The following is a 57,671-nucleotide window of genomic DNA, read 5'->3' on the forward strand; positions in this document are numbered from 1 at the left end:
TCGATCATTTCAAACAGCTGCTGACCGGGATGACGAACGACGTGCAGGCCCGCATCGGCGAGCTGCCGCTGCTGAGCGAGGCCGAGCGGCATCGTCTGCTCTATGAGATGAATGTGACCGATGCGCCGTATCCCCAGGATCAGTGCGTGCATCAGTTGTTCGAGGCGCAAGTCGAGCGTACGCCGGAGCAGGTGGCGGTGGTGTTCGAAGGCGCCTCGCTACGGTATCGCGAGCTGAACGAGCGAGCGAACCGGCTGGCGCATTATCTGCGGGCCCAAGGGGTGGGTCCGGATTGTTTGGTAGGGATTTGCGTCGAGCGAAGTCTGGAGATGGTGGTGGGCGTGCTCGCGATCCTGAAGGCTGGCGGCGCCTATGTGCCGCTGGATCCGAGCTATCCCAAGGAGCGCCTGGCGTACATGCTGTCGGATGCGGCGCCGACGGTGTTGCTCACGCAGCGCTCATTATTACAAGTGTTATCCGAGGCGAGCGTGGTGCTGTGTCTGGATGCGGCCGAGCAGGAGCTCGACGCCTATCCAGGCACGAATCCCGTGCCGCTCGCGCAGCCACGGCATCTGGCGTATGTGATCTACACCTCCGGCTCCACCGGACAACCCAAGGGCGTGATGGTCGAGCACGCGCAAGTCACTCGGCTGTTTGACGCCACGCGCGAGCAGTTCAAGTTCACTGCGAGCGACGTGTGGCCACTGTTTCATTCAGTGGCCTTCGATTTCTCCGTGTGGGAGATCTGGGGCGCGCTGCTCCATGGCGGGCAGCTGTCGATCGTGCCGCAAGCACTCACGCGCGATCCGGAAGGATTCTGGAAGATGCTGTGCGAACAGGGCGTAACGGTGCTCAATCAGACTCCGGGCGCATTTCGGCAGCTACTGGCGGCACAAGGTTCACGGCCGCATTCGCTGCGTACGGTGATCTTTGGCGGAGAGGCGCTGGACGTGTCGCTGCTGAAGCCGTGGTTCGAGCGAGCGCTCAATGCGGGCACGCGACTGGTGAACATGTATGGCATCACCGAGACGACGGTGCACGTCACGTACAAAGAGATCGAGCCTGCCGAGGCACGGCTCTCCCGAGCAAGTCCGATCGGCCGGCGCATTGCGGATCTACAAGTGTATGTGCTGGATGCGCAGCGCCAGCCTGTGCCGGTGGGCTTGGCCGGTGAGCTGTACGTGGGCGGTGCTGGCGTGGCGCGTGGCTACTGGCGTCGCGCGACGCTCACTGCGGAGCGCTTCATCGACAGCCCGTTCAATCCCGGAGAGCGACTGTACAAGACAGGAGATCTGGCGCGCTACCTGCCGGACGGGAACCTCGAATATCTCGGCCGTAACGACGATCAAGTGAAGATCCGTGGTTTTCGCATCGAGTTGGGTGAGATCGAGGCGGCTCTGCGCGCTCAGCCGCAGGTGCGCGAAGCGGTGGTGTTGGCGCGTGAGGATGCGCCTGGCGACAAGCGTCTGGTTGCGTATGTGACGCGAGCAAAGGAGTCGGCTGCACTCGACGTCGAGCCGCTGCGTGCTGCCCTGGCGGCGAAGTTGCCGGAGTACATGGTGCCGGCATTGTTCGTGGTGCTGGATGAAGTGCCGCTGACATCGAGCGGCAAGATCGACAAGAAGGCTTTGCCGGCGCCGGATGCGAGCTCGCTTGCGATCGAATATGTAGCCCCGCGGACGCAAACGGAAAGCAAACTGATCGAGCTCTGCGCGCAGTTGTTGCAACTGAAGCTGGAAGAGATCAGTACCTCGGCCAATTTCTTTGCACTGGGCGGACACTCGCTGCTGGTCATGCAACTGGTAGCGTTGCTGCGGCAGGCCGGTCTGAAGGCGGACGTGAAGACAATATACGGCGCCGCTAGTTTGCGTGACTTGGCGGCTGCGTTGGACGAGGCAGACTCCGCGGGTCATGGTTCGTTCAGTGCGCCCCTTAATCTGATTCCGCCGGCGTGCGATCGCATCGAGCCGAACATGCTGCCGCTGGTCAGTTTGAGCGAGCAGGAGATCGAGCGGATTGTGGCCACCGTACCTGGCGGTGCCAAGAACGTCCAAGACATCTATCCGCTGGCGCCGCTGCAAGAAGGGCTGCTTTTTTTCCATCTGCTGCATCGACAAAACGACCCTTATGTCGTGCCCACGTTGTTCTGTGTAGAGAACCGCGTCCGGTTCGATGCCCTCAAGGACGCCGTACAACAAGTGATCGATCGTCACGATGTGTTGAGAACGGCGGTGCTGTCGGAGAATGTCTCCACGCCGGTGCAGGTGGTGTACCGGCATGCCGATCTGCCGATCGAGACGCTCGAGCTGGATCCCGCGCGGGATGCGATGAGCCAGATGCAGGCCCGGTTCGATGAACCCCAGGTCATGGATATTTCGCGGGCGCCGATGTTGCGAATCCGTGCAGCCAGGGATCCGCATTCTGAAAAGATCTATGTGCTGTTTCAGATTCATCATCTGATCGAAGACGTGACTTCGGCCAGCATTCTGGAGGCGGAGGTCCGGGCTTGTCTGGCCAGGCAGGCTGACCGGCTGGCAACGCCGGCTCTCTACCGGGAATTCGTGGCGCATGCGCTTCATCAGGCGCGGCACAGCGATGCGCAGACCTTCTTCAGGAAGATGCTTGGAGATGTGACGGAGCCGACCGCGCCGTTCAACTTGTTGGATGTGCATGGGGACGGCACGGATATCGCCGAGGCCCAAAAGTCACTCGATCGCGCTCTGGCGAGGCGCATCAGACAAGTAGCACGGCAACGCAAATGCAGCCCGGCGATCCTGTTTCATACAGCGTGGGCGCTGGTGGTCGCCGCCTGCAGCGGCAGAAGCGATGTGGTGTTCGGCACCGTTCTGTCGGGGCGCTTGCAGGGCGCCAGCGGCGTGCAGCAAATGCTGGGCATGTTCATCAACACATTGCCCTTGCGATTGCGTCTGGAGGGAATGAGTGTCGCGCAGATGGTGGAGCAGGTCGGGCATGCCTTGCGCGATCTGCTCCCTTACGAGCAGGTGCCTCTGTCGCTGGCACAGCAATGCAGCGGGCTGGCTGCGAATGCCTCGTTGTTCAGCGCGCTGTTCAATTATCGACACTCGCAGAGCGCCGCAGGCCGGTCGCTAGTCGATGCCCTCGATGTCATGTCTGGCGCGGAGGAGGCCGGGATCACGCTCATTCATTCTCAGGATAGGAGCAACTATCCGTTCAGTGCCTCGATCGATGACTCGGAACAGGATTTCTCGATTGAAGTGCAAGTCGATCGGAGCATCGATCCGAATCGTGTGATCGGCTATATCGAAACGGCGCTGGCCGGGATCGTCAGGGCGCTGCAAGAGCAGCCCGAAAAGTCGGTTCTGAGTCTGGCGGTGTTGCCGGCCTCGGAACGGCAGCATCTGCTGTATGACTTGAATGCCACCGATGCGCCGTATCCGCAGGATCAGTGCGTGCATCAGTTGTTCGAAGAGCAGGTGGAGCGCACGCCGGAGCACGTAGCGGTGGTGTTCGAGGGCGCCTCGCTGCGGTATCGCGAGCTGAACGAACGAGCGAACCGGCTGGCGCATTATCTGCGAGCCCAAGGGGTCGGCCCGGATTGTTTGGTGGGGATTTGCGTCGAGCGCAGTCTGGAGATGGTGGTGGGCGTGCTCGCGATCCTGAAGGCCGGCGGCGCCTATGTGCCACTGGATCCGAGCTATCCCAAGGAGCGCCTGGCGTACATGCTGTCGGACGCGGCCCCGAAGGTCTTGCTCACGCAGCGCTCATTAATAGGAGTGTTGCCTGAGGCGAGCGTGGTGCTGTGTCTGGATGCTGCCGAACAGGAGCTCGGGGCCTATCCAAGCATGAATCCCGTGCCGCTCGCGCAGCCCCGGCATCTGGCCTATGTGATCTACACCTCTGGCTCCACCGGACAGCCCAAGGGCGTGATGGTCGAGCATGCGCAAGTAGTCAACCACAACACGGCGATCTCGCGAGAACTGTCACTGACTCGGCAAGATCGCGTGCTGCAGTTTGCATCTTTGAGTTTCGACGCCGCAGTGGAAGAGATATTTCCTTCGCTGCAATCCGGCGCAACCCTGTATGTGAGAAACGGCGCCGAGTCCGTCGATGAGTTCTGCCGGGATCTGGTGCGTTGGCGGATCACCGTGCTCAATCTGCCCACTGCCTACTGGCGGGTGTGGGTCGACGCCCTGGATGGAAATCTGCTGGCCACGAGCCAGCTGAGAACGGTGGTCATAGGCGGCGACACTGCGCCGGGCAGCACCTTCAATCGTTGGATCGGCGCAGGTGGCGCCGCCATCGAGTGCTTGAATACCTACGGACCGACGGAGGCCACTGTAAGTGCGACCCTGCATCGGCTACCGAAAGTCGCCTGTGAGGGAAGCCTCCCCATCGGACGACCGATTGCGAACGTACATATTTATATATTGGACGAGCGCGGCGAACCCACGCCGATCGGTGTGAGCGGCGAAATCCACATCGGCGGAGCGGGTGTGGCGCGCGGCTACTTGAATCGCAGCGACTTGACCGCGCGTCGTTTCGTCGAGAACCGATTCAGCCGGAGAGCTGGCGCTCGTATGTACAAAACCGGCGATATGGGGCGCTATCTTGCCGACGGCAGCATCGAGTTCCTGGGACGCAACGACGATCAGGTGAAGGTTCGCGGGTTCCGCATCGAGCTGGGCGAGATCGAGTCAGTGTTGCGTGCGCAGCCGCGGGTACGTGAGGCGGTCGTGTTGGCGCGGGCGGATGTGCCTGGAGAGAAGCGTCTGGTCGCGTATGTGCTGGCTACAAAGGGCTCGGCCGCACCCAGTCCTGAGCAGCTGCGCGCTGCTGTGGCGGTGGCGTTGCCCGAGTACATGGTGCCTGCCGCGTACGTTGTCCTGGATGCTCTACCGCTGACGCCGAACGGCAAGGTGGATCGCAAGGCGCTCCCAGCCGTGGAGGGCGAAGCGTTCGGGCAGCAACACTACGAGCCTCCGGCAGGAGAGCTCGAACAGACTCTGGCGCGGATCTGGAGCGAGCTGCTCGGTGTGCAGCAGGTGGGACGGCGACACAGATTCTTCGAGCTGGGCGGTCACTCGCTGCTGATCGTGCAGCTGCTGTCTCGCCTGCGACAGCAGAATCTCGACATCGAAGTGCGCTCCGTTTTCGATGCACCGGAGTTGCAAGCCATGGCGGGCAAATTGCGCCGAATAACCGCCGACCGCTACATAGATCAAATGATCTCGATTCGCGCCGGTAGTGAACGACGACGCCCGCTATTCATGATTCACGACGTGAGCGGCGAAGCGCTGCCCTACGAGCGTCTTTCCCGTTTTCTGGATGCGGATCTGCCGATCTATGGAATACGAGTGGATCATGACTTCGTCCACGGCGCGGTGACCATTCAGGAGTTGGCGGCCCGCTATGTAGGCTTGATCCGTCGCGTTCAGCCCGAGGGTCCCTATCGCCTGGCCGGCTGGTCTCTGGGCGGCGATCTCGCCTACGAAATGGCATATCAGCTGCTTGGGCGGGATGAACGGGTGGAGTTCGTCGGGTTGATCGATAGCTTTGCCGTCCAGGAGGCGGTCGAGCCGCGAGCGCTCGTCGAGGCCATTGCCGAGTGCCGTTCCCGCGGCTGGCTTGCGCACACGCTTGGGTCTGCAGATATCGAACGGGCTTTGTCATCGAGCTTGAATCTGGCCCAGGCCCTGCAAAGCTACCGTCCGTCAGCCCTGCCGGCTCCCGTACATCTTTTTACAGCGCAACCGGACCCCGAAGCGGATCCGTCGCATGGCTGGAAAACGTTGCTCGGAGCAAACCTCACGACCGAAGTCATCGGTGGCGATCACTTCAGCATCATGCTGGAAGACGCACACCTCGAAACACTCGGAGCCGCTCTTTCGCGGTGTCTGAGTCACATCGAGTCCGATCCGCCGCCGGCGCCCGGATCTTACAAGGCCGCGGTGTCCATTCAGACAGGACGTAGCGGGGCGATCACCGTGTTTTGCGTGCCCGGGGCCGGTGCGAACGTAACATCGTTTCTACCACTGACAGATGCACTTGGCTCCACGTGCAATGTCATTGGCCTGCGGGCGCGCGGGCACGATAGCGGGTCGATTCCGCATACCTCGGTGGAAGCAGCGGCTAAAGCGTACTTGCGCGAGCTGCGCGAGATGAAACTGCGTGGTCCGTGCTATCTGCTCGGTCATTCCTTCGGCGGGTGGATCGCATTCGAAATGGCCAGGCAGTTGTCCGTGGCCGGCGACAGTGTGGCGCCTGTGATATTGGTGGACACCGAGGTCCCGGGTCTGTTCCGGCGAGCCGGCCGGCTCGAAGCCCTGCGCCGATTTGTCGCCGTGGTGGAAATGGATATCGGGCGCAGTCTGCAGCTGCAATTCGAGGAACTTATGTTCCTGGACGAACGAGCGCAGCTCCAACGCCTGCTGCGTCAGTTGACCGCGAGCAAAGTGCTACCCGTCAGAACCACGTTCGAGACACTGAGCAATATCATTCGCGTGTTCGAGTCTCATCTCAACACGGGTTACCTGCCGGCAACGCGCTTTGACGGAGTCATTCTACGGATCAACGCCGAGCGACAATCCGCAGACGACGTGTCATACCGCATCGAAGAGCCTGGCGCCGCCAAAACGTGGTCGGACTACGCCGCTGAGGTCATTACGGTCACCCTCAGCGGCGCCAATCACATGTCTATTTTGAAAGCGCCGCACGTGGGCGGCGTGGCGGCCGAGATCGAAGCTGTGTGGCCAGCTTCGATCGACCGTCATGCGTCGCTAGTTCCGGAGTAGCGCAACCGCCGGCTTCAGCGTCATCGCAATCCACGCCTGTCGCGCGCCGGCGAGTGCGGCGATCGCCAACGCGGCCAACGGTGCGAGCGCCAAGGCCCAAAGGGCCAGCGGCGACCATTCCGTATAAGCCGCCAGATAGCGTGTGATCGCGAGCGCGGCCAGCGGCAGGCCGATGACCACCGACCAGAGGATGACGGCGCCGATCTCTTTGGCAACCAGCTTGGCGATCTGGCGGCGGCGGGTGCCGAACAGCTTGCGTAACGCGATTTCCTTGGTGCGACGTTGCACGGCATCGGCCGCGAGCACATAAACGCCGAAGGCCGCGATCACCATCGTGATGGCTGTCGAGAGCCCCAGCAGCTTGGCGAGACGGGCATCGTCCGCGTAGTTCGCGGCGTAGATCTCTCTGGCCGGCTTTATTTCCAGAACCGAGTTGGGGAAGTATTGGGGCCAGACTTCCCGGGCCGCGCGCTCCGCATCGGCAATCGAGCCGCGCGCACGGATCGTCAATGTTCCGTCCCATCCGGCGCCGCTTCCCGACAATTCATACGCTACGGCGCCCGGTTTCTCGCGCAGCGAATAAAAGCGAACTTCGGGCGCGATGCCTACGATACGTTTGGTGATGACCACGGGCTCTTCTTCGACCACAGTCTTGAACAGCAGCGGCTGATCGAGCGCCTCTTCCGGAGAAGAGAAGCCGAGTTGGCGCGCGGCGAGCGCGTTCAGCACGATGGGAGCCGCGTCCGCTTCCTTGTCGATAGCCGGGTCGAACAATCGGCCCGCCGTCGGTCTGATGCCGTATTCTTCGAAGAAGCTGGCGCTGACCGATTTTACGTCGATGGTGACGGCTTCCCGACCTTCGCGCTGGATCTCGGTGCTCCACAACTCCTGAGACCGCCCCACCGGATCGTTCGACACCGCGATGCCAGCGACTTCGGGTCGCTGCGAGAGCGCTGCCATGAGGCCACGCGCTTTTTCATCTCGCGCCGAGACTCCCTTGGGCAGGTCGAAGACCGCCAACGATGACGGATCGAAGCCGGGCGACGCATTGGTGGCGAAGCGGGCTTGCCAGGAGATCGCCAGCGTGAAACTGGCGAGCCCGATCGCGGCGGACACTTGCAACACCGACAATACCTGGCGCAGGCGTTTGCTACGCAGAGTTTCGGTATCGGGCCGTCCCATCAGCATCAGCGAGGGCCGCACGCCGAAGGCGATCCATGCAGGGTAGAGCGCGGTCGTCAGACCGAGGATCAAGCCGAGCCCCAGGGCGGTGCCAAGATTTGCGACCGACAGCATGCTGCCCAGATTGCGGTTCATCAGTTCCGCGAAGACCGGCAGGCAAATCCAGGCCAGCACGAATCCCGTCGCGGTCGCCAACATGGAAACGAGCAACGATTCGGCGCTGAACTGCAGCGCCAGGCGCTTATTGCTTGCTCCGAGCACTTTACGCATCGCGACCTCGCGTTGGCGGCGAACCACTCGAATGGTCGTGAGGTTGATATAGTTGACCGCGGCGAGCGCAAGGATGAGCACGGCGATTGCGACGAGGCCGGCGACGACGGTGGAGTCGCCGCGATCGACCGGCAGAGACAGGAAATTGGTCGCTACTTCGTTATCGAAGTAAGCGTCACGCAGCGGAGACAACTTGATATCGCTGATGGACCGATTGCCGAGTCGTTCCTTTTGCTCCGGAGCAATCGATTGCGCGTGTGGTGACTGGTCGAAGGCTTGTTGTAAGACGGCCTCGACGGCAGCCAACGAGGCGCCGGGTTGCAAGCGGACCAGCAAATAGCCGGGCCATTGAGACTGCCCGAGCAACTCATCGCGCATCTCCTGCGGCACTAGCGCGAGGTGCGGACCGCTCAGAGTCTCGAACGGAATGGTTGTATTGTGCGGCGGATTGGCCAGGATCGCGGCGATCCGCGCGGTGCTGCGGTTCTCGTCCACCGCGCTCAAGCGCAACAGCATCGTCTTGCCCAGCACGTCGGAAGTGCCGAACAGACGTATCGCGGTGCTCTCCGTGATCGCGATGGTATCCGGCCGCGACAGCGCTTCGTTCAGGTCGCCTGCGATCGCCTGCAGTCCCATGAGTTCGGCAAAGCCGGGCAACGCCGTCAGGCTGCCGAGCTTGCGCAGCTGGCCGTCCACCTCGACCGTGAGTGGAAACCAGCCGACATAACCGCTTGCGTTGCTCACGCCTGGAGCGGTCTTGGCAGCCGTGAGCAACAACAGCGGAGCTTGATCGTACCAAGGCGCGCCGAGCTCGAGATTATCCCGCTGCTTGACGATATAGACGTTGTCGACGTCCGGCACATGCGAGTTGTACTGCCAGCAGTAGCGCGCATAACTCAGTAACAGCAGGCAGACGCCCAACCCGACGCCCAGTCCCAGGATCGAGACCAGCGAGTACACCGGGTCCTTGGCGAGAATGCGCAGACCGACGCGGAAGTCTTGAAGTTTCATGGCAGCTCCGGTGTCAGATAGCCGCCGTGGCTGTGGCCACCTCTGCGATCGCTCCATCGAGCAGACCGACCGTGCGCGAAGCGCGCGCCGCGTGTGTCGGTGAATGCGTGACCATCACGATGGTCGTGCCTTCCTCGTTGATCTGCTGAAGAATGCGCATGACCTCTTCGCCATGGGCGGTATCGAGATTGCCGGTCGGTTCGTCGGCCAGCAGCACGGCCGGCTTGTAAACCAGCGCGCGAGCGATGGCCACGCGTTGCTGTTGTCCGCCTGAGAGCTGCGAAGGACGATGCTTGGCGCGATGGGCGATCCCAAGTTTGTCGAGCATGTGCGCGGCGCGCTCGCGGCGCTCTTTCGCCGGCACATCGGAGTATTCCAGGGCCAGCTCGACGTTCTCATCGACGCTCAGCTCTTCGATAAGATTGAAACTCTGGAAGATGAAGCCGATTCGCCCCCGCCGCAGTTCGCTCAGCTTCGCTTCGCTCCAGCCAGCGACGTTCTTGCCTTCGAACCAATACTCGCCGCCGTCGGGCACGTCGAGCATGCCGAGAATCGACAGCAAGGTCGACTTGCCGCAACCCGACGGTCCGGTCACGGCCACGTACTCGCCGGCTTCGATCTGCAGGTTGATGTTGTTCAGCGCCGTCGTGACGACTTCTCCACCGGTGAATTTCTTGGTGGTATTGAGCAGCTTGATCAAGGTTCCTCCATGGATCTTTATTGGGCTATCTGCAAGCGGTCGGCATCGCCGAACGCAGCATATGTCGAGACGATCACCCGCTCGCCGGCCGCCAGGTCGGAAATCACTTCGACCTGGCTGGTGTTGCGACGGCCGATACGAATCTTTCGACGTTCGGCCGAGCCTCCATCCTCAGTCAGCACGAATGCCCAGGCGCCGCCGGTGTCGGCCAGGAACGCGTCGTTGGGCAGGATCAGCGCCGGTCTGGCGCTGCCCAGGGTAATGCGCAGTTCCGCGCTCTGGCCGGGACTCATTTCCGCTGGCGCGTCGCCGGTGAACAGCAATTCAGCCGAGAACCGGCCATCCTTGATCTGGGGGAACACGCGGCTGACCGCCACCGGATACTGGCGAGCGTTGACGTTCACCAAGCCTTCTTTGCCGGGCAGCACGCTGCCCAGGAAAAATTCGTCGATCTGCGCCGTCAGCTTGAACTGGCTGGGATCGTCGATGCGGCCGACGCGTTGCTCCGCTTTGACGATTTCGCCCAACTGCAACCGAAAGTCAGTGAGCCGGCCCGCGATCGGCGCGCGCACCGCCAGCGCGTCGATCGACTCGTTGACGACCTTCAGGCCGGCATCCAGTTGCTGGATGGCTTGCTCCATTTGCCTCACGCCGTCCTGCTTGATGCGCAGCTCGATCGCGGCGCGTCTTTTTTCATCAGCAAGCGCTCGCCGCTGCTGCTCGACGCGATCGCGAATGTCTTCGAAGTCGGCCACGGAGATCACACCGGTTTCCACCAACGAGGTGCTCCGTGTGTATTGCCGCTCGGCCTGAGCAAGCGCGAAATCGAGCTCGAGCAGACGGCGCTGATGCTCGGTCTGGCTGGTTTCGACCAGCACGCGCAGCTCGGACAGATTGGAAATCTGTTGGGCACGATCCGCTTCACGCGCCACCAGGTCCAGACGCCGCTGTGGATTCGAGAGGCGGAACAGCAGCGCGCCTTTTGCGACCTGCGCGCCGTCGTTGACCAGGATTTCTTCGACGCGGCCGGATTCGAGCACGTCGAGCATGATCGTATGCAACGGCTCCGCCCGGGCGCGCACCACGACGTCGTTGTGAAACATTCCTTGTTGGACCGTTGCAATCCGGAGATCGCTTCGAGCAACCCGCAGGCCGTGCGGTAATAGCTGATAGATGACGGCGAGACCGGCCAAGAGCAACAGGGCGCCGGCCCCCCAGACAGGATAATTCGGACGCCGCTTCGGCAACGGCTGGTCCATGGCCGCGCCAGTCACTCGGGCCCCGAGCGGCTCGCTCTGCTGGGTTTCGACGACCTTAAGCGCCATCGGCAGACCTTGCGGGCGCAGCATGTTTCGATCGTGCCGATGGCCGGGGTGACCCCGGTGGCCCGAGCGTGCAAATGACGGCGAAGATAGCCTCGCCTCCCTGTCCGTGTAGCGTTGTCACCTTATCCCTAACTACTTCGCCAGACGGCAATCGGGTTGCCGGCTGGCTCGTCCGCCACGATGGTCGCGACCACCGCGGGTGTGCCTCGCCTTGGGTGAAGGCTAACCGATTCCAGCCCGGTGCGCATCTAGGTCTGACGCACACGATTCGCCCGCCTGCAGCCACTGTTGTCATGTCTATCCCGGCGGCCGGCAATTCCTGCGCGGACCGGTCCGCCGACGGTTGCACGTGACGGAAAAAATGTGTAGAAACTTCGGCCTGGTCTGACATTCAGGATGTTGTTCCGGTCGTTGCCTAGCAGGGAAGCACTATGCGGGAGCGAACAGCGCTGAGCCATGACGGCTGCACGCTGCGATATGGCTACTGCGATCAGGCGCCAGGTAAGCCCTGGATCGCGCTCATCATTCCATTCGGTCTCAACGTCGACGTCGCGCGCGCGTTCTTCGACTTCTTCGCTGCCGACTACAACATCCTCACGTGGGAGGCTCGGCTCATCCTCGAGCCGCCGGAACGGACCATCGCCGCCGGCGAGTTGACGATCGGAAATCACGTTGCGGATCTGTTTGCAGTGCTGGATGCCTGCAACGTCGAGCGAGCCACGCTCGTCGGATATTGCTCCGGTGCTGGTATCGCGCTCGCGGCGCTGGAGGCGAGCCCGCAGCGGTTCGACGATCTGGTGCTGGTGAACGGCGAATACACGCTCCTCAAAGAGCCATCGTGCGTCACCCAGTTCGGCAGCGACATCGATACCATCCTCACGTTGGCCTCGCGGGATCTCAAGACCGCGCAGCTGATCCTCGATCGGATGCGGTCCATTCTCGAAGAAATGTCGAGCGGCAAGCGCTCCTCTAACGGTCGCGCGCCGCCGAGCGGGATCCATGTGCCGTTCTCGAAACCACATTATTTCCATCGTTACGCGCTCAACTATCTCTCGTATCGCGCGACGGACTTCCTGACGCTCGCGAGCGCCGTGCGCCGTCGGACATTGTTGATCTCCGGCGAGTCCGATATGCAGACCAATGTCACCAGCTCACGGAAGATCCAACGTTGCATTGCTGGCTCGAAGCTGCGGGTGGAGCCGAATGGCGATCATTACGAGCTGCTGCGACACGGCTCGTCCACGCTCGCTCAGGTGCGCAGTTTCCTGTCCGCCTCGGAGGGTGGTCATCGTGCATAGCCCCGGCACGAGCCCGGTCATCCATCTTGCATTCGATGAGCAGACGAGTCGCAGCGCGCAGCGCACCGCCCTGAAATACGAGAATCGATCGCTGACATATGCTCAGCTCAACAAGCGGGCCAACCATCTCGCGGCGCACTTGCAGTCGCATGCAGCCGTAAAGCGCGGCGATATCGTCGCCGTGAAAATAGCGCGGTGTCCGGAACAGATCGTCGCGCTGCTTGCGATTCTGAAATGCGGCGCAGCTTACCTGCCTCTCGATGAGAATGACCCGGTTGCGCGAGCTCAGCACTGCCTCGAGGAAGCCGGTGTCCGGGTGATCCTGGCGGATCGGCTCGATGACTCGCGTGTGCGCGGCGATCGTCTCTGTATCACGTTGGAGCAGCGTACGCTGTTCGAGGAGGAGCGAGAATTCGCGCCGATGGTCCCGGTGAGCGGCGAGGATCCCTGTTACGTGATGTTCACGTCCGGATCGACGGGTGCGCCGAAAGGAGTGGTCGTTCCCCATCGCGCTGTCATCCGGCTCGTGCAGGGAACGAACTACATCGCCATCGCGGAGTCCGACCGGATTCTGCAGTTCGCGCCGATCTCATTCGACGCTTCGACCTTCGAGATATGGGGCGCGCTGCTCAACGGCGCGGGGCTCGTGCTGTATCCGGGCGCGACGCTCGATCCCAATCTGCTGGTGCGCCAGATCCGCGAGCACGAAGTCACGATTCTGTGGCTCACGGCAGCGCTGTTTCATCTCATCGCAACCCGCTACACGGTGGCGCTACGAACCGTGAAAGTCGTGCTGGCCGGTGGCGATGTGCTGCAGCCGAAGCTGGTCAACAAGGTGCTCGACGAAGTGCCCGGCATCACGCTGATCAACGGTTACGGCCCGACGGAGAACACCACGTTCACCTGTTGTCACCGAATGACTGTGGCGAACCGGCCCACTGGTTGCGTGCCTATCGGTAAGGCGATCACCGGCACCTGTCTGCACGTGCTCGACAGCGCACGGCGGCCAGTGGCGAATGGCGAAAGCGGCGAGTTGTTCGTCTCAGGCGCGGGAGTTGCGCTCGGCTATCTGAACGACGACGGTCATGATGGCGGCGCCTTCTTCGCCGATGCGGGGATTGCCAGCGGACTGATTTACCGGACCGGCGACCTGGTGCGGGTCAACGAGGCCGGTGAGCTCGAATTCGAGGGACGCGTGGACAATCAGGTGAAGGTCCGCGGGTTTCGGGTTTCGTTGGAGGAGATCCAAGCCAACATCCTGAAGCTTCCCCAGATCGCCGACGCCGTCGTAGTGCTGCAAAAGTTCGACAGCGGCGATCAGCAACTCGTGGCTTATCTGCAGCTCACGGCGCCGCAGTCGATCAGCGTGGCTGAGATCAGGCAGGCGCTCGCCACGGACCTGCCGAGATACATGATTCCCGACCGGATCCATCTCGACGTCGAGCTGCCGATCAATCGCAACGGCAAGCTCGATCGTGCGCGGATCGGGTCGGCCGCCGCCCCGGCCGGATGAGCTGGCGGCGATGAGTGCAAACGACGGAAGAATGTAACAGGAGTTGGCTATGACGCAGACGAGTATTCGCAAGCTGATCGTCGAGCTGTTCAATCAAAGGCCGATGCTGAAGGACATCGATGCCGATCAGGACTTTTTCGAAGTCGGGGCCTCGTCCTTGACCATCGTGGATCTGCAAATCCAGATCGAAGAGGCGCTCAACGTGTCGGTGCCCACATCCGAGCTGATGCGCCAGCCGACGCTTGCGGGCTGGACAGCAGCCTACGCGCAGGCGGCGGCGCGCATGCCAGAGCCCGCGTGAGCCTGGCGTTGCCGGCGCCGGACAGAATGGATTCGAACGACACAGAGGAATGTATGAACAAGAAGTTTGGGATGACTCCGGAACAGATGGACGCGTTTCGTCGCAACGGCTTCGCGGGCCCCTTCGACTTGTACGATGCCGATGAGATCGCCCAGAAGTACAAGCGGATCCGCGCCGACATCTTCGATCGTTCGCACGCGGCTTACGAGCTCGACCACAAGAGCCTGATCGCCGGTTACGACCGGCATCTGGACATCGACGATCTGAGCGAGCACATCATGCGAGCGGAGATCGTCGACCGCGTCAGCGACGTGCTCGGCCCGGACGTCGTCTGCTGGCGCAGCGAGATGTTCCCAAAATATCCGGGCGACGAGGGCACGGACTGGCACCAGGCCGACACCTTCGCGCATGCTTCCGGCAAGCCGCAGATCGTCTGGCCGCAGAACAAGACTTTTGGCGGCGCCCTGACGGTGTGGACCGCGATCACCCCGGCCACCGAGGCCAACGGCTGCATGCGGTTCATGCCCGGCACTCACGAGGAAATGTTCTACGACGAGTCCAAGGGCATGAAGTACAGCCCGGAACAGGTCAACAAGCTGGAGAAGGACGGCATCAAGCGGGGCTTCTTCGGCTACGACTATCGCAATCTGCAAAAGGATCCGGATTTCAAGCCCGACGAGTCCAAAGCCGTCTCCATGGTGATGAAGGCCGGGCAGTTCGTGATGTTCTGGTCGACCTGCATGCATTCGTCGTTCCCGAACTCCACGACCAATCAGACACGCCTGGGTTTCACGGCCCGCTATGTTCCTTCCTCAGTGGACGTCTATCCGGACTGCGATGCGGTCGAGGAGTACGGCAGCACCATTTCGCTCGACAAATTCGGGGTCGTGCTGGTGCGAGGACAGAACTTGAACCCCCGCAATCGGATCGTCACGAAGAATCTCCACGGACGGCCATTCGTCGCGCAGTAACCCAGGGCACACTCGCGGCAGGCGGAGGACACGCATGAGAAGGATTGCTCGCGTACTCATAGTGGGCGGAGGCTCCTCGGGCTGGATGACGGCAGCCTATCTGCAGCAGCAGTTAGGCACGGAGGTGCAGATCACGTTGATCGAAGCTTCGGACATCCCAATCATCGGTGTCGGCGAGTCCACCAACGCGGTGATGTTCCACTTCGCTCGGGCGCTCGGGCTCGATGAAAAATCGCTGCTGCGCGCGAGCAACGGCGCCTTCAAGGTGGGCATCCGGTTCTGCAACTTCAATCGTCAGGGCGGCGTCTTCTATCATCCGTTCGGGCTGCCCAGCGGCGACGGGATGTTCAAGCCACATGCCGAGCGGTTGCACGCGCCTTTTCAATTTGCCGAGCGGGGCAACGAGTTCGTGCGCAAAGCAGGGCATGCCTATCAGCTCGACGCCGGCCTGTTCGGCGAATATCTGAAAATCCGTTCGCGTCACAAAGGGGTGCGTCACGTCGTGGATCGCATCGAGCGCGTGGAACGTGACGAGTCGGGGCAGATCGCGCGGCTGCACACTGTTGGCTCCGGCCCGCTCGAAGCGGACCTTTACGTCGATTGCTCGGGCTTCGGCTCGCTGCTGCTGGACAAGGCATTGCAGGAGCCATTCATTTCGGTGAACCACCAGTTGCTCAACGATCGCGCAATTGCCGCGCGTGTGCAGTACGTCGACAAGGATCGTGAGTTGCGCACGGTCACCAATTGCGTCGGAGTTTCCTCGGGCTGGGTGTGGGAGATCCCGCTGTGGAGTCGTATCGGAACCGGCTACGTCTACTCCAGCGCTTATCTGAGCCAAACCGATGCCGAAGCCGAATTCCGAACGTATCTCGGCGAGCAGCGGGTCAAGGATGTCGAGTTCAACCACATCAGAATACGCGCGGGCAGGCATGAGCGCGCCTGGGTTGGCAACTGCGTGGCGATCGGCATCTCGTACGGATTTCTCGAGCCGCTCGAGTCGACCGGGCTGTCGTTGACGCAGCTGATGATATTCGACCTGGCTGCCGCGCTCGCCGCGGATGGCAGCAGCGTTGCCCGCAGCACCTTCAATCGCCGGCAGGCAGAGCTGTTCGATACCACCAAGGACTTCATACTGGCGCACTATGTGCTCACCAGCCGTGACGACACGCCGTACTGGCGTCACATCAAATATGACTGCCCCATCCCCGACAGCCTCAATGACATTCTGATGGAAGCGCGGCAAAAACGTTACGCGCTGATCGAGGGGCAGGTGAACAAGTTCTATGCGGCGCTCAACTGGAACTTGATCCTCTCGGGAATGGGGTGGTTCGACGGCGCCGAGCCGCCGAAGGCGCCGATGCCGCCTGCCGCCGCGGCGCTCCACGCCACCTTCCTGAAGGAACACATCTACGATGGCGACTACCAGGAGCCTCAGAGCGTTGGTCACCGCGGCCCGGTGACTTTGCCCAGTTGGGCTCCGACCTGGATGTAGACGATTCGGCCGGCCAACGGATGCGAGAATGACCGAGAGCATCATCAAAGTGATCGATCTCGTGCCTGGCAAGCGAGCGCCGTTGACCACTGTGCAAGCAAACTCGCTTGGCGAGGAAGCGTTCTGGAGCGAGTTCGTCTGCAAACACATTCCGGTGGTGGTGAAGGGCGCGGCTGCCGGCTGGTGGGCGCTGGAGCGTTGGCAGCGTGCCGGCTATCTCGAGAATCTATGCGCGGACGAGATCGTCGACATGTGGAGCACATTCAATCCGGCGCCAGTGCTCGACAATGCGACGGCCAGACTGCAGAAACTCGTGGACGGCATCGAGACGATGCGCAATGCACCGGACGATGCAACGTACTCGATTCCCGCCATGCCGGTGCCAGAACGATGGCAACCCGATCTCGGCGGATATTCTTTCTTCGGTAAAACTCACGAGCGCGCACCGCTCTGGTATCCCGGTAAGCGGCTATTCGTCTACAAGAATGCCTCCACCGAGTGGCACTACCATCCCCTCGATGAAACCATCACCACGCAGCTGGTGGGCTCGAAGCGCTTCTCGCTGTTCCGGCTCACCGCTGAGAACTGGCAGGCGTTCGTTCCCCTCATAGAGGCGAACTGGCATCATCTGTCGTGCAGAGGACATTTTTTCCCCAAGGAAGCGAGCATCGTCAAATACGAGGGGGTGCTCGAACCGGGGGACGCTGTCTATATCCCGCCGTTCTGGTGGCATGGCACCGATCCGGCCGATACCGACGTGGGTGTCACGTTGGCGCATTGCTTTCGGTCGCCCGTCAGGCGCTTCGGCGCCTGGGGGGAGCCTGCCACTCAGCAACTCATCAGTGTGGTCGCCAGATCTCACAAGATGTGGCTGCTGCCGCTACTGACACTGGTCGCTGTCAGCTCGCTTGGCCGGCAGCTCCATCGGGAAAAGTGGTGGCCCATGTCGCCTGGTGCGCGGATCCAATGATGAAACCATTACGACAGGCAGGCCTGTACCTTGTAACGCTGGTCGTCGCCATCGGCGCGATAGCGGCCGTCCTGCAGTTCGGCAAGTCGTTGCCCGCGCCCATCGATTCTTCATTGCACCAGCCCGCTGTCCCGGCAGGGACGTCCGCCCTCGCGGCGATGCTGCAGAACCTTGAAGGGAATCTCGATCATCCGCTCAGCCACCTGTTCATCCAGTTGCTGGTCGTGGTCGCGGCAGGTCGCCTGATCGGAAAGCTGTTCGTCAGCATGGGCTTGCCGGCGGTCGTCGGCGAGATGTCTGCCGGCATTCTGCTCGGTCCCTCCTTGTTCGGTTTGCTTGCGCCAGCGGCATTCAACTTCGTTTTTCCGACAGAATCGCTCGATACCTTGCGATTGTTGAGTCAGGTCGGCATCTGCCTGTTCATGTTCACGGTCGGCATGGAATTGAACGTGGGGCAGGTGCGCGACAAGGCGGCGACGGCGGTCGCGGTCAGCCACGCGAGCATCGTGTTTCCATTCTTGCTCGGCATACTGCTGGCATATTTTCTGTTCACGGAGATGGCGGGGCCGCGGGCCAGCTTCGTCAGCTTCGCGTTATTCATCGGCATCTCGATGAGTATCACGGCGTTTCCAGTGCTCGCACGCATCCTTCGAGAACGGAACATCTCGCGTACGGCGCTCGGCAGCATCGCAATCACCTGCGCGGCAGTGGACGACGTGACCGCGTGGAGCATTCTGGCGTTCGTGGTCGCTGTCGCCAACGCCACCAGTGTGCTTGCGTCGGGCGTGACATTGATTCTGGCCCTGGCATTTATTGCGATCATGTTACTCGGGGTGCGTCGCGCTTTGCCCGTGTGGATCGGCGTCGAGCAGTTGCATCGCGAAGAACCTTCGAGCGGCACGCTTGGGATCGTCGTCTGCGTCCTCATCGCGGCTGCCTTGTTCACGGAGATCATTGGCATTCATGCACTGTTCGGCGCATTCCTGGCCGGCACCGTGATGCCCGACGGCGGCGAGTTCCGCCGTCGCGTCACCACATTGCTAGAAAAATTCAGCTCGGTGCTGCTCCTGCCGCTGTTCTTCGCATTCACGGGGTTGCGCACGGAAATCCATCTGCTCGGCGGTGTCGAAGACTGGCTCGTGTGCCTGGCCATCGTCGGGATTGCGACGTTGGGAAAATTGGGCGGCAGCGCCGTCGCCGCGCGTGTCGCGGGGATGAATTGGCGGGAGTCGCTGCAACTCGGTGTGTTGATGAACACGCGCGGACTGATGGAATTGATCGCGCTGAATATCGGCTACGACCTCGGCATTCTCTCGCCGCGTATTTTCACGATGCTCGTGATCATGGCGGTGCTCACCACGCTGATGACGGGGCCGCTGCTCACATTGCTCCGGGCGCGCGAGCCGTCCTTGGAGCGCGATCACCAAGCCTCGCGCGCCTGAGGCTGCTATCACCTCGTGCGCCGTTCGGCAAGCCGGGCAGCATCGAAAGAGTGCGAAGCGGTCGAGATTATTACAAGACGGCGATCCGTATAGTGCGTCACAACCGATGAGTCCGCCCAGAATCCGGCCCGACCGGGCGATGGCGCGGTCGAATTCGTACCTAGCACGGCAATAAGACGTGCCGTAACAAGGATTTGAGCAAGGGAGCCCGTTGTGCTAAAAGTTCATGTTTGGCCCGCTGTTCCAGGTTACGTGGGGCATGCCTCACTGTCGTTCGGAACGAACTACGTGAGTTTCTGGCCTCAGAACGCCGCCGGAAAAAAAGACCTGAAGATCAAACGAAGTCACCCTGGCGCATTTGTCAATGCTCTACAGGAAGACATTCGCAACGAGGGTAATCGTCAGCCGATCACGATCACCATCACCAACTACGATGCCGTGCGACTCGCGGAGTTCATCGTTACTCTTCAGCAAAGCATGCCCCGCTATCAATTGGCGAGATACAATTGCTCCCATGTGGTCGCCGAATGTCTCAAGGTGGCGTGTGAAAAGAAACCCAGTTTCTATCCATCCGGGCGTCCGTATGGCGGCATGCTCGGCCGGGTTATCGGCCTCGGCATCTGGACACCCCGTGAAATCTTGAAATATGCCGAAGAGCTGGCTACTTAGCCCGCAGGTAGCATGAAAGTCGTCTACAGCGACCGTTTCAACATAGATTTGGGATTGTTGAACTATCTCCATCCTTTCGATGGGACCAAGTTCAGGACGGTCCACGATGGATTGCGGTCGAACCGACAGGTGGAGTTCGTCGCGCCCTCCGCGGCCGCAAGCATGGAAATCATCGACGATTTCCTTTCCGAGATCATGCGCCTCAAGGTGCGGAACAAGGTGTTCATCTACAGAGCACTGGAAGTTCCCAGCATTCCGTTCGTGGGATTCTCTTTTCTGGACCGGAAGATTCTCACCCCCATGCGCTGGGGTGTGGCCGGGACGATTCTCGGAGCCACGAGCGCGCTGAAGGAAGGTGGGCTCTATTGGAATCTGGCGGGGGGATACCATCACGCCGCACAACAAAGCATGGAAGGCTTTTGCATCTACAACGATATTGGAATTTGTCACCGGCAGCTGGTCAAGAATGGGTTGCTCGCGCCTGACGACAAGATTCTGATCATCGATACGGACGCGCATCACGGTAACGGCAACGCGTATACGTTCATGGAGAACGAGAACGTCACGATTCTGGACGTTTACAACGCCAGCATCTACCCGACGTCGGGTTACACGCGCGATCGGGTGAACATACCGGTTCCCCTGAAGCCGGGCACGGATGGCCCGACTTATCTGAAACGGTACGCAGAGGCTCTCGATCGGCTCAAAGACGATTTCCGTCTGGCCTTCGTCGTTGCCGGAACGGACGTGCTGTTGAGCGACAAGCTCGGCGGCTTGTGCTTGAGCATCGACGAGGTTGCCGAGCGCGAGCGACGTACTGTCGAAGCCATCGAGCGACGGTCCATCCCGGCGGTGGTGCTTGGCGGGGGCGGGTATTCGAAGGACAGCGCCAAAAGCATCATACGCGCGATTTCGGCGTGTACGGAGCGAGAGATTTCACGTCTCGGCGCATAGTCGCTTACTGTCGCCCAAGAGAACTTTGCCGGCTCGCTAACGCCGACGCGCTGGTCGCCCACCAGCTCGACGACTAGATCGCCAACGCATCTCCGCCATCGCCGTCCGCATGGCCTCGGCAGCACGCACATCCAATTGTCAGCGTGCGTCGCTACGCATACTTCGTTGCAGTCGATCGGCTTCACGATCCCACAACACTGCAACGAGAGCGTCACATGGACAAGATCACCACCAGAGACGGCGTAGAGATTTACTACAAGGACTGGGGCAGCGGGCAGCCCATCGTGTTCCATCACGGGTGGCCTTTGTCCGCCGACGATTGGGATGCGCAGATGATCTATTTCCTGTCGCAAGGCTATCGGGTGATCGCGCATGACCGCCGCGGCCATGGTCGTTCTTCTCAGACACACTCCGGCAATGACATGGACACGTACGCCGCCGACGTGGCCGAGCTCGCCGCGCACCTGGATCTGCGCGATGCGATCCACGTGGGACATTCGACCGGTGGCGGCGAAGTTGCGCGCTACGTTGCCAGACACGGCAAGGGACGAGTGGCCAAGGCGGTGCTGATCGGCGCCGTACCGCCGGTCATGGTGAAATCAGCGACAAACCCGGGTGGCCTGCCCATCGAGGTGTTCGACGGCTTCCGCGCCGGTCTCGCCGCGAATCGCGCGCAGTTGTATCGGGACGTCGCGTCCGGCCCGTTCTATGGCTTCAACCGTCCGAACGCCAAGGTGTCCCAGGGTGTCATCGATAACTGGTGGCGCCAGGGAATGATGGGCGGCGCGAAAGCGCACTACGACTGCATCAAAGCTTTCTCGGAAACCGACTTCACCGAGGATCTGCAATCGATCGCCGTTCCGGTGCTGATCATGCACGGCGACGACGATCAGATCGTGCCGATCGAAAACTCGGCCATGCGGGCGGCGAAACTCGTCAAGAACGGCACGCTGAAAGTGTATCCGGGGCTGCCGCATGGGATGTGCACGACTAACCCCGAAGTCATCAATCGCGACCTGCTCGCGTTTATCAAATCCAACTGAACATGCCAGTCCACCGCGCAGTGTCGTAGCAGCGCGGTGGCGTCCAACTCCAATCCAAGGAACATCAATGTCCGCGCAATTCACTCCCACGCCGGGTCCTTTGCTGCTCACGCCGAAGGATCATGTGCTGGTCATGATCGATTTCCAGTCGCAGATGTCTTTCGCCACGCACTCCATCGACGCCGTCAACCTGCGCACCAATGCGGCGCTCGTTGCGCACGCCGCGGCTGGCTTCGAAGTCTCGACCGTGCTCACGACTGTCGCGGAGAAAAGCTTCTCCGGTCCCATGTTCAGCGAGATCACCGATGCGTTCCCCGGCCAGGCGCTGCTCGACCGCACTTCGATGAACACGTGGGAAGACGCCGCCGTCATCAAGCGTCTGAACGAGATCGGCAAGAAGCGCATCGTGCTCGCCGGTCTTTGGACCAGCGTGTGCATCGTCGGCCCGGCGCTCTCCGCGCTGGAGCAGGGATGTGAGGTCTATGTGATCGCCGATGCGTGCGGAGACGTGTCGCTCGAGGCGCATAACCGCGCCATGGATCGCATGGTGCAGGCGGGTGTTCGGCCGATGACGTCGCTGCAGTATCTGCTCGAGTTGCAGCGTGACTGGGCTCGCACGTCGACTTACGACATGACCACAGGCATCGCGAAGCGGTTCGGCGGTGCGTACGGCCTCGGCATCATTTACGCCAAGTCGATGTTCGGCGCTTCCGAAGGTCACTGATGCTCCGGCCTGCGCAATGCAGGTTACGAGCGTGATGAGCAACGCATGCCGGGCGGTTCACCGCCCGGCATCACACCGAAGGCAATCATCATGAAGATTTATATCGTCTCCGCCGGCGCGGGCTTGCTCGTCGGTGTCATCTACGCACTCCTCAACGTGCGCTCGCCAGCGCCGCCAGTCGTGGCGCTCATCGGTTTGCTCGGCATTCTGGTGGGCGAACAGATCGTGCCGATCGCCAAGCGATTGATGTCGGGCGAGCCGGTCACGGTTTCGTGGACGCGGGCTCAATGCGTGCAGCACATCTTCGGTGAGTTGCCGCGCAAAGCGCCCGATGCTCGAACTGAAAACGTCGTGCGTCACGCGGATCTGTCATGAGCTGGACGCGTCGTCAAGTCACCGCAGCCAGCGCCGCGGCGGCGCTATCGGCAGTGTTGCCCAAAGGAGCTCGCGCTCAACGCCGCTCTCCCGGAGATTCTTCGATGACCGCTGATCTGATCCTGACCAATGGCCGGTTCGCGACGCTCGACAGGGGCAACCCGAATCCGCCGGCCGTGGCCATGGCCGACGGCAAGTTTCTCGCTGTCGGCACTGAGCAGGAGGTCAGAGCGCACGCCGGCCCCGCCACGAAGATCGTCGATCTCAAAGGACGGCGGGCGATTCCGGGCTTGATCGACAGCCACATGCATATCATTCGCGGCGGGCTCAACTACAACATGGAGCTGCGCTGGGATGGGGTGCGCTCGCTTGCAACCGCCTTGCGAATGCTCAAGGAACAGGTCGACCGGACTCCGGCGCCGCAATGGGTGCGCGTCGTGGGCGGCTTCACCGAGCATCAGTTCGTCGAGAAACGCCTGCCGACGCTCGATGAGATCAACGCGATAGCGCCCGATACGCCTGTCTTCATTCTTCATCTCTACGATCGCGCGTTGCTGAACGCTGCAGCGTTGCGGGTCGTCGGCTATGACAAGCGCACGCCCAATCCGCCGGGCGGCGAGATCGCACGCGACCGCAACGGTAATCCGACCGGCCTGCTGCTGGCGCAACCGAATGCCAGCATTCTCTATTCGACGCTCGCCAAAGGCCCGAAATTGCCGCCCGAATATCAGAAGAATTCGACGCGACACTTCATGCGGGAGGTCAACCGGCTCGGCGTCACGGGCGTCATCGATGCCGGCGGCGGTTTTCAGAATTATCCCGAAGACTATCGTATCGTCGAAGAGCTGCACGCGGCCGGCGAGCTCACGGTGCGCATCGCCTACAACCTGTTCACGCAGAAACCGAAAGAGGAGCTGGCCGATTTCAAGAGCTGGTCCGGTCAAGTCAAGCCGGGGCAGGGCGACGATCTCTATCGACACAACGGCGCGGGTGAAATGCTGGTGTACAGCGCCGCCGATTTCGAGGACTTCAGAGTCGCGCGTCCGGAGCTGCCGGCGAGCATGGAGAGCGATCTCGAGCCGGTCGTGCGGTTGCTCGCGGCGAATCGCTGGCCGTGGCGGCTGCATGCGACCTACGACGAAACGATCTCGCGTGCGCTCGATGTCTTCGAGAAGGTGAACAGAGATATTCCGTTGACGGGCTTGCATTGGTTTTTCGATCACTGCGAGACCATTTCGGATCGCAATATCGATCGTATCGCCGCGCTCGGCGGCGGTGTCGCGATCCAGCATCGCATGGCGTTCCAAGGTGAGTATTTCGTCGAGCGTTACGGCGCACGCGCCGCGGAGCGCACACCGCCGATTCAACGTATGTTGAAGTCGGGGTTGTCGGTGGGTGCAGGGACCGACGCGACGCGCGTGGCTTCGTACAACCCTTGGGTGTCGCTCTCGTGGCTGGTCACCGGCAAGACCCTCGGTGGACTGACGCTCTATCCGTCTCAGAATCGGTTGGGCCGCGAGCAGGCGTTGCGATTGTGGACGGAAGCAAACACCTGGTTCTCGACGGAACCGGGCAAGAAGGGGCAGATCAAAGTTGGGCAGCTTGCGGACCTGGCGGTGTTGTCGGATGACTACTTCAGCATCCCCGAAGACGAGATCCAGGACATCACGTCGGTTCTGACAGTGCTCGGTGGCAAGATCGTGCACGCCGCCGGCGACTTTGGCGATCTCGCGCCTCCTTTGCCGCCGCCGACGCCGGATTGGTCACCAGTGAAACATTACGGCGGATACCACGCACGAGGCGGGTCGCATGCGCAGAGCATGGCCGCGGTTTCGCTCGGCGGCGGTCATGCGTGCTCAGTTCATCATCATGCTCACCGATGGAATAACTCCGTGCCGGCATCCAATCCCGATGCCTTCTGGGGCGCGTTCGGTTGTTCGTGCTGGGCGTTCTGACATGGCCGTCGTATCCAAAGTGGCCGCGCGCCTTTCGACTCCGGCAGTGCACTGGATCGCGCTGCTTGCGCTGTGCTCCGCATATTTACAGGGCGGGCTCACCAAGCTGTTCAATTTCGACGGCGCGATTGCGGAGATGAATCACTTCGGTCTGACGCCGGCCGCGCCGTTCGCGATCGCGACGATCGCCTTGGAGCTCGCGGCGCCGTTGGCAATCCTGAGCGGTTGGTATCGCTGGTTCGGCGCTCTGGCGCTCGCGGGGTTCACGCTGATCGCGACCTTCCTGGCAAACCGATTCTGGGAGCTCGCGCCACCCGAGCGCATCGCCACGGCGAACGCCTTCTTCGAGCACCTCGGCTTGGTGGGTGCATTCGTTCTCGTCGCCTGGCGCGACCTTCGTCATCGCCATTCCGATCGCACACAGATATGACAACCGCAGGTAAACATGGCGACGGCCGATCCCACCACCGATAGTTTTGCGCCGCTACGCCAGTCCGCATTCGCCGTGCTTTGGGCGGCGACGGTCCTGGGCAATACGGGCACGTTCATGCGAGACGTTGCCAGCGCCTGGCTGGTGACCGACCTGTCGGCATCTCCCATGGCGGTCGCATTGATTCAAGTGGCCGGCACGTTGCCGATTTTCTTGCTCGCGATTCCCGCGGGAGTGCTGTCGGATATTCTCGATCGACGTCGCTTCCTGATCTGTATCCAGCTGCTGCTCGCCGCGGTCAGCGCGACATTGATGGTGCTTTCTCATACTGGAGCGATCGGCGTCGGCTCGCTGATTGCGCTGACGCTGCTGGGCGGTGTTGGAGCAGCGCTCATGGGACCCACCTGGCAATCGATCGTCCCGGAACTGGTCCCGAGAGCCGACGTGCGCAATGCCGTTGCGCTCAACTCGCTGGGCATCAACATTGCCCGGTCCATCGGGCCCGCTTTAGGAGGATTGTTGCTTGCGACGTTTGGCGCCGCGCTCACGTACGGCGTCGATGTGCTCAGCTATGTGCTGGTCATCGCCGCGTTAGTGTGGTGGCGTCGGCCGCCCGATGCCGCGAGCGAACTGCGAGAGCACTTTGCGGGCGCGCTGCGGGCAGGGCTGCGTTACGCACGTGCGAGTCGCGAGCTCCATCGCGTCGTGTTGCGTGCAACAGCCTATTTCCTGTTCGCAAGCGCGATCTGGGCGCTGTTGCCACTCGTCGCGAGGGATCTGCTCGAGGGAGGCGCAGGTTTCTATGGCCTGCTGCTCGGCGCCGTCGGCGTCGGTGCGATTGCAGGGGCCATTCTCCTGCCGCGGCTTCGTGTGCATCTGGACGCCGATGGTTTGATGCTCACGGCTGCAGTCGCGACCGCACTCGTCATGGGCTCGCTGGCGCTGGCGCCGCCTCGGTGGATCGCGCTCATATTGTTGTTCGTGCTGGGCGTTGCCTGGATTGCCACGTTGACGACGCTCAACGCCACGGCACAAGCGGTCTTGCCGAACTGGGTTCGCGGACGCGGCCTGGCGATTTATCTCACCGTGTTCAATGGCTCGATGGCCGGCGGCAGCGTGGTCTGGGGACTGGTCGCGCAACAGATCGGCGTTGCGTCGACGTTGCTGGTGAGCGGCTGTGGCCTGATCGTCATCGCGATCGCGATGCTTCGCTATCGGCTGCCGTCCGTCGCCAGCGATCTCATGCCTTCCAATCACTGGCCTGAACCGTTGGTCGCGGCAGCCGTGGCAGCGGATCGCGGGCCCGTGCTCGTTCTTATCCATCACCACGTGCGTCAGGCCGATCATGGTGCGTTCCTGAGCGCACTCGCGCCCTTGTCCGAGGAGCGAAGGCGCGATGGCGCCTATGTCTGGGGCGTGACCGAGGATGCGAATGATCCCACGCACATCGTCGAGTGGTTCATGGTCGAATCGTGGGCGGAGCATCTGCGCCAACATAAGCGTGTCACCAATGCGGACGCCGATGTGCAGCGTGCGCTCGCGCGTTATCAGATCGACGGTCGAGCGCCGGTCGTTGAGCATTTCCTCACGCTTGGCGTGCGGCACGCAGCGTCACCACCAGGCACTCCGGGCCCGGAGCGATGAGACTGATCGTCGCGGCCGCGATCGGGGCCGTGCTCGTCGCACCGTTGACGCGAGCACAGTCGTGGTCTCTCGATGTGAGCGGGCAGTTGCGCGAACGTTTCGAATCTTCGCAGAATCCCGTGTTCGGTCTTTCCGAGCCGGCCCAGAACGATGTTTTCTTGCATCGTGCGGCGCTGTCTGGCGATCTTCGCCAGGGCGATGGATTTCGGGCTCTGGTCGAGGTCGTCGGCGGATACACGTCCGGCTGGGCGGGTTCGCCGCCGCCGACCCAGGACGATCCATTCGATGTTCTCCAAGCATTCGTGGAAACATCGTTGCCGTTGGCGAACAGCGAGGTCGTGGTGCGAGCCGGGCGTCAGGAACTGACGTTGGGATCCTCGCGACTCGTCTCGGTGCGTGAATCGCCCAACATACGGCGAGCTTTCGATGGGATCAGAGCCACCTGGGCCCGTTCCGAAGACACTCGGGTCGACGTCTTCATGGTACGGCCAGTGTTTCCGGAGGATGGACTGATCGACGATCGCAGCTCATCGGAACAGAGTTTCTGGGGCGCTTACGCGACGTTTCTTCCGGCCGTGCTCGGAGGCGCCGCAATGGACGCCTACTACTTGGGACTTCGCCGGGAGGATGCGAGTTTCGCTCAAGGGCAGGGGCGCGAGTTGCGTCACAGTGTCGGCCTGCGCGTATTCGGCGAGAGCGATGGTTGGGATTGGAATCTAGAAGGTGTCTGGCAATGGGGTTCGTTCGGTGCGGCTCGCATCCGTGCTTGGACGTTGTCCTTGGATGCGGGATACACGTTCTCCAGCGTCCCGTTCGCGCCGCGCGTGGGGCTCAAGAGCGATGCGATCAGCGGCGATCGCGATCCGCTGGATGCAACCCTTGGCACCTTCAATCCTCTTTTTCCGAAGCTGCCGTACTTCTCCGAAGCGAATCTCGTTACGCCGGCCAATCTGCTCGACATCCAACCCAGCGTGTCGCTGTCGCTGACGCAGCGTTTGAATTTCAGCGTGAGCTGGAACGCGCTGTGGAAGTACGCCGAGGCCGACGCTTTCTACTCGCCGCCGTTATCAGCCGTCGATGACACGTCGATGACGTCCACGACGGACATCGGCCGGCAAGTGAGTACCGCGATCGAGTGGAACGCGAGCGACGATCTCTCGCTCGCTGCGACCTACGTGACGTTCGAGCCACGCGGGGTGGCTCGTCAGGCCGGCGGACGCGACGGCAGCTTCTTCATGGCTTCGATACAACTGACGTTCTGAGCTATGTTTCTGGACGCCGGGCGTCCTATCCGCATTCCATGTTGCTGTGGGCGAACTCTCGTGGCGTCATGCCGACGAGTTTGCGAAACCAGCGCGTGAAATGACTCTGATCGTAGAAGCCGACGCTCACGGCGATCTCGGTCATGAGCAGCTCGCCTTGCCTGATCAGGCGCTTCGCATGCTCCACGCGGCAGCGCTGCACGTAACGCATGGGGCTTTCGCCCGTGGTTCTAACAAACATTCTGGAAAAGTGGAAACGGCTGAGCCCGATGGCTCGAGCCAGATCGTCCGGCGTCATGCGCTCGCCGAGATTCTCGATGATGTATTCATGGGCGAGCCGCAAGTCACGACCGCTCAGTCCTTTGGCGCTGTAAACTGGCGGGCGCGAATCGGGGGCGGCTTGCTGCACGGAGTGTAGAGTCATGGCTTCTCACGGATCGACTGCAGATCGATCCTGGAGCAGCGCGTTGCCGTCCGGTAGCCTCCGATGCGCCGAAACGATCCCTCGATCGAGTGATGTCGGCACGTCACTTCGATTCGGGCGGCCAGACCACCAGACGACGTCCGAACAATCTGGAATCCAGCGAGTACGCGCCCGGCCCCAGCAGGCAGAGCGCGCAAGCGTGGACTGCAAGCAGCGCGCAAAGCCCTGGATCCGCGTTACGATCCAGCCAGACACAGGCCAGCGCAAGCAAGCCGGCGATGGGCGAAATCAATGGAGTGAGCAGGCCGAGACCGATGAGAATGCCGGCGCCGAGGCGAATCGCCAGCGGTGCATCGACCACGAGAATGAGCGCGATGGCCAGCGCACAGCGAAGCAGCAGCAACGCGGCGCCCGGCGCTCCTGTTGGAAATGTCGTGAATAGCTTCTGCACCCGCATGGATGGTATTCTGCCGATGTCTTCAGCAGTAGCCGCAAGCCAGCGAGCGATTGATCCCTCAACCGAGGGATCGTGGCATCTTCCCAGTTGAAAGTGTGGTGATATGTCCTTCCTCGTGAAGGCGGCGCCACTCGGTGAGGTGTGCCCCATTACGACGATGCGACAACTATTTTCTTTCGAGCCCTGGGTCGTTGCGTTGCTGATGGGCCTGTCGGCGGCATGGCTCAGCGCGCCGACCGCGGCAATGGATCGGGACCGCGGCATCTCACAATTGCAACACACTACATGGACCATCAAGGACGGCGCGCCGCCCGATGTGTGGGCGCTGGCGCAAGGGGCGGATGGTTACCTGTGGCTTGGGACGGGCGCCGGGTTGTATCGCTTCGACGGTCTTCGCTTCGAGCGCTTCAAACCCAGCTCCGGGCAATTCAGCTCGAACAACATGACCGCGCTCACCGCCTTGCCTTCGGGCGAGCTGTGGATCGGTTATTACTTCGGCGGGGCCAGCATGCTCAAGGACGGGCGACTCACCAATTTCGGCGAGCGCGAGGGTATGCCGCCAGGCGTGGTGTTTCGCTTTGCCCACGATCTCGATGGAGGACTATGGGCCGCCACCGCGGGTGGACTGTCGCGGCTCGAGGGCGATCGCTGGCGGACCGTCGGAAGTGAGTGGGGCTATCCGGGGGACCACGCCGACTGGGTGCTCGTGGATCGCGACGGGACCCTGTGGGTTGCCACTCACGAAACATTGGTTTTCCTGCGCCGAGGAGCACGCCGTTTCGAGCCCACGGGCGAGCGTGTGGTCGGACCGGCGGTGCTCGCTCAAGCGCCGGACGGAACTCTGTGGCTCTCGGATGAGGTACGTGGCACACGAGCATTCCGCATGGGATTCAACAGCCGCGAAGCCCCGTCCAGCAGTCGCTTGCCTGCCGAGCCGATTCGTTCCAAGCGGATGCTGTTCGATCGCGATGGCAATCTGTGGGCCACGGACGCCGATCGTGGGGGCATTTACCGGGTCGCGTTTCCGGAGCGGCTCACGGACGGGCCATCTCTGACCCGCCAGGATGTTTCGGACGTGTTTACGCTGAAAGACGGGCTGACCTCGAACATCGCGGTGCCCTTGCTGGAAGACATCGAAGGCAATTTGTGGGTGGGCACGAATCTGGGATTGAATCGGTTCCGCCGTAACAACGTGATCGCGGAGAAACGCATTCCAGCGACCTCATCGGCGGGCTTCGTGCTCGCGACCGACGATCGCGGCGAAGTGGTCGTTGCGAATCCCGGCGGACTGATCCGGATTGCAAAGGAGAACGTTCAAGTGCTGGCGCCTTCGGTACCGGAGATCAGCAGCGCCCATCGAAACAGGGACGGCGAGTTGTGGTTCGGGACGTCCGGAGCATTGCTGCGGATGGAAGGCGAGCGCCTGGTTCGCACGGAGTTGCCACGGGACGTCCTCGGAAGTGAAGTGCAAGCAATTGCAGGCGAGCCTTCGGGCGCGCTATGGGTCTCCGTCGACCGTAACGGCGTTTATCGGTACGCCGATGGGAAGTGGCAACGTTGGGGCAATCGAACTGATCTGCCGCAGCTGCCCGCAAACGCTGTTGCCAGCGACGCGCAAGGTCAGATCTGGCTCGGTTATCCCGACAGTCTCGTCGCAGTGATCAGCGGCGATCGTACTCGCACTTACTCCACGCGGGACGGACTCAACGTAGGTCACGTCATGGCGTTTGAAGAAGGGGTGCGAGGCTTGTGGATCGGCGGCGAGCTCGGCATCGCTCGAGTGCGGGACGGTCGCGTTAGTACGCTGAGCTCGGCGCGCGTCGATGTATTCAGCGGCGTTTCGGGAATGGTCGAAACAGCAGCGGGTGAGCTTTGGATCAACGGCATTCTCGGCATCGTCCGCGTCCCAGTGGAGCAGATGGAGCGGGCATTCGCCGATCCGAGTCATCGTTTGCGTTATCGATTGTTCGACTTTCGCGATGGGCTGCCTGGTGTCGCACAACAGGCTTCGCCCGTGCCCACCGCCGTGGCGGCCGCCGATGGCAAGCTGTGGTTCGCCACGAATCACGGCGTGGTCCATATCGATCCGCAACGCGTCGTGGAGAACCAGATTCCACCGCCGGTTGCGATTCGTTCGTTGGTCGCGAATGGCCGGGCTTACGCGACGACAGCGCCGCTGCAGTTGCCCGAGCGCACATCGAGTGTGCGCATCGACTACACGGCCCTGAGCCTGACCGTGCCGGAGCGGGTTCGGTTTCTGCACAGACTCGAAGGCGCCGACTCGCATTGGCGAAACGCCGGCTCTCGACGCGAAGCGTTCTACACCAACCTGGCGCCGGGCGATTATCGGTTCCGGGTGATCGCCGCCAACAACGACGGCGTATGGAACGAGGGCGGCGCGTCCCTCGACTTCACTGTGCTGCCCGCGTTCCACCAGACGACAGGATTCCGAGCGCTGGTTGCCGCGGCTGTGCTCGTGGCATTGATGGGTTTGTATCAGCTGCGGATACGAGCACTCGCAAAGCGGATGGGCGAGCGCATGGAGGAACGGATCGAAGAGCGGGAGCGGATTGCTCGTGAGTTGCACGATACGTTGTTGCAGGGATTCCAGGGACTGATGCTGCGATTTCAATCGGTCGCCAATCGCATCCCGCCGCAGGAGCCCACCCGGCAGATGATGGAGAGCGCGCTCGAACGCGCCGATCAGGTGCTTACGGACGGGCGCAATCGCGTGAGAGATCTGCGCTCCTCGAAGGCAGGCGCCGGCGATCTGGTCGAGGCACTCAAGGAGGCGGGGCGGGAGCTTGCGGAAGAGAGTTCGGACGTCACCTTGCAGGTCGTCGTGCAGGGAACTGCTCGCGAGTTGCACCCGATGGTTCGCGATGAGGCGTACTGGATTGGCCGCGAGGCGATCCTGAACGCTTTCCGCCACGGTCAGGCGCACAGCGTCGAAGTCGAAGTGCACTATGAACCCCGCGAGATGCGCGTCCACGTCCGCGACGATGGTCGTGGGATACCGGCTGAAGTTCTCGAAGCAGGCGGTCGGCAGGGACGTTGGGGTTTGACCGGTATGCGTGAGCGTGCGGGCAAGATTCGCGGGCGCCTGGAGATCTGGAGTCGAAGCAGCGCAGGCACGGAGGTGGCGCTGCGCATTCCGGGCAGGTTTGCCTATCCAAAATCCTCGCGACGAGCATCGTGGCTGCAGCGCTTGATCGGCGGGCAGTTGGACAATTCTTAGCGTAGGGCAGCATCTTGGAAAACTCGACCTCTATTCGCGTCCTTGTCGTCGACGATCATCCGCTGATGCGTGAAGGCATCGCCTCGGCCATCGAATGCGAGCAAGACATGGCCCTCGTGGCGACGGCCACGAACGGAGACGAGGCTATCGCGGCGTTTCGGGAGCATCTTCCCGACGTAACGCTGATGGATCTGCAGATGCCGAAGACCAACGGCCTCGAGGCAATCAAATCCATCCTCGCGGAATTCCCCCAGGCTCGGATCGTGGTGCTGACGACTTATCAGCACGACACGCAAGCCATTGCAGCCCTGCGGGCCGGAGCCGCGGGATATCTGCTCAAGAACATGCTGCGCAAAGAGTTGATCGAGGCGATCCGCGCCGTGCATTCGGGCCGTCGGCGAATCAGCGCGGAGATCGCTGCGGAGATCGCCGAGCACGCGACGGAGGATGCGCTGAGCGAACGAGAGATCGAAGTACTACGCCGGGTGGCGAGCGGCGGCACCAATAAGAGCACCGCCGCTCAACTTGGCATCACGGAGGAAACCGTGAAGACGCACATGAAGTCCATTCTCGCCAAGCTCAATGCACAGGACCGCACCCACGCAGTGACGATTGCGGTCCAGCGCGGCATCCTGGTGCTTTGAAGAGAGCAGCTCGCGCCTTCATCTCTCGCCATCGCATGTGTCGAGGGCTATCGCTCTCCGAGTGTTCCCGGTCCAGAAGCCAGAATTCGAACCAGGCCAGATTGTGCGCGGCGGATTCCTTCTGCAGTTTCGGAATCGTCAGGTTGTGTCCAGTCTGCGGATAGACGATGAATTCCGTGGGCATGCCGGCGCGCCGGGCGGCCTTCGGGAATCCGAGCATCAGCAACGCCGCGGCGTCGGAGCCACCTTCAAAGAGGCTGGCCGTTTTGAGATTCGAGAACTGGAGATCGGGCGATTGCTCCAGATAAAGCTGTGGCGAGTCATACAGGCTGCCACCGACGGTCGCGTCGTGAATCTCTCGATTGGCTTCGCCGCTCATCATTTCGTACATCACAATGCCGTTGGCGACACCCTCGGCGAACGAGCTGCTACGGAAGAATCCGGCGCGCGCCATCGTCAATGGCCCGAGCATGGCGCCGTGACTGTGGCCGGAGATACCGAGCCTCTGTTCATCGGCGACGCCGCTTGCGATCAACGAACGGATACCCGTGATGATGTCGCCCATCGCCTGTCGATCGGAGCCCGACGCTATCGTGCGGCCATAAGTATGTGTGCCTCGATAGTTGGGCATGAACACCGCGATGCCCTGTGTCGGATATACCTCCAGCGGATAGGGCCAGTACGCGAAGTACGGAGCGAACGCATTCGGGAATGGGAATGCCGGCCCGCCGTGCACATGTGTGATCAGCGGCGCGGGGCGATCGGTCATGTCGGCCGCCTCCAGCAACCAACCGCTCACGGTCACTCCGTCAGTGCTGTTCCAACTCACCTCACGCGCACGATGCCGCACACGTTGCGCTATTCCGTCATTCAGATTGGTCAGTCTGCGGGGCGCGCCGGCGCGCGCTACATAGATCTCGGGAGGGCGCGTCAAGCTTTCGTTCACGAAGGCCAGATGACGAAAACTTCGGTCGAATTGAACGAGCGAGCTGCTGCCGTCCACTCCTGTCATCAGTTGCGTTGGAAAGACTCCCGCCGGCGTGAGATCGAACAACGAATGCACACCGCGCACCGTGTTGGCCAGGAGGATGCGCGTGGCGCTCACGGGCGTGAACCGCAGGCCCCGCGGATAGATTTCGATGGGGTGCCAGCGCGGACGTTTGCTTTCCCAGTCCACTGCCGCATCGACCATTGCCCATTCGGGAAATGAGCCGCTGACCCAGGGGTCGGTTTCGGTGACTCGCCGCAGAAGGATCCTGCGCGTGCCTGGAATCCATTCACCGCCGGCGAAGCTGCGGCCGACCTCGCGATCGGTGGGGGCGACTGCTTTGGCAATCGCATCGAAACGCCACTCGTCGACCGCGAATATGCCGACACTCGTGCGTTCGCTTCGCATCTGCGCCGGCGCCATGTCGCTGGCGACATAGGTTACCGACAGCGATCGTCCATCGCTCGACCAGGAGAATGCATCGTCCTCGCCGGAGGGTTCTCCGGGTACTGGCACCTGAGATGCGGCCACGCCGGAGTCGATCCACAGCGACAGCGGCAGGGGCTTGGCAATGCTCTGCCAGCGCGGATTCAGAAAGTCATGCGAGCTGGTCGTATCAGGGTCGATGAGGATGCCCCGATCGGACGTACGGAATTGTTCGAAAAGCGAGGCCCCGGCCGCTGCTTCTCGCCTGGTCGTGTATGCGACTTTGTTTCCATCGGGGCTGAAGCGGAAGCTCACGATCGAGTCCGCGCTACTCGTCACGGCTCGCAATTCCCTGGTGTTGGGATCGTAAGACCAGACTTGTGTCGAACCGGAGCGAGCCGAAAGAAACGCGAGCCGTTGTTGACGCGCAATCCAGGCGAGATTCGAAGCGTCCGCCAGCACATCCAGCACGACATCTGCGTTGTCACGCGCAAGCGAACGTAAATGGACCCGTCGTACCGGAACATTCTCGGCGCCGGCATGCGTCTCGACCACGTAAGCCAACCACCGGGCATCGGGCGACATCGCCAGCTCGGTGATCCGTTGCAACTGGAAGTAATCCTCGATCTGCAAGCCGTCACTGTGAGATTCGGCGTGCGCTGGCGCGACCGTGGCCCACATTCCAAGGCAGAGCGAAAATTGCACGATCCACGCGGCCATGCCGCCGTTCGGACTCACGCGACGCGTTACCATGCCTTCGCGATTTCCAGCGCGACGAAGCGGCCGAGTGGGGTGGCGTTGACCGAGTCATAGCCGGGATGCGCGATCGGTGAGCCCTGACTGAGCACGAACGGCGGATCCTCGTCGAACAGGTTCTGCACGCTCAGCACCACTTTCGCGCCTCGGAGCATTTCCTGGCGTGCGCCGTTGAAGTCATATCGCAGCTGACCGTCCAGTGTGGTCCATGAATCGATTTTGCTGGAGGCCTCGTCGGTGTTCCGATAACTGTCCTGATAGTTGAGAAACAATCCTGCGCTGAACTTCTTACCGCCCCAGGTGAGACCGCTGCGCAGGCGCAGGTCGATCGGCTGATTGAGCGTGTTCAATACATCGCGCGCGGGTGCGGCCGGCGCGACACGCTTCTCGAACTGCGTCAGATAGGTGCTGTTCACCGACCAGTCGAAGCGCCCGAGCCGGGTCTCGAATGGAAAGGACACGGTCACATCCAGGCCGGCCTGGCTTTCCTCCGCGATGTTCGTCACCGACGCGTCGGCCCATAGGTCCACGCTTTCGGGCGTGAACACACCGCCGGTGAGATCGTTGAACACCGTCGCCTGCGCGAGTCGTTCGTTGACGAAAGCCGCGCTGGGATTGGCGACCATGTAGCTTCCGAACACGTCCGGCGAGCCGAAGAATTCAGCAAAGCCCCCACTCACGGGACTGTCGATGCGGCCCTCGAACTCGATGTGGAAGTACGTGAGACTGACGGAATAAGCCGACTCGCTGGGCTGCAAGTCCAAGCCGACCGTCCAACTGCGGGATTTCTCCTCATGCAGATCCGGCCGCGCGGATTGAGCACGCAGCAGTATCAGCGGATCGCCATCCATAGCGACTCCGAAATCGCTGGCGATGAATGCGAGCACCGACTCGGTTCCGGGCGCCATGTCGGTGACCGTCGGTGCTTTGAACGACTCGCCATAAGTCGCTCGCACACTCAGCGCATCGACGGGTTGCCAGCGCAAACCGAACTTGGGCGTCACATCCTCGCCGAAATCGCTGTATTCCTCGTACCGTGCGGCGATGCTCAGCTCCAGCGCCTGGATACCTGTCACGCGATTGGCGGCGCCGACCAGCGGAACGAACAGTTCGCTGAACGCGGCCTTGACGGTCCGTCCCGGAATGGCATCACCGCCGATCGGCAGCACGTTCTCCTTGCGATAAGCGGCGCCGAGCGCGAGTCGCAATTCGCCTCCCGGCAGGGCGAGCACGGAACCGTCCGCCAGTGCGTCGAAGGACCACACATCGGTGTTGACCTTGGTTTGGATCAGTTCGCCGATCCCGGTCGCGACAGGAGTGCGCAGCAGGTTCGCGTTCAGATCGTACTCCGAGTAGCTCGCGCTCATCTGCGCCTTCCAGTCGCTGCCAAGATCCACGCGCGCGCCCAGCGAGCCGAACAATTGATCGCTCGACGAAGTTTCTTCATTGCGCAAGCCCAGATACGCCAGCTGATTATCCGTGTCTCGATTCGAATACAGCACATCGGCGAACATCGACCAGCGCTCGCTCACGTCATGATGGATGTTGGCGTAGACGCTGTGGCGCTCCTGCTCTGGCAGCAGCGTGCGCGGCAGCTCCGTCGAAGATGCGAAGCTTCGGTCACGTGCGTCCAGCGCATCCCGCTGCAGATACTCGTAGGCAAGCAGCGTACCGCCTCCATCCCAGTTCGCACCTAACGATTGAGAAGCCTGCAGCTCCCGAAGATCGCCGTCGGTGACGGCGCCGTAGCGAGCGGACGTCTGCGCACCTTCGTAGTCGTCGCGCAGGATGAAGTTGACGACGCCGCCGACTGCGTCGGAACCGTAAATTGCCGATGCTCCATCGGTGAGGACTTCGACCCGCTCGATGGCTGCGAGCGGAATCATCGAGATATCGATGAAACGTCCACTGTTACCGCCCGGCGCCAGGCGACGTCCATTGAGAAGTACGAGAGACGCGCCGGGGCCGAGCGAGCGCAGATTCACCGCGCTGCCATACCCGTTGTTGCCGACTGCGGAATCGGTGCCGACGTTGTGCTCACTGGCTCCCGCGCCCGAGTTCTGCGGCAGGCTCGCGATGAACTGCTCGAGCGTCGCATAACCGGCCCGCTGGATGTCCTCGCGGCTGTACGTCAGGATCGGAGAGGCACTGTACTTCACGCCGCGAATGTGAGAACCGGTCACTAAAATCTCCTCGAGCTCCGCCACCTCGGTTGCGGGCGTCGAGTCTCGAGTGCCCGAGGATTCGGAAGACGGCCTGCTGGTGTCGAGTGCGGGACCGGGTGCGATGACCATCGCGCCAGTCGCCTGATCCTGCTGCAATCGAAGATTCGTTCCCTCCAGCATTCTCGCGATCGCGTCCTGCGGCGACAGTGCGCCGTGAACGCCCCGAGTGCGCAACCCCTTCAGCTGGTCGGCGCGAAACAACAATTCGATTCCCGTTTGCTTTGCGTACGCCTCGAGCGCTGTCGCGAGATCTCCCGAGGGAATATCGACAGCCACGGTTTCGGCGGCTTGGCCAGCCAGCGATGCCATTGCCAGGGCGAGCGCAATCGCGCGTCGCACGTTTTTGATCAGCATCGAAAGTCCCCTTGCGTTTGACGTTATCTATCCGCAAGTATCGAGACGGTTACGCGACGTAAACTCCCCTCGACGCCGCCAAGTTTTTTCTCGCTACCGGGACTCTGCATGCGGCTCGATCGACAGAACCACCTCATCGCCATGTTCCCGCGCGTGGATCGCAAAGCCGTCTCGCAGCAGCCGGACGAAAGCATCGAAATTGGTGGCTCGAAAGTTGCCGCTCACGGGGATGCTTGCGAGCGCCGGATCTTCGATGATGATTCGACGCCGGTTATAGCGATTGAACTCGGCGACCGCCTCGACCAGCGGCGTCTCGTGAAAGACCACGTAACCGAACCGCCAGCTCAGCGCTTCCTCGAGCTCGGGGGCGGGCTTCTGCTGCACGATGATCGCTTCCGTTCGAGCTCGGGCGAGCGTCCCTGCCGTCATCAGAATGTCCTTGGTGGCCTCTCGCTCGATACGCACGGTGCCCTCCGTCACGATGACCCGGACGTCGTCCTGGTCCTTGCGCACGGAGAACTTGGTGCCGACCGCAACGATGCGCCGATCCCCGGCATCGACCACGAAGGGACGCGAGCGATCCCTGGCCACTTCGAAGAAGGCCTCGCCGGTATCGAGCTGCACACGGCGTTGCTCGGGCGTCATGGCAATGCGCACCTGACTGTTGGAGCTCAGAGTGATCTTCGAGCCGTCCACCATGGGTAGCGTCGCGATGCCACCCACTGGCGTGGAATAGCGGCCCTGATCGAACCAGCCCTGATGCCAGGCGAGCACGAACAGCGCCAGGAGCAGCGAGGCCGCGAAGGAATAAGGCAGCAACCGCCGCGTTTGTAACCTGAGCGGAGCAGGGGAGGTGCTGGCCACGTCCGTGGTCGTCAGGTGCGCCGAAGCAGCGGCGCGCGGTGCGTGTTTGAAGAAGGGGGACGCGCGCCACTGCTGCAAGTCAGGGATCTTGCCAGGCTGCACGCCGGTGCCCATCGCTTTGAGACGGTTCGCTTCTTCCCAGGCTGCTTCCAGACGTAGAAATTCGACCATGTGCGCCGTTGAAGCCGCGAGCCAGGCGGACAGCTCGGCCTGATCGATTTCGCTCCAGGTCCCACTGTCGCGTCGTGCGAGCCATTCCGCCGCGCGCTCTTCAATGTGCCGCGCCCTATCCATGTCCAGACTCCTGATCCCTCGCTGCATCCGATCGTTGAGGCTTCGAATCGCCGAATACCATCTGCGCGAGCAAGCGCACGCCACGCGCAACGCGCTTTTCCACCGTCCGCGCCGGCACGCCCAGGCGCCTCGACACGTCCTTTTGCGACAGCGACTCCACTTTCCGCAGCCACACCACTTCGCGGCAGACCGCGGGCAGCATTTCAAAAGCCCGTGCGAGTCGGGAGAAGTCTTCGCGCGCTCCCGCCCGCTCTTCGGCGGAGAGCTCGTCCACCAAGACGTTCAAGGCCTCCAGATCCCCCTTCAGCTCGATCGAAACGATTCGACTGCGACGGATCCGATCCGCCATCAGATTGCGCGCCACCGTGAAAAGAAACGATTTCGGGGCGCCGGGACGGGCGATGGCCGCCGCCTCATAGACCTTCACATACGCCTCTTGGCGAATGTCCTCGACTTCGCCACGGTTCGGCCATACGCGGCTGATAAAGCGCACGAGTGCCCCCTCATGCACCACGATCTCGCGCTTGAACCATTCCTGCAGGCTGTCCATGGGGGGACACTACCCTCGGCGGGCTTCGGGGAACACCATCGAAACTCTATTTATGAGAGCGGAGGGGGAAATTGCCTGTGCAAACGTCTTTATGGGGTTGGCCAGCGAGTTTCGATCGACCGTTCCCAGCAACGCGCTCGTGCCATCAGACGAGCCCGCCGTCGGCGTGAATATTGCGTCCGGTGATCCATCCGGCTGCCGGCGTCACGAGGAATCCCACGATTGCCGCCACGTCTTCCGGCGTTCCCAGTCGGTGCAGGGCGGTCATCTGTGCAAGCCCTTCCAGCTGGGCCGGGTCGACGTTCTTGCGTAGAGTGTCAGTGTCGATCGGGCCAGGGGACACGACGTTGACCGTGATGCCACGGGCGCCCAGCTCTCTCGAGCTGACCCGTGCGAACTGTTCGACAGCGGCTTTGCTGGCTGCGTATATCGCTTCACCCGGCGATGGCCAAGCCGTGCCGATGCTCGATACGCAAACAATGCGGCCGCCGTCTCTCATCGCACGCGCCCCTCGCTGCATGGTGAAGAACGTCCCGCGCGCGTTGACGGACATCACTCTATCGAAAAGCTGAGGGTCGACCGCATCGAACGGAGCATGTTCGACGGTGCCTGCGGAGCACACCATCGCGTCCAGAAACCGACCGGTTTTCCGCGGGAATAGCTCGGAGGCCGTTTCGAACAGCAAATCGATTCCATGGGTGCTGGACTGGTCCGCCTTGCACGCCGTTACTCGACGGCCACACGCCCGATGGGCCTGCTCGACGGCAGCCGCCGCGGCGCCGTCCTGACGGTAGGTGAAAAGAACGCTGAATCCATCGCGCGCCAATCGATCCACAATGGCTCGACCGATGCCGCGCGAACCGCCTGTAACAATTGCAGTGGGTGAATGCTCAGTCATATCTCGTCTCCTGGAGGGTTCAGAGTTGACTCTAGCAAGGACCCACTGACATCGTTGTGTCAGGGGAAAACATGGAGTGACGCCTCATGCGTCGTGCCGAGCGTTTGTTTCGGATCGTCTCTTTGTTTCGCGGGCGAAGGTTGCGCACGGCCGCGGAGTTGGCGCAATTGCTCGAGGTGAGCGAGCGCACTATTTATAGAGACATTGCCCATCTGCAGGGCTCGGGCGTGGGCATCGATGGCGTTGGCGGACTGGGCTACGTCGCCGACCAGAACATGCAACTGCCGCCGCTGAATTTTTCAGCCGACCAGATAGAAGCGTTGAGTCTTGGCCTGAGCTTTGTCGTTGCCGCGGGGGACGCAAAGCTCGCGGAAAGTGCCCGCGCGGCGCAGACTAAAATCGAGGCCGTTCTGCCAAGGACATTGCATCCTTCTCTCTCGAACGCCGCGCTGGTTGCTTTTCGCCGTGCATCCGGGCGCGCACCCGCGCACGCAGCTCTATTACGCGGAGCTATCCGCGCTCGTCGGATCGTCGAGTTCGATTACGCAAGCGAGCGCTCCGCAAGGATGCGCCGCCGAGTCCGTCCGCTCAGTCTGAGCGCATTCTCAGACTGCTGGACCGTCACTGCCTGGTGTGAAGCGCGCCGGGCCCTCAGAGATTTCCGACTGGACCGGATGGAGCATGTCGAAATGAGCCACGCAGGATTCGAATCCATCCCCGACTACGATATCGACGACTTCGTGAGTCGGCGCAAAGCGCTGCCAACTCGCAAGGGACTGCCGAAAGCTCCGGCACCGTAGGTGACGAACGCCGGTTGGCAACCGACACTCTCTAGCGGCATAGGACTCAGCCCAGATATCCAGGCCCCACGCGCAACGCACCCGTGATCCAGAGCGGCAGCGCATGATAAAGGTGATACGAGATCAATCCGTGCGCGAGGCCGTTGATCCACAAATTAGGAGCGCGCCGATACACCGCGACGGAGAGCAAACCGGCCACCAGGGTCACGCTGGTCAGAAACGGGTTCGGCAGGTGAAAGATCGCGAAAACCAGGGCGGTTGCAACGACTGCCAGCGCATTGTTAGCCATCAGTCGTTCGAGGCCCCGATAGAAGAATGCAAGCAGCACGTACTGCTGTGCCAACCCGAAGGCGAAGGCCTCGAACAGCGATATCCATGCGTTCTTGAGCGTCGGAAAATCGAGCGAGTCGAGCAGATAGCCCGCGAGCATAGTCAGCGCGATGATCGACGCGACGAGGGGCGCCAGTAGTGTCGCCGCATGCGAGGCCGTATCGAGACGAATACCTGACTCGCGCAACGATCCGGAGAAGTTGGCGTTGCCAGCGAAGAGCAAGCCGATGAGCGCGGCGCCGAAGACCGCTGTCGCGCCGGGGAAACTTCCCTGCCAACCCCAGATAAACGAGAAGATCAGCATGAACACGAGCGCGAGCAAGATGGCGTCGCGCCACCTCTCAGCCGCGCGCAATGCAAGCACATGCATTCGCGGATCCGCCATCAGTTGAGAGCGGCCCTGAATCGCCCAGGGCCGCCAATCTCATCTATACGACTTCGACGTCGCGTTCGACTTCCCTGGTCTTTTTCCGCTCGCTCGGTGTCGCCGGCGCAGGGGCCGACTGCCTCGGCGGCTTGCGACTGTCACGCTCGACTGCTGCCTCGGCGTTCGCGCGGCGCTCCGCTCTCTTTCTCGCCCATCTTTGGAAGAAGCTCTGCTCGTAGCACATGGCAAGGTCCTCCTTCCGGTCACTTACCCTCGCGTCTGCGAGCATAGCACCGTGAGCTTGCGGAGGATGCAGGCGCGACGGCGGCGCGCATGATTGATGCCTGCGTCGGAGTTCGATGCAAGTGCAGTCCTACACAGGCGCGTAATGCGTGGCCGTTGGTGAAAAACGGCATCCCGCTGCGCGAGCGGTCTGGAGTGGGACTATTGATAGACAACCAGATGTGGTAGTACGGCTCGCTAGATGATTTTCAGGCGTACTAACCCGATGCCAAAAAAATCGATATTGATTTCCAGTCTTGCGGCGGCCGTGATCGGTGGATGGGCTTATTGGGTGTTGCCGGGGGACGCGACACCTCCTGCGGAAGTTCAAGATAAAAACACCAACACCATTGCCCATCGATGGCAATGGCAGAACTTCACCGGAATCGAGTCAGCACCCCTTGGTGAAGACGTGGGCAAGCCCGGTCCAACGAGTGGTGAGGTGCCTTCCAACGCAGTGGCGATCTACAAAATTCTGCAGGACATAAAGCTCGATGAACATGGCCGTGTGGTGCCGGACCAAACGATGAAGGAAGCACTCGAGCGGGGATTCGACGACTTGGGACCCAATCTGAGCTCGGCAGCGATGTCAGAGCTACAGAAGTTGATCCGCACTGGCTTAGCCGGTCGGGCGGGAGAAGAAGCGGCTCAAATCCTGGAAAACTACTATCGATTCCGCCTGGCAGAGATGGAGTTTGAAGGGCAACCGGTAACCCAATCGCCCGCCGACCGCTACGAAAAACTGGTGCAGCTGCGACGTAGCTACCTCGGCGCAGAAACTGCCGACAAATTATTCGAGGTGGAAGATACAAATGGGCGCCATATGCTCGCCGCCATCGCGATTCAGACGAACGCGAACTTAACGGATGAAGAGAAACACGTTCAGCAAAAAGCCTTGCAAGAGAAGTTGAACGATCGCCTGCTCGCTCTAGGGCTGTTGGAGCCGGAAGAGGCTGCAGCGGAAAAGGTGCAACGCCTGCGTGAGCAAGGCGCATCGAGCGCCGATATTTATGCCACTCGTAAGGCGCTTCTGAGCGCGGAAAGCGCGCACGATCTGGCGGCGGCCGACCGTGAAGAGGCAGCGTGGCAAAGCCGCTTCAACGGATTTTGGCAGGCGCGCCGATACATCATGCAGGCAGGTTTGGACGAGGTCGAACGTGAGCGTCAGATCGACCAATTACTCGATCAGTATTTCAGTCCCGAAGAGCGAGAACGGGCTCGCATCACCAGTTCCGATTGGCAGGCGCGAGATGCGAAGTAGATTACGGCAGCTGCCATTTTGGTCGAAATCAGGAAAGTGAAGTCATATTGTTCCTAAATACGGTTACCTAGGATGCTCGATGGTGGGTTGGTCGACGCCAATTCATGCAGGCTTACCGTGCCAATAATCGAAGCTCAAACTTTGGGGGGTAATCGTGAATATCAAAGTACTCATCGGGTGCGCACTCTTGCTCGGCGGCTTGATGTCGCAAGGCGCATTTGCCCAGTCTTGCAGCGTCAGCATCCAGACCGGAATCGGCGCTCGGTTTTATGTGCCGAGCGGCGGTGACGGCCGTTACAACATCTTGGGGTGGGGTAACGGAACCGGTGGCGGTGCAACCACGTACTCGGGTCTGCTCACGGCCGCTGCTCAGCGTTGCGTTTTGGTAGCGGCTGCTACGACCGCCAGCTCTGGAAGCGGCACTGACGTCCGAGACGCTGTGAGCCAGGCTAGGACCCGTTACGCCGGCATCCTCAATGCAAGTCCGAAAATTTGTACGTCTGGTCACTCGCAAGGTGGCGGTGGCTCTTTCAACGCCGCCAATGTCATTGGCTCCGATGTGTCATGTGTGATTGCCGTTCAGCCCGATACTGTTTTTACGGTCAGAATTCTGCGCCCTGTCGCTGCCAACGTTGACGTTACTTGTATCTTCAGTACTGGCGACGTGTTGGCCCCGGCATTGCCCAGTAACGCGCTCAACTGCAGGACCAACTCGACCATTTACAGACAGGTGACGACCTCTGGAACTCACTTCGCACCGGTCTCTGGCACCGGTGGCGCGGTCGGCGCAGCCATGCGCACCCAGATTGACCGTCTGCTGCTGTAGTCGCTGTTAACTGGGCTGTCTAGAAGGACCCCAACCGTTCGCGGTTGGGGTCTTTGGGCGTTGGCGGTCGAGTAAATTTTATTTCAGCGGGCAAGCCCCATGAAAAAAAACACAAGCGCTGCTGTATTGGCGCTGATTGCGGTATGTACGGGCGCCTGCAGCGGACAGCCTCAATCTGATGGCGTAGTAGAAACAGGAGCAGTGGCTCAGGGAAGCCAACCAGACTTCAAAACGCTGGAAGATCGTTATAGTTATGCTTATGGCGTCAATCTGGCGGAGCAGTTCAAAGCGGAAGGCATCGAGATGAATGTCGCTCTCATGGCGGCTGCGATGCAGGCTGTGTTCGACGGCAGCGAGAAGAAAATGTCCGCTGGAGAAATTGTCGCAACGATTCAGCTCTATCAGGAGGCGCATTCGAAGAAGAAACAAGCAGAATGGGCGGTGGCAACCGAAGAAAATAAAAGAGCAGGCGAGATTTTCCTGAGAGAGAACGCCAGGAAAGAGGGTGTGGTGGTCACCAAGAGCGGCTTGCAGTACAAGGTGATCGCCAAGGGTAGCGGCGGGTATAAGCCGACCGTAGAAGACGACGTGAAAGTGCATTATCGAGGAAGGCTGATCGATGGGACCGAATTCGATAGCACTCACTCGCGTGGCGAGCCTTACAGCACCAATCCCAAAGCGCTCATCGAAGGTTGGGCCGAAGCACTCCAGTTGATGTCGGAAGGCTCCAAGTGGGAATTGTATGTTCCTGCCAACCTTGCTTATGGAGAAGCAGGATCGCCGCCTTATGTCGGACCCAATGCGGTGTTGATTTTCGAGGTGGAGCTACTCGAAATCGAAAAGAGAGGGTGAGTATAGTCGTGAAGTCTTGCTCATCGCCTCGAAAGCAGGGTGAGCGTCCTCGGGCTCATTCGCTAACTCGCTTTTTTCCGAAGTACCACCCGTCCGCCTTCCGTTCGAGCACACGGCCTTCCACTTCCGCGCTTGTGCCAATGTAGCTGACCGTCGACACGTCGCTACTGCCTGTCTGCATGAAGCACAGCTTGTGCTTCTTGGCTGGGTCCATCCGAATGAGCACGAAGTCAGCGCCGAAAGTTTCAACTGCGAAGGAGTTTTGCACGAACATGCTGGCGGGAGGTTCGCCGAAGGCATTTCGAGGCATGAGTATTTCGCCGCTCGTCAAGCAGTGACCCCAGCCGACGCGCTCAGTGCGCTCGACGTTTGCATACACGACATCCCAGTCTCCGTACTTTGCGTGCTTCTGGATCGTACCGAGAGAGGAGATCAATGTGCCGCCTTGCACGACGTACGATTGCTTGTCGGTCGGGACAAAGTTGCCCTGGGTATCTATGCGGCCCCAGCCGCCTCCTGTGTCGGTTTCGCCGCCTGATTTGGCTTTCAGAGGATCGTCCTTGGGTATCTGATAAAAAACAGCAGCATCTTTGGGAATCGCGCTGGCCTCCTCATCGTGCGTCGTGGAGCGGGGCAACCAGGACCACTTATCGAGTGGCGCATCCTGCAACTTGTCGGCGCACCCGCAAATCGTGAGTGCCGCAATTGCCGCGAAAATCTCAGCACGCATGCTCGTCTCCATCAACCGGTTCAGTTCGCGAGGTAGTTCTCCGCCTGGTTACACGGTGGGGGAAGCAGGCAAGGGGAGTTGCGTCGGGCGCCTGAGAAACTTTCTCGACGCCTGCACGAGATTCCAGTAGGCGATTGCGAGGCTGCGCAAACGGGTGAACGAGTGCACCAGCATACCGGCAGCGTAAAAAGTGAAATTGTCCGCTACGACCAGATTGTAGACGGGTAGCACTTCGGCACCGATCGTGGACCTGGTAATAGATTTGTGGCGAATGGAAGCATCCGGCGATTGTGATTCGATACGATCTCCGATGCACAAGTCCGCAGCGCGGCGCCACTTTCCCTCGCAGCGGAAGGAATGATTCGACGTGGTGCGAATGACTGAGCCGTCATCGAATGCGATGAGCCAGAGTCGAGTGGGGGCGTGATCCAATCTCTGGATCACGGGTTTCAACGCGGCAAGACCGGCTCCGTTCCGGGACCAAACCAAGTCACCCACGGCTACTTCTTCAATTGGCCGGTGTCCGCGAGCCGTCCAAATCATCGTGCCCATCGCGAAACACTTCGAGGACGACCCATTCGATGAGGACTTGTAGTCTGGATGCCCGGGCAGGGGGCTGCCTGTGTGCGGGTCCCTCATCTTCGTCTGTCTATAAGACTGATTGTAAGCGTCGTTCGGATCCTTGTTGCCAGACATCGGAACCTCCGCCATCGGTAAATGAAACATGTTGCTTCACGCCATTCCATCCGCCGCGTGCGGCGCGACGACGATGTGCACCTCTTCTGCTGTTGATCTAACGGTGCATTCAATGGCAAGCGTTTGTATACACGTCGCCGTGGCGCTCCTGCAATTGCTAGGAACCACACTCCCAGGCACCAGGGCGCCGTCCCGTCGACGGCCGGGACTGGAAGCGAGCAGGTCAGGCTCGATGCTATATCGCGGCAACCGACCGATGGGAGAAAGCTCATCGGCGGAACGGGATACTTCAAAGGCTCGCATCGATGCGTTTGTTTCTCTGAGGAATCAAAACAGATGAACTAGCAATCGATACGAGGGACGTGACCGTGGTCGTGCCCACGCGCGAAGCAAAAGAAGAGTTTGTGCGTGGCGGTTTCGGTGATTGGCACTACATCGCGCTTACCGATCTGGGGGCAAACTCGCCAAACCCACGTCGGTAAGTCGGCCAGCTAAAGAATTGCGACACTGAGCCTGGCCTTCGCACTGCGCCTCGGCGTCCTCGATCAGTTATCCTATAGGGCCTTCCTGGTGGAGAGCTTTCGAATGGCGATGGATGTAGTGGACTACGAGATCTTCGGCGATGACATGCAGTACGTGGAGATCGAGCTCGATCCCGGCGAAGCCGCGATCGGCGAGGCCGGCGCAATGATGATGATGCAAGACGGTGTCGAGATGGACACCGTCTTCGGCGACGGCTCCGCGCAGCAGGGCGGCCTGTTCAGCAAACTGCTCGGCGCCGGCAAGCGTCTGGTAACGGGCGAGTCGCTGTTTACGACCATATTTCACAACGAGTCGCGGGCCAAGCGCCGCGTGGCGTTTGCGGCGCCGTACCCGGGCAAGATCATTGCCGTCAAGCTGTCCGAGATGGGCGGGACTTTGATCTGTCAGAAAGACAGCTTCCTCTGCGCGGCGCGCGGTGTGTCGCTCGGCATTGCGTTCCAACGTCGACTCGGCGCCGGGCTGTTCGGCGGCGAGGGCTTCATCATGCAGAGGCTCGACGGCGACGGTCTGGTGTTCGTGCATGCCGGCGGCACGCTGATGACGCGCGATTTGCAACCGGGCGAGAAGCTGCGCGTCGATACGGGCTGCGTCGTCGCCCTTCAGCCCAGTGTCGACTTCGACATTCAGTATGTCGGCAAGCTGAAGAGTGCGCTGTTCTCCGGCGAAGGATTGTTCTTTGCGACGCTCACCGGGCCGGGCCGCGTTTGGTTGCAGTCCTTACCTTTGTCGCGTCTCGCCAATCGCATCATTGCTTCCGCGCCTGCGGCCGGTGGGCGCCAGGTCGGCGAAGGGTCTGTGCTCGGCTCGCTGGGCGGGTTCCTCGACGGTGACAACAGCTAGCCTGATATGACACCGATCGGTAAGGGGCGCCTGTTCGGCGGCGAGTCTCCCGCGACGGGCGAGGATGCACAGATTGCGATCGTCGATGTGCACATGGAAGTGCGCACGGCATCGCATGTACATACGCCGCTGCTCGCAGATCTGCGACTGCGTGAAGTCGGCGCTGTGCAGGCGGGGCTCGAGTTCGCGTGGGAATCGGAGGCGGGCATTCGGGCGGTGCAGATTTTCGACGCCGCGGCGTTGAACACGTTGCGTACGAATGCGGCTTTCCTGGCGAGCCCGCAGATGGCAGGGCTCAAGGCGGAGCGGCGGCGCGGGGCGGTTGGGCGCGGTTTCGGTTGGACGGCGCTCGCGTTGTTCCTGTTGCTGCCGATCTTGTTGTTGCTCGTATTCCTGTGGCAAGCAGATCGCATCGCGCGGGCGGTTGCAGAGCATGTTCCCATCGAGCAGGAAAGGAAACTTGGCGAACAAGCATTCGCCGCGATGCGTGGCACGCTGTCGCTCCAGGATAGTGGCCCTGCGTACGAGGCAGTACAGACGCTCGGTCTGAGGCTGGCGCAAGCGGGGAAGTACCGCTATCAGTTTCACGTTGCCAATGACGCTGCGGTCAATGCTTTTGCGTTGCCTGGCGGGATCATCGTGGTGCACACGGGCTTGATTGCCTCAACACGTCGTCCGGAAGAGCTCGCCGGCGTCCTCGCGCACGAAGTCCAGCACGTGGAGCAACGCCACAGCCTGCAGGCGATGGTGAAGAATCTCGGGCTGCGCGGCCTTTGGATGCTGGTGACCGGAGACATTAGCAGCGGCGCGATCGGGCAAGCCGCACTCGAACTGACCAGCTTGAGTTTTTCCAGGGATGCCGAGAAACAAGCAGATGCTGCCGGCTTCGATGGTTTGGTCGCTGCGGGTATCGATCCGCGCGGCATGGCCGACTTCTTCGCGGTCATGGCAAATCTTGAAGGAGTCGCCACGCCACCACCCTTCCTGTCCACTCATCCGGCAAGCGGCGACCGTGAAGCGACGCTACGTGCGCGAGAGAATGAAATAGCGGGCAGAACGTTCGAACCGCTGCGCCTCGGTGACTGGCCCCCACCGCGGGCGATCAACTAGAAAAGGTTCTAGGACCTGATCGCAACGAATTGCTTTCTGATCTCCATCCCGCGGTCGGGCCAGTTTTCGACATATCTCAGCAGGCTGCAATCCGAGGTGAATCGCAAGAAACAGAGTGATCAGCCCACCACACAGACTCTACGCTCGCTGCCGCACACGGATTCCAGCGCGCTCGTGGCGCGACATCACTGACAGGCATAACATGCGGAGTCTTCTCTAATGGCCAATTCTTTTCGCTCACATTCAGCTCCGAATTCGATCACCCGTCGAGCAATACTCAAAAACAGCACTGCCGCGGCGGCGGCCGCGGTGGCGCTCGGAGTAACGTCCAGAGTTCATGCCAAAACGCCGCTCGGTGGCGTCTCCAAGCTTGAGGACAACAAAGCCGTCGTGGCGCGATGGTTCACGGAATTCTGGGGCAATCCTTGGAATCCCAAGGTCATCGACGATCTCGCCGCCCCGCAGATGCTCCTTCAATACTCATTGCATGCCCCGCGCCGCGGTCGCGAGGACATCAGAGCATTCATGGTGGGTTTCCGAGAAGCATTTCCCGATCTGAGCTTCTCGGGCACCGCCGATCTGCTTGCAGACGGCGACTACGTCGTCGGACGTTGGATCGGGGGCGGTACGCACACGGGGCCGGCATTCAGCGATTTTATCGCCGGTTCGTTGCCAGCGGCGACCGGCCGCAAGATGCATTTCAGCGGCACGACCGTTCTCAAGGTGGTGAACGGAAGAATCGTCGAGGAGATCGGGCTGGACGACGGTGTCACCGCGTTGACTCAGCTCGGCATCTTGCGCCCAGTCTGAGACGCCCGGGTGATTGAAGGCGGCGCAGCGCAGGGCTGCGCCGCTCGGTTCGAGACAGCGTCAGCCCTGTGGCGGGGCACTTTCCGAAATCGCTGAAGGTCTGCCGCACCTCTCGTTCGGGATCGCGCGCTCGACGCCCTTGCGTGCCCGCCAACTCGTGTGCTAAATACTGAGCCATATGGTTCAGTATAACTCTAGCCGCTTCGATGCCTCATTCGCCGCGCTCTCGGACGTTACACGACGCGGCGTTCTGGAGCAGCTTGGGCGTGCGGACGCCTCGATTACGGAGCTTGCCGAGAAGTTCCATATGACCCTTACGGGCATGAAGAAACATGTCGGCGTGTTGGAGCAGGCGGGACTCGTCACCACGGAGAAGGTCGGCCGCGTGCGGACCTGCAAGCTCGGGCCACGCCAGCTAGAAGAGGAGGCGGCATGGATCGAGCGGTACCGCCAGCTCTGGGCTGCACGGTTCGACGAGTTGGACAAGGTTGTTGAGGAACTGAAACGGCGGGAAAAGGCCCCTGAACGCAGGAAGAGGAAGTGAGCCCCATGAAGAACTACACGACGGTTGAGCGGGAGTCCGAGCGTGCGCTAGTGGTCACGCGAACCTTCAATGGCCCGGCGCGCATCGTATTCGAAGCGTGGACCCAGCCCGAGCTGTTCAAGCGTTGGTGGGTGCCGAAATCCGTTGGCCTGACCCTGCTTTCCTGCGAGATGGATGTTCGTGTCGGCGGCGGGTACCGACTGGTGTTCGCCGGGAACCCCGAACCCATAGCGTTCTTCGGCAAGTACCTCGAGGTGACGCCCCATTCGCGCCTCTCCTGGAGCAATGACGAGAGCCCGGACGGCACTATCACCACGGTGACCTTCGAAGAAAGAGGCGGCAAGACACGGGTCGTCGTGCATGACCTCTATCCCTCGAAGGAAGCGCTCGACGCCGCTATCGCCTCCGAAAGTACAGGTGGATTTCCTGAGCAGTTCGAGCAGCTCGACGAGCTTCTGCAAATGTGGACAACGAAGTGAGGTCCATTTACGGACCCCATTTCGTGGTTTCGGCGTAGACGCGTAATCGCAACTCAGGCATCAGGCTCAGCACCTGAAGGGAATCGAGCCTTGCGGCTCATCCGTTCATGGCACGGGATTGGGCAAGCCGCGCCTTCGCTGCGTCGTTCGCTCGCGCGCGGTGACGAACATTTCATGGGAACCCGGCGGCGTTTATAGCGTTGGCAGGAAACGCATCGAGATTCCGCCCCGCGTTTTCCGGTGACTGCGAGCAGGCCAGGAGGTCCTATGCTGTTCCACATCAACGGCACGCGTTACGACGTAGAAGTCGATGTGCGCACGACTCTGCTGGATTTGTTACGTGATCGCCTGCAGCTCACGGGCTCGAAGAAGGGGTGCAATCAAGGCGCTTGCGGGGCCTGCACCATCTTGGTGAATGGGGTGCGCATCAATTCCTGTCTGGCATTGGCGATCCAGTATCAGGGCGAGGAAATTACCACCGTAGAAGGCCTGGAGAGCAACGACAGTTTGCATCCATTACAACGCGCCTTCATCGAACACGATGGTTTCCAATGTGGTTATTGCACGCCCGGCCAGCTGTGCTCGGCGATCGGTTTGTTGAACGAGTTGCAGGCCGGCGTACCCAGTGTGGTCACTGACAATTTACAAGCGGCCGATATTTCACTGACGCCTGACGAGCTTCGCGAGCGCATGAGCGGGAATATCTGCCGTTGTGGCGCGTACAACGGGATCGTGCAAGCGATCCAGGAGTACTCGGCCGACCGCATAGCAGGGGTAGCTCGATGAACGCCTTCGAATACTCGCGGGCCGCGGATGTTTCTCAAGCCGTGGAGCTCGCGTCCCGCGCCCATGCAAGGTTCCTTGGCGGCGGCACCAACCTCGTCGATCTGATGCGTGAAAGCATCGAACAGCCGGAACTGCTGATCGACGTTACAGGACTCTCACAACGAATCGAGCTGCAGGACGATGGCTCCGTTCTGATCGGCGCCGCCACCAAGAACACTGCGCTTGCTTGCGCAGCGCTGATACGCGAGCGCTATCCGCTGCTATCCCGCGCTCTGCTTGCAGGCGCTTCCGCCCAGATTCGCAATATGGCCACGGTGGCGGGCAACATCCTTCAACGCACCCGTTGCGTGTATTTCTACGACGACTCGTCTCGCTGTAACAAACGAGATCCGGGCAGAGGCTGCGACGCCCTCGAAGGATTCAATCGATATCACGCCGTGCTTGGGACGTCGCCGACTTGTATCGCAACCCATCCCTCGGACATGTGTGTGGCGCTGGCCGCGCTCGATGCGGTGGTCCACGTCACTGGCAGCCGTGGATCGCGGGCCATCGAGCTCACGGAGTTTCACCAATTGCCTGGCGACACTCCGCACATTGAAACGCAGCTGGAACCTGGCGAATTGATCACGGCCGTGACGCTCCCGCCATTGCGATTCGCCCGACACTCCACGTACAGGAAAGTGCGAGATCGAGCAAGTTACGCGTTCGCGTTGATTTCGGTCGCGGCCGCATTGGAGCTGAACGCGGATGGCACCATCAGCGATGTCCGGGTGGCACTTGGCGGTGTCGCTCATAAGCCGTGGCGCGCTTGGAAGGTGGAGGAGGCGCTCAAAGGTGCGCGCGCGAAAGAGGCAGTTTTCCAGGCCGCTGCCGCCGAGGAATTCAGGCACGCGAAAGGGCGTCATGGCAACGCATTCAAGATCGAGCTCGCGCAGCGAACGATCGTTGCCTGTCTGAAAGAGCTTGCGGAAGGGGCACGCCCATGAGCGCAGTCCGTAACCCAAAGCAGCAGAGCGAAATGCCGCGAGTGGTGGGTCAACCGATCGCGCGCGTTGACGGTCCCCTCAAAGTTCGTGGGCAGGCCCGCTTTGCCGCCGAAGTGGACTTACCCGGCCTCGCATACGCGGCACTCGCCTATAGCAGCATCGCAAAAGGACGAATCGTTTCCATCGACACGAGCGCCGCCCGCCAGGCGGCTGGCGTCATGTTTGTCATGACGCATGAGAATGCGCCGAAACTGAATCCGCCGCCAATCTTCACCGAGGGCGGTGCGGCCGTCTCGCGGCTGCCAATCATGCAAGGCGCCGACGTTCATTGGAACGGCCAGCCAATTGCAATCGTTGTGGCGGAGTCTCAGGAGCAGGCGGAGCACGCGGCCTCACTGATCCAAGCCCGGTTCGACACCGAGCCCGCGGTCTTGTCTCTGGACAAAAGCCGCGCCCGGGCCAAAGCCCACGAGCACATCTTGGGCGAGCCGCCGAAGATCGAAATCGGCGATGCCGAGTCAGCGCTCGCGAGCGCCGAGGTGAGAGTCGATCGGGTCTATCGCACGCCGCGTCAGAATCACAATGCCATCGAGTTGCACGCGGTCACGGTGCATTGGGAAGAAGGCACGCTCGTCGTTCACGATTCCACGCAGATGATCAACATGTCGGCCCTCGCTCTGCAGAGGATCTTCGACCTGCCGCCCGACAAGGTGAGGGTGAAGTCGCCGTTCATCGGCGGTGGATTTGGCGGTAAGGGACTCTGGAGCTACCAAGTGCTCGCGGCGGCGGTGGCGCGTGAGGTGCAGCGCCCGGTACGTTTGGTGCTTTCGCGCGAAGGTGTCTTTCGCTCCATCGGTGGACGCACGCTCACCGAGCAACGGGTGGCGCTCGGCGCGAGGAAGGACGGCGCCTTGGCTGCACTGATTCATACCGGTCTGACTGGCATGACCAGCCACAGTTATTGCCCGGAACAGTTCACGTTTCCGGCGCGACATCTGTATCAGGCCGATCGTTTCAAGATCGCTCAGGAATACGTCGCGCTTCATATGGTGCCGAACACGTTCATGCGTGCGCCGGGCGAGTCCGTGGGCACCTTCGCGCTCGAATCAGCCATCGATGAGCTGGCAGTTGCGCTTCAGCTCGATCCCATCGAACTGCGTCGTCGACTCGAGCCCAAGGTCGACCCCACGTCCAGACATCCTTTTTCGCAGCGCGGGCTGATCGAAGCCTATCGACGTGGCGCCGAGAAGTTCGGCTGGCATGATCGCAATCTCGAGCCGCGCTCGCGTCGTGAAGGCGACTGGTTGATCGGGCACGGCGTCGCGACGGCGACCTATCCGTATTATCGTCAGCCAGGAGGCGCGGCGCGCATTCGGTTGAATGCGGAGGGGCACGCGATCGTGCAGATGGCAAGTCACGAAATGGGCATGGGCACGGCGACCGTGCAAGCGCAGTTCGCAGCCGACCTGTTGGCAGTGCCCCTCGAGGAAGTGAAATTCGAATACGGCGATTCGACACAGCCGGCGGGCACAATGGCCGGCGGCTCCTCGCAGACAGCCTCGATCATCGGGGCCGTTGTCGCGGCGTCCGAGGCGTTGTTTGCAGAGCTGCTGCGGTTGGCAGGGCCTCAGTCGCCGCTTGCCGGTCTCGAGCCGGGCGAGGTGATGACCCGCGACCGTGGTCTGTGCGCCAGACGCGATCCCGGGCGCTTCGAAAGCTATCGGGCCATACTGAAGCGCGCGGGGCGGCAGGAGGTGAGCGCGGAAGCGTCTTCTGCAGAACCGGTGGAAGCTCAGAAATATTCCATGCACTCCACCGGCGCCCAGTTCTGCGAGGTGCGCGTGAACGCAATTACCGGCGAGATTCGCGTGTCGCGGTTCCTGGGATCATTCGATGTGGGGCGAATCGTGAACCCGAAGACCGCGGCCAGCCAGCTGCGCGGCGGCATCGTCATGGGCATCGGCCTCGCGCTCATGGAAGAAACGCTGTTCGACGAGCGCACTGGGCGCATCATGAATGCATCGTTGGCGGAGTATCACGTGCCGGTGCATATGGACGTGCCGGCGATCGACGTCATCTGGAACGACATTCCTGATCCGCAGAGTCCCCATGGAGTCCGCGGTATCGGTGAAATTGGCATCACTGGCGTTGGTGCGGCCATCGCTAACGCCGTTTACAACGCCGCGGGCGTGCGTGTTCGTGAGTTGCCGATTACGCTCGACAAGACATGAGGTCATTAGCCTCATCGCGACAATCGCCTTCAGCTCGCGTCTTGCATCACATTGATGAACGCGCGAAGGGCTGCCGGTACGTGACGATGGCCAGAGTAGTAGAGCCGCAGCCCACCGACGCGGGGCGACCAGTCCTCCAGTAGCGGAACCAGTCGGCCGTCGGTTAGCCACGGGCGGGCTGCGGTCTCAGGGACGTACGCGATCCCCAGCCCATCGGCGGCGGCTTCGATCGTCAGCATCGTGTGATTGAGGGTTAGCGCGCCGGGCACGTCGATGACGATTTCATGGCCGTGCTTCTCGAACTCCCAGCGATAAAACCTTCCACTCGGCAGGCGCTGGCGAATGCAGCGGTGCTGCCGGAGCTCGTCCGGAGTACTCGGCCGGCCTGCCACTTCCAAGTAGGACGGAGCTGCAACCGCCAGGAAGCGGAAATCGTCCCCGAACGGGACCGCGATCATGTCCTGCGGCACGGCTTCGGCAAGCCGGATGCCGGCGTCGAATCCTTGTTCAATGATGTCGACGAGATTCCCATCGGTGACGAGATCCAGCGAGACCTGCGGATAGCGTTCGAGAAAACGGGGAACGATCTGCTTCAGGAGCAGGCGCATCGCCCCCTCGCCACCATTGATTCGTAATGCCCCGCTCGGATGCCCGCCATCGTCGACCACCGCATCGATCGCCTGATCGAGGTCCTGCAGCACCGGCTTCAATCGTCTGAGAAGACGCTCTCCTGCTTCGGTCGGGGCAACACTTCGGGTCGTACGATGCAGGAGTCGAGTGCCCAGGCTGTGTTCGAGCGCGGCAATGGCATGGCTGAGCGAGGAGCGCGAGACGCCCAGCTCGTCGGCCGCCTTCCGAAAGCTGCGGTGTTCCGCGATTGCCGAGAATGCAGCCAGATCAGTGAGCGTCGGCCGGACGCGCGCACCATTGTTCATCATCCTTCACCCACCTCATGCGGATCGGAGGCGATTATCTCATCACGGTCATGCCTTGATTGAGGCGGGAATTTCGTAGTCGCCTCGAGGCATTGGGCTACGAAGTTTCACGATTCCGCTTGGAGGCGAGCAGTCACTTACCCGCGCCGGGGACGGGATGTGTCTAAAAAAGGACGCTGAGCGTCTTCTCATATTCGAGTGTGCACGCGAAACTCCGGCAGTCTTCATGGCGGGGCCCGGAATAGTGGAAGCAAAACTCGAGTGGAGCGGGGGCCGCGAGCAAAGCGCTGAACCCTCCGGAGTAGTGGCGCGCCACCCGGACTACGAGAAGGCGTGGTGGGTTCTGCTGGGTGCGAGCCTGTGCATCTTCAGCGGCAGTGCCTCGGTGGCGTACTACACCTTCGGCGTGTTTCTTCCTGAGATCATAGCGGCGACAAAGTGGTCGGGTCCGGCGCTGGCGGCAACGATCGGTCCTGGGTTGCTGGCGGCATCGGTGGTGGCGCCGCTGGCGGGCATGGCATGCGACAAATTCGGAGTGCGCGCGATCGTCCTCATCGGCGCGCCCGCGATTGGCATCGGCTTCGCGATTCTAGGGATGGCGCCCACGAGTGCGGGCGGATTCGCGGCCGCGACGATCCTGATGTACCTGCTTTTTTTCGCGGGATCGCCGGTGCCCTATGCGCGCATGCTGTCCGGATGGTTTGACACTCGGCGCGGCATGGCTCTCAGCATCATGTTCGCGTCGGGATCGATAGGCATCGCTTGCTGGCCGCAATACGCAGCGTTTCTGATCGCTCATTTGGGCTGGCGCCACGCCTATGTCGCAATGGGTGGATCCGCGGCGGCTGTCGTGTTGTTCGCTGCTCTTTTCATGCTGAAGGACCCGCCTGGCGCAGGATCTACCAGCGATTCAGGCGCGACAGCTGGGCGCACGGGCCTGCTCGTGCGGGAAGCCTTGAGAACGGTGCGCTTCTGGAAGCTGTGCGCTGTCTTCATGTTGCTGACTGCGGTGCTCGGCGGAACCGCCGTGATTTTTCCGGTCATCCTCAGGATGCAGGGAGCCGACCCAAGCGCGGCGGCATCGATCATGTCCGTAATCGGGATCGCCATGTTCGTCGGCCGGTTGTCGTTGGGACTGACACTGGATCGGTTCTTCGCGCCCTACGTCACCCTCTGTATCTCCATCATTTCGACGCTGGCCTTCGTCATCATGATCTTGGGAGGTAGCACCAAGACCCTCTTTGCGGCCGGCGCGTTCCTGGGTTTCGGTTTGGGCGCTGAGTACGCGGTCACTGCTTACATTGTGTCACGCGCTTTTGGCATCAGGTCGTTCGGATCGATCTATGGACTGATCACGACCGCGACGAGCATCGGCGCGGCCATCGGCCCAGCGGTCCTGGGGGCCGCGCTGGTGTCCTCCGTGGGCATACGAACTCTATCGTTCGCTGCGCTGGCGGTATTGTTGGTTCCCATTCTCCTGCTGCTCACCGTCTCGAGGAAGGATCTGCCGTTTCAAGCGCGATAGACGGTGCCGTGTCATCAGGCCTTGCTGCTGACATCGCGCTGCCTGCAGGCAAGGCGATACTCTCGCGGAGCAAGACCGCTATGGGCTCGAAAAGCGCGCGCGAAAACAAAACTGCTCGCATAGCCCAATCGAAGTCGGATCTGTTCGACCGTCAAGTCCGATCTCGCGAGCAAGTCTTCCGCGATCGTCATGCGCCACCGAACCACATACTGGATCGGTGTGATTCCAACCATCTGCTTGAATCGCTCTGCGAACGTCGTGCGAGACAAGAAAGCTTCGCGGGCCAGGGTCGCAACGGTCCAGTCGGTCGAGGGCG

The 57,671-nt window shown here is 61.3% G+C and carries 47 protein-coding genes (1 of these 47 running past the window's edge); 32 read left to right on the top strand and 15 right to left on the bottom strand.

The features are described 5' to 3' along the window. Nucleotides 1–29 precede the first annotated feature (29 nt). On the top strand, nt 30–6,773 hold the full coding sequence (locus VGD45_RS24705; RefSeq protein WP_331158041.1) for an amino acid adenylation domain-containing protein: 6,744 nt from the start codon (nt 30–32) through the stop codon (nt 6,771–6,773). Here the strand turns inward: VGD45_RS24705 and VGD45_RS24710 are convergent. Genes VGD45_RS24710 through VGD45_RS24720 form a run of 3 tightly spaced genes read right to left on the bottom strand, consistent with a single transcriptional unit; the run spans nt 6,759 to nt 11,285 of the window. Next, a complete protein-coding gene (locus VGD45_RS24710; RefSeq protein ID WP_331158042.1) occupies nt 6,759–9,236 on the bottom strand; it encodes an FtsX-like permease family protein in 2,478 nt (825 codons plus the stop codon). The genes VGD45_RS24705 and VGD45_RS24710 overlap by 15 nt on opposite strands. Nucleotides 9,237–9,249: 13 nt before the next feature. Further along, a complete protein-coding gene (locus tag VGD45_RS24715) occupies nt 9,250–9,936 on the bottom strand; it encodes an ABC transporter ATP-binding protein (protein ID WP_331158043.1) in 687 nt (228 codons plus the stop codon). Nucleotides 9,937–9,953: 17 nt separating this feature from the next. Next, nucleotides 9,954–11,285: an efflux RND transporter periplasmic adaptor subunit gene (locus VGD45_RS24720; RefSeq protein ID WP_331158044.1), complete on the bottom strand. Its 1,332-nt coding sequence runs from the start codon at nt 11,283–11,285 to the stop codon at nt 9,954–9,956. 407 nt (nt 11,286–11,692) lie between these two features. Here VGD45_RS24720 and VGD45_RS24725 point away from each other — a divergent pair, with 407 nt between their 5' ends. From VGD45_RS24725 to VGD45_RS24800, 16 genes are all read left to right on the top strand, one after another. Then, nucleotides 11,693–12,559: an alpha/beta hydrolase gene (locus VGD45_RS24725; RefSeq protein WP_331158045.1), complete on the top strand. Its 867-nt coding sequence runs from the start codon at nt 11,693–11,695 to the stop codon at nt 12,557–12,559. After that, nucleotides 12,552–14,072, top strand: a complete 1,521-nt coding sequence (locus VGD45_RS24730; protein ID WP_331158046.1) for an amino acid adenylation domain-containing protein — start codon at nt 12,552–12,554, stop codon at nt 14,070–14,072. The genes VGD45_RS24725 and VGD45_RS24730 overlap by 8 nt, the downstream gene beginning before the upstream one ends. Before the next feature lie 49 nt (nt 14,073–14,121). Next, on the top strand, nt 14,122–14,373 hold the full coding sequence (locus VGD45_RS24735) for an acyl carrier protein (protein ID WP_331158047.1): 252 nt from the start codon (nt 14,122–14,124) through the stop codon (nt 14,371–14,373). A 53-nt stretch (nt 14,374–14,426) separates the two neighbouring features. After that, nucleotides 14,427–15,344, top strand: coding sequence for a chlorinating enzyme (locus VGD45_RS24740; RefSeq protein ID WP_331158048.1), 918 nt, complete (start codon nt 14,427–14,429; stop codon nt 15,342–15,344). A gap of 34 nt (nt 15,345–15,378) precedes the next feature. After that, nucleotides 15,379–16,836: a tryptophan halogenase family protein gene (locus tag VGD45_RS24745; protein WP_331158049.1), complete on the top strand. Its 1,458-nt coding sequence runs from the start codon at nt 15,379–15,381 to the stop codon at nt 16,834–16,836. A gap of 28 nt (nt 16,837–16,864) precedes the next feature. Continuing rightward, nucleotides 16,865–17,806: a cupin-like domain-containing protein gene (locus tag VGD45_RS24750; RefSeq protein WP_331158050.1), complete on the top strand. Its 942-nt coding sequence runs from the start codon at nt 16,865–16,867 to the stop codon at nt 17,804–17,806. Further along, entirely contained in the window at nt 17,806–19,248 is a 1,443-nt protein-coding gene (locus tag VGD45_RS24755; RefSeq protein WP_331158051.1) for a cation:proton antiporter, read from the top strand. Before VGD45_RS24750 ends, VGD45_RS24755 begins: the two co-directional genes overlap by 1 nt. Nucleotides 19,249–19,536: 288 nt before the next feature. After that, a complete protein-coding gene (locus VGD45_RS24760; protein WP_331158052.1) occupies nt 19,537–19,917 on the top strand; it encodes a hypothetical protein in 381 nt (126 codons plus the stop codon). Between the two features lie 12 nt (nt 19,918–19,929). Further along, complete coding sequence (locus VGD45_RS24765) at nt 19,930–20,871, top strand: histone deacetylase (protein WP_331158053.1); 942 nt, start codon at nt 19,930–19,932, stop codon at nt 20,869–20,871. 215 nt (nt 20,872–21,086) lie between these two features. Next, the gene (locus VGD45_RS24770; protein WP_331158054.1) at nt 21,087–21,914 is read left to right on the top strand and encodes an alpha/beta hydrolase; all 828 of its coding nucleotides are present in this window, start codon (nt 21,087–21,089) and stop codon (nt 21,912–21,914) included. Nucleotides 21,915–21,981: 67 nt separating this feature from the next. Then, nucleotides 21,982–22,638: a hydrolase gene (locus VGD45_RS24775; protein ID WP_331158055.1), complete on the top strand. Its 657-nt coding sequence runs from the start codon at nt 21,982–21,984 to the stop codon at nt 22,636–22,638. A gap of 90 nt (nt 22,639–22,728) precedes the next feature. After that, nucleotides 22,729–23,013 carry a XapX domain-containing protein gene (locus VGD45_RS24780; RefSeq protein ID WP_349263360.1) on the top strand — a complete coding sequence of 95 codons (285 nt, stop codon included), beginning with the start codon at nt 22,729–22,731 and terminating at the stop codon, nt 23,011–23,013. Continuing rightward, nucleotides 23,010–24,968, top strand: coding sequence for an amidohydrolase (locus VGD45_RS24785; RefSeq protein ID WP_349263359.1), 1,959 nt, complete (start codon nt 23,010–23,012; stop codon nt 24,966–24,968). Before VGD45_RS24780 ends, VGD45_RS24785 begins: the two co-directional genes overlap by 4 nt. Nucleotide 24,969: 1 nt before the next feature. Further along, a complete protein-coding gene (locus tag VGD45_RS24790; RefSeq protein WP_331158058.1) occupies nt 24,970–25,398 on the top strand; it encodes a DoxX family protein in 429 nt (142 codons plus the stop codon). 15 nt (nt 25,399–25,413) lie between these two features. Then, nucleotides 25,414–27,042, top strand: a complete 1,629-nt coding sequence (locus VGD45_RS24795; protein WP_331158059.1) for an MFS transporter — start codon at nt 25,414–25,416, stop codon at nt 27,040–27,042. Further along, nucleotides 27,039–28,304 (top strand): alginate export family protein, encoded by a 1,266-nt coding sequence (locus VGD45_RS24800; protein WP_331158060.1) that lies wholly within the window; start codon nt 27,039–27,041, stop codon nt 28,302–28,304. The genes VGD45_RS24795 and VGD45_RS24800 overlap by 4 nt, the downstream gene beginning before the upstream one ends. Before the next feature lie 25 nt (nt 28,305–28,329). Here the strand turns inward: VGD45_RS24800 and VGD45_RS24805 are convergent, their stop codons facing one another. Continuing rightward, nucleotides 28,330–28,728: an AraC family transcriptional regulator gene (locus tag VGD45_RS24805; protein ID WP_331158061.1), complete on the bottom strand. Its 399-nt coding sequence runs from the start codon at nt 28,726–28,728 to the stop codon at nt 28,330–28,332. A 103-nt stretch (nt 28,729–28,831) separates the two neighbouring features. Continuing rightward, nucleotides 28,832–29,185: a hypothetical protein gene (locus VGD45_RS24810; protein WP_331158062.1), complete on the bottom strand. Its 354-nt coding sequence runs from the start codon at nt 29,183–29,185 to the stop codon at nt 28,832–28,834. Between the two features lie 103 nt (nt 29,186–29,288). Between VGD45_RS24810 and VGD45_RS24815 the strand changes: the two genes are divergently transcribed. Continuing rightward, on the top strand, nt 29,289–32,423 hold the full coding sequence (locus tag VGD45_RS24815; protein WP_331158063.1) for a triple tyrosine motif-containing protein: 3,135 nt from the start codon (nt 29,289–29,291) through the stop codon (nt 32,421–32,423). An 11-nt stretch (nt 32,424–32,434) separates the two neighbouring features. Beyond that, entirely contained in the window at nt 32,435–33,067 is a 633-nt protein-coding gene (locus VGD45_RS24820; RefSeq protein WP_414717608.1) for a response regulator, read from the top strand. On the opposite strand, the gene VGD45_RS24825 is transcribed toward VGD45_RS24820, so the two are convergent. The 5 genes from VGD45_RS24825 to VGD45_RS24845 all read right to left on the bottom strand — a co-directional run bounded on the left by VGD45_RS24825 (nt 33,003) and on the right by VGD45_RS24845 (nt 40,422). Then, nucleotides 33,003–35,234 carry a S9 family peptidase gene (locus VGD45_RS24825; RefSeq protein WP_331158065.1) on the bottom strand — a complete coding sequence of 744 codons (2,232 nt, stop codon included), beginning with the start codon at nt 35,232–35,234 and terminating at the stop codon, nt 33,003–33,005. The genes VGD45_RS24820 and VGD45_RS24825 overlap by 65 nt on opposite strands. Beyond that, nucleotides 35,228–37,816 (bottom strand): TonB-dependent receptor, encoded by a 2,589-nt coding sequence (locus VGD45_RS24830; RefSeq protein ID WP_331158066.1) that lies wholly within the window; start codon nt 37,814–37,816, stop codon nt 35,228–35,230. Before VGD45_RS24830 ends, VGD45_RS24825 begins: the two co-directional genes overlap by 7 nt. 93 nt (nt 37,817–37,909) lie before the next feature. Continuing rightward, nucleotides 37,910–38,974 carry a FecR family protein gene (locus VGD45_RS24835; protein WP_331158067.1) on the bottom strand — a complete coding sequence of 355 codons (1,065 nt, stop codon included), beginning with the start codon at nt 38,972–38,974 and terminating at the stop codon, nt 37,910–37,912. Further along, nucleotides 38,967–39,524, bottom strand: a complete 558-nt coding sequence (locus tag VGD45_RS24840) for a sigma-70 family RNA polymerase sigma factor (protein ID WP_331158068.1) — start codon at nt 39,522–39,524, stop codon at nt 38,967–38,969. The genes VGD45_RS24835 and VGD45_RS24840 overlap by 8 nt, the downstream gene beginning before the upstream one ends. 145 nt (nt 39,525–39,669) lie before the next feature. After that, a complete protein-coding gene (locus VGD45_RS24845; protein ID WP_331158069.1) occupies nt 39,670–40,422 on the bottom strand; it encodes an SDR family oxidoreductase in 753 nt (250 codons plus the stop codon). A gap of 86 nt (nt 40,423–40,508) precedes the next feature. Here VGD45_RS24845 and VGD45_RS24850 point away from each other — a divergent pair, with 86 nt between their 5' ends. Next, nucleotides 40,509–41,222, top strand: coding sequence for a YafY family protein (locus VGD45_RS24850; RefSeq protein ID WP_331158070.1), 714 nt, complete (start codon nt 40,509–40,511; stop codon nt 41,220–41,222). A gap of 46 nt (nt 41,223–41,268) precedes the next feature. On the opposite strand, the gene VGD45_RS24855 is transcribed toward VGD45_RS24850, so the two are convergent. Then, entirely contained in the window at nt 41,269–41,922 is a 654-nt protein-coding gene (locus VGD45_RS24855; RefSeq protein WP_331158071.1) for a type II CAAX prenyl endopeptidase Rce1 family protein, read from the bottom strand. Between the two features lie 481 nt (nt 41,923–42,403). On the opposite strand from VGD45_RS24855, the gene VGD45_RS24860 reads away from it, so the two are divergent. The 3 genes from VGD45_RS24860 to VGD45_RS24870 all read left to right on the top strand — a co-directional run bounded on the left by VGD45_RS24860 (nt 42,404) and on the right by VGD45_RS24870 (nt 45,140). After that, nucleotides 42,404–43,462, top strand: coding sequence for a lipase secretion chaperone (locus tag VGD45_RS24860; RefSeq protein WP_331158072.1), 1,059 nt, complete (start codon nt 42,404–42,406; stop codon nt 43,460–43,462). 154 nt (nt 43,463–43,616) lie between these two features. Continuing rightward, nucleotides 43,617–44,288, top strand: a complete 672-nt coding sequence (locus VGD45_RS24865; protein WP_331158073.1) for a hypothetical protein — start codon at nt 43,617–43,619, stop codon at nt 44,286–44,288. Nucleotides 44,289–44,387: 99 nt separating this feature from the next. Next, the gene (locus VGD45_RS24870) at nt 44,388–45,140 is read left to right on the top strand and encodes an FKBP-type peptidyl-prolyl cis-trans isomerase (protein ID WP_331158074.1); all 753 of its coding nucleotides are present in this window, start codon (nt 44,388–44,390) and stop codon (nt 45,138–45,140) included. A gap of 55 nt (nt 45,141–45,195) precedes the next feature. Here the strand turns inward: VGD45_RS24870 and VGD45_RS24875 are convergent, their stop codons facing one another. Both VGD45_RS24875 and VGD45_RS34445 read right to left on the bottom strand, forming a co-directional pair. After that, nucleotides 45,196–45,870 (bottom strand): hypothetical protein, encoded by a 675-nt coding sequence (locus VGD45_RS24875; protein ID WP_331158075.1) that lies wholly within the window; start codon nt 45,868–45,870, stop codon nt 45,196–45,198. 48 nt (nt 45,871–45,918) lie between these two features. Continuing rightward, entirely contained in the window at nt 45,919–46,596 is a 678-nt protein-coding gene (locus VGD45_RS34445; RefSeq protein ID WP_414717607.1) for a Hint domain-containing protein, read from the bottom strand. 555 nt (nt 46,597–47,151) lie between these two features. Between VGD45_RS34445 and VGD45_RS24880 the strand changes: the two genes are divergently transcribed. The 8 genes from VGD45_RS24880 (at nt 47,152) to VGD45_RS24915 (ending at nt 54,895) form a co-directional block, all read left to right on the top strand. Beyond that, on the top strand, nt 47,152–47,949 hold the full coding sequence (locus VGD45_RS24880; RefSeq protein WP_331158076.1) for a TIGR00266 family protein: 798 nt from the start codon (nt 47,152–47,154) through the stop codon (nt 47,947–47,949). A gap of 6 nt (nt 47,950–47,955) precedes the next feature. After that, nucleotides 47,956–49,059: a M48 family metallopeptidase gene (locus tag VGD45_RS24885; RefSeq protein ID WP_331158077.1), complete on the top strand. Its 1,104-nt coding sequence runs from the start codon at nt 47,956–47,958 to the stop codon at nt 49,057–49,059. Nucleotides 49,060–49,368: 309 nt separating this feature from the next. Next, nucleotides 49,369–49,869, top strand: coding sequence for an ester cyclase (locus VGD45_RS24890; protein WP_349263361.1), 501 nt, complete (start codon nt 49,369–49,371; stop codon nt 49,867–49,869). 178 nt (nt 49,870–50,047) lie between these two features. Continuing rightward, nucleotides 50,048–50,413, top strand: a complete 366-nt coding sequence (locus VGD45_RS24895; RefSeq protein ID WP_331158079.1) for a metalloregulator ArsR/SmtB family transcription factor — start codon at nt 50,048–50,050, stop codon at nt 50,411–50,413. A gap of 5 nt (nt 50,414–50,418) precedes the next feature. After that, nucleotides 50,419–50,892: an SRPBCC family protein gene (locus VGD45_RS24900; protein WP_331158080.1), complete on the top strand. Its 474-nt coding sequence runs from the start codon at nt 50,419–50,421 to the stop codon at nt 50,890–50,892. 267 nt (nt 50,893–51,159) lie between these two features. Next, complete coding sequence (locus VGD45_RS24905; RefSeq protein ID WP_331158081.1) at nt 51,160–51,678, top strand: 2Fe-2S iron-sulfur cluster-binding protein; 519 nt, start codon at nt 51,160–51,162, stop codon at nt 51,676–51,678. Next, complete coding sequence (locus VGD45_RS24910) at nt 51,675–52,664, top strand: xanthine dehydrogenase family protein subunit M (RefSeq protein ID WP_331158082.1); 990 nt, start codon at nt 51,675–51,677, stop codon at nt 52,662–52,664. Before VGD45_RS24905 ends, VGD45_RS24910 begins: the two co-directional genes overlap by 4 nt. Continuing rightward, the gene (locus tag VGD45_RS24915; RefSeq protein ID WP_331158083.1) at nt 52,661–54,895 is read left to right on the top strand and encodes a xanthine dehydrogenase family protein molybdopterin-binding subunit; all 2,235 of its coding nucleotides are present in this window, start codon (nt 52,661–52,663) and stop codon (nt 54,893–54,895) included. Before VGD45_RS24910 ends, VGD45_RS24915 begins: the two co-directional genes overlap by 4 nt. A gap of 29 nt (nt 54,896–54,924) precedes the next feature. Here the strand turns inward: VGD45_RS24915 and VGD45_RS24920 are convergent, their stop codons facing one another. Then, entirely contained in the window at nt 54,925–55,833 is a 909-nt protein-coding gene (locus VGD45_RS24920) for a LysR family transcriptional regulator (RefSeq protein WP_331158084.1), read from the bottom strand. Between the two features lie 241 nt (nt 55,834–56,074). On the opposite strand from VGD45_RS24920, the gene VGD45_RS24925 reads away from it, so the two are divergent. Continuing rightward, a complete protein-coding gene (locus tag VGD45_RS24925; protein WP_331158085.1) occupies nt 56,075–57,355 on the top strand; it encodes an MFS transporter in 1,281 nt (426 codons plus the stop codon). A 14-nt stretch (nt 57,356–57,369) separates the two neighbouring features. On the opposite strand, the gene VGD45_RS24930 is transcribed toward VGD45_RS24925, so the two are convergent. Continuing rightward, nucleotides 57,370–57,671: the final stretch of an AraC family transcriptional regulator gene (locus VGD45_RS24930; RefSeq protein ID WP_331158086.1), read on the bottom strand. It continues 661 nt past the right edge of the window; the window shows 302 of its 963 coding nt (coding positions 662–963); its start codon lies off the right edge, out of view; it ends in the stop codon at nt 57,370–57,372.

It is taken from the genome of Steroidobacter sp., assembly GCF_036402275.1.
GTDB lineage: Bacteria > Pseudomonadota > Gammaproteobacteria > Steroidobacterales > Steroidobacteraceae > Steroidobacter.

Excerpts from the sequence above, each read along its gene's own strand:
- VGD45_RS24705 (WP_331158041.1), top strand. The coding sequence starts at position 30 with ATGACGAACGACGTGCAGGCCCGCATCGGCGAGCTGCCGCTGCTGAGC.
- VGD45_RS24710 (WP_331158042.1), bottom strand. The coding sequence starts at position 9,236 with ATGAAACTTCAAGACTTCCGCGTCGGTCTGCGCATTCTCGCCAAGGAC.
- VGD45_RS24720 (WP_331158044.1), bottom strand. The coding sequence starts at position 11,285 with ATGCTGCGCCCGCAAGGTCTGCCGATGGCGCTTAAGGTCGTCGAAACC.
- VGD45_RS24725 (WP_331158045.1), top strand. The coding sequence starts at position 11,693 with ATGCGGGAGCGAACAGCGCTGAGCCATGACGGCTGCACGCTGCGATAT.
- VGD45_RS24735 (WP_331158047.1), top strand. The coding sequence starts at position 14,122 with ATGACGCAGACGAGTATTCGCAAGCTGATCGTCGAGCTGTTCAATCAA.
- VGD45_RS24740 (WP_331158048.1), top strand. The coding sequence starts at position 14,427 with ATGAACAAGAAGTTTGGGATGACTCCGGAACAGATGGACGCGTTTCGT.
- VGD45_RS24745 (WP_331158049.1), top strand. The coding sequence starts at position 15,379 with ATGAGAAGGATTGCTCGCGTACTCATAGTGGGCGGAGGCTCCTCGGGC.
- VGD45_RS24750 (WP_331158050.1), top strand. The coding sequence starts at position 16,865 with ATGACCGAGAGCATCATCAAAGTGATCGATCTCGTGCCTGGCAAGCGA.
- VGD45_RS24755 (WP_331158051.1), top strand. The coding sequence starts at position 17,806 with ATGAAACCATTACGACAGGCAGGCCTGTACCTTGTAACGCTGGTCGTC.
- VGD45_RS24765 (WP_331158053.1), top strand. The coding sequence starts at position 19,930 with ATGAAAGTCGTCTACAGCGACCGTTTCAACATAGATTTGGGATTGTTG.
- VGD45_RS24770 (WP_331158054.1), top strand. The coding sequence starts at position 21,087 with ATGGACAAGATCACCACCAGAGACGGCGTAGAGATTTACTACAAGGAC.
- VGD45_RS24775 (WP_331158055.1), top strand. The coding sequence starts at position 21,982 with ATGTCCGCGCAATTCACTCCCACGCCGGGTCCTTTGCTGCTCACGCCG.
- VGD45_RS24780 (WP_349263360.1), top strand. The coding sequence starts at position 22,729 with ATGAAGATTTATATCGTCTCCGCCGGCGCGGGCTTGCTCGTCGGTGTC.
- VGD45_RS24785 (WP_349263359.1), top strand. The coding sequence starts at position 23,010 with ATGAGCTGGACGCGTCGTCAAGTCACCGCAGCCAGCGCCGCGGCGGCG.
- VGD45_RS24790 (WP_331158058.1), top strand. The coding sequence starts at position 24,970 with ATGGCCGTCGTATCCAAAGTGGCCGCGCGCCTTTCGACTCCGGCAGTG.
- VGD45_RS24795 (WP_331158059.1), top strand. The coding sequence starts at position 25,414 with ATGGCGACGGCCGATCCCACCACCGATAGTTTTGCGCCGCTACGCCAG.
- VGD45_RS24800 (WP_331158060.1), top strand. The coding sequence starts at position 27,039 with ATGAGACTGATCGTCGCGGCCGCGATCGGGGCCGTGCTCGTCGCACCG.
- VGD45_RS24805 (WP_331158061.1), bottom strand. The coding sequence starts at position 28,728 with ATGACTCTACACTCCGTGCAGCAAGCCGCCCCCGATTCGCGCCCGCCA.
- VGD45_RS24810 (WP_331158062.1), bottom strand. The coding sequence starts at position 29,185 with ATGCGGGTGCAGAAGCTATTCACGACATTTCCAACAGGAGCGCCGGGC.
- VGD45_RS24815 (WP_331158063.1), top strand. The coding sequence starts at position 29,289 with ATGTCCTTCCTCGTGAAGGCGGCGCCACTCGGTGAGGTGTGCCCCATT.
- VGD45_RS24825 (WP_331158065.1), bottom strand. The coding sequence starts at position 35,234 with ATGGTAACGCGTCGCGTGAGTCCGAACGGCGGCATGGCCGCGTGGATC.
- VGD45_RS24830 (WP_331158066.1), bottom strand. The coding sequence starts at position 37,816 with ATGCTGATCAAAAACGTGCGACGCGCGATTGCGCTCGCCCTGGCAATG.
- VGD45_RS24835 (WP_331158067.1), bottom strand. The coding sequence starts at position 38,974 with ATGGATAGGGCGCGGCACATTGAAGAGCGCGCGGCGGAATGGCTCGCA.
- VGD45_RS24840 (WP_331158068.1), bottom strand. The coding sequence starts at position 39,524 with ATGGACAGCCTGCAGGAATGGTTCAAGCGCGAGATCGTGGTGCATGAG.
- VGD45_RS24845 (WP_331158069.1), bottom strand. The coding sequence starts at position 40,422 with ATGACTGAGCATTCACCCACTGCAATTGTTACAGGCGGTTCGCGCGGC.
- VGD45_RS24850 (WP_331158070.1), top strand. The coding sequence starts at position 40,509 with ATGCGTCGTGCCGAGCGTTTGTTTCGGATCGTCTCTTTGTTTCGCGGG.
- VGD45_RS24855 (WP_331158071.1), bottom strand. The coding sequence starts at position 41,922 with ATGCATGTGCTTGCATTGCGCGCGGCTGAGAGGTGGCGCGACGCCATC.
- VGD45_RS24860 (WP_331158072.1), top strand. The coding sequence starts at position 42,404 with ATGATTTTCAGGCGTACTAACCCGATGCCAAAAAAATCGATATTGATT.
- VGD45_RS24870 (WP_331158074.1), top strand. The coding sequence starts at position 44,388 with ATGAAAAAAAACACAAGCGCTGCTGTATTGGCGCTGATTGCGGTATGT.
- VGD45_RS24875 (WP_331158075.1), bottom strand. The coding sequence starts at position 45,870 with ATGCGTGCTGAGATTTTCGCGGCAATTGCGGCACTCACGATTTGCGGG.
- VGD45_RS34445 (WP_414717607.1), bottom strand. The coding sequence starts at position 46,596 with ATGTTTCATTTACCGATGGCGGAGGTTCCGATGTCTGGCAACAAGGAT.
- VGD45_RS24880 (WP_331158076.1), top strand. The coding sequence starts at position 47,152 with ATGGCGATGGATGTAGTGGACTACGAGATCTTCGGCGATGACATGCAG.
- VGD45_RS24885 (WP_331158077.1), top strand. The coding sequence starts at position 47,956 with ATGACACCGATCGGTAAGGGGCGCCTGTTCGGCGGCGAGTCTCCCGCG.
- VGD45_RS24895 (WP_331158079.1), top strand. The coding sequence starts at position 50,048 with ATGGTTCAGTATAACTCTAGCCGCTTCGATGCCTCATTCGCCGCGCTC.
- VGD45_RS24900 (WP_331158080.1), top strand. The coding sequence starts at position 50,419 with ATGAAGAACTACACGACGGTTGAGCGGGAGTCCGAGCGTGCGCTAGTG.
- VGD45_RS24905 (WP_331158081.1), top strand. The coding sequence starts at position 51,160 with ATGCTGTTCCACATCAACGGCACGCGTTACGACGTAGAAGTCGATGTG.
- VGD45_RS24910 (WP_331158082.1), top strand. The coding sequence starts at position 51,675 with ATGAACGCCTTCGAATACTCGCGGGCCGCGGATGTTTCTCAAGCCGTG.
- VGD45_RS24915 (WP_331158083.1), top strand. The coding sequence starts at position 52,661 with ATGAGCGCAGTCCGTAACCCAAAGCAGCAGAGCGAAATGCCGCGAGTG.
- VGD45_RS24920 (WP_331158084.1), bottom strand. The coding sequence starts at position 55,833 with ATGATGAACAATGGTGCGCGCGTCCGGCCGACGCTCACTGATCTGGCT.